Genomic DNA, 57,671 nt, shown 5'->3' on the forward strand with positions numbered 1-57,671 from the left:
AGCAGTGTCTGTGATCCGGTGCACAGTGCAACGGGCCGCGCATGTTGCCATAGCCGCACTCTTTCTGAAAACGCTTTCTCAACAGGCAAATGCAAATTCTGGCGATTGTCCGACAAATGGCTTGCGGGCGTCTGATCGCAAGCAACGAACGAAGGCAATCCACTGACCTCGGGGCGCCTGGAGGCGCGCCGTGTATTTCTCGCCCGCCGGTTCCGGGGATCGCCACCGCAACCGCGGTTATCAGCTAGCCGACCGATCTTCGATGACCGGACCGCAGCCAGCCGGAGCGATGCCAGTACGCCGCTGCCGACAATGGCCGAGGCAGCGCCTCGGCCATTGTCGGCAGGTTGCTGAACTCACCAATTGCAAAGTCCGCGCCGCAGCGGACCGCATAAGCGTCAGTCGGCCGCCGCTTCCAGCGCCTGGCTCAAGCGCTCCACCGCAATGATCTCCATCCCCTTGATGCTGGTGGTCTTGGGCGCATTGGCGCGCGGCACGATGGCGCGCTTGAAGCCATGCGTCGCGGCTTCCTTCAGGCGATCCTCGCCGTTAGGCACCGGGCGGATTTCGCCGGACAGCCCCACTTCGCCGAACGCGATGGTCTTTTCGGACAATGGCCGGTCGCGTAGCGACGACAGCACCGCCAGCAGCACCGGCAAATCGGCCGCGGTTTCCTGCACACGGATGCCGCCCACCACATTGACGAACACGTCCTGATCGCCCACCACGATGCCGCCATGCCGGTGCAGCACTGCCAGCAACATGGCCAGCCGGTTCTGCTCCAGCCCCACCGCCACACGACGCGGATTGGACAATGGCGACGCATCCACCAGCGCCTGCACCTCCACCATCAGCGGACGGGTGCCTTCGCGGGTGACCATCACGCAACTGCCCGGTTGCTGGGTGCTGCCGCCGGACAGGAAGATTGCCGACGGGTTGGAGACTTCCTTGAGTCCCTTCTCGCCCATCGCGAACACGCCTAGCTCGTTGACTGCACCGAAGCGGTTCTTAAACGCGCGCAACAAGCGGAAGCGGCTACCACTTTCACCTTCGAAGTACAGCACCGCATCGACCATGTGCTCGAGCACGCGCGGGCCGGCAATGCCGCCTTCCTTGGTCACATGGCCGACCAGAAACACGGCGGTGCCGGTTTCCTTGGCATAGCGCACCAGCCGCGCTGCGCTCTCGCGCACCTGACTTACCGAGCCGGGCGCTGCGGTCAGCGATTCGGTCCACAACGTCTGCACCGAGTCGGCCACGATCAGCTTCGGACGCGCCACGCTGGCGTGCTGCAGGATGTTCTCGATACCGGTTTCGGCCAGGGCGTTCAGGCCTTCCAGCGGCAGATCCAGGCGCACCGCACGCCCGGCTACCTGGGCAAGCGATTCTTCGCCGGTGACATACAACACCGGCAACGTGGAGGCCATGCTCGCCAGCGCCTGCAGCAGCAGCGTCGACTTGCCGATGCCCGGGTCGCCGCCGATCAGCACCACCGCCCCTTCCACCAGCCCGCCGCCCAGCACCCGATCGAATTCGCCAATGCCCGTGGAGACGCGCGCCTGCTCGGACTGCTGCACGTCCTTGAGCGCAGTGATCTTGGGCGCTTCGGCCTTGCCGGCCCAGCCGCTACGCCGCGATGCTGCTGGCGATGCCTTGCCGCCCGGCGTCGCGCTTTCAAGCACGATTTCGCTCAGCGTGTTCCAGACCCCACATTCGGTGCACTGCCCCTGCCACTTGTTGTACTCGGCGCCGCACTCGCCGCAGACATAGGCCGTTTTCGCCTTCGCCATTGTTTTTGCCCATCGTTGCTGGAGCAGCAGGATAGTGGCTGACGGTCTCAGCGTGCGCGACGCAGGCCTTTGCGGCATCGGGAATCGGGAATCGGCGACGTGCTGACGCATCGCGCAATGTTTACCAGCTGCGCTCACACAACGACGGCATGACCGGTGAGGACCGGCCATGCCGCTTGGATTCCACTGATCCCACGCCGGTCAACGACGTGGGAGTGCGCCACTTAGCGCGCCTTGTACAACTCGCTCAGGCGATCCGGCTTGCCGGCGATGCGTTCCAAATGCGGATACAACAGACCGCCGTGGTAATCCAGGCGCACGGTCTCGTAGCGGTCGCCGCGCTTGACCAGCAGTTCAATCGGCGCGGTGGTGCCCTTGGCCGCCTTGATCGCATCCTTGATCACATCTGCGCTAAAGGCGCGGCCGTTGACTGCAACGATGCTATTACCATTGATGATGCCGGCATTGAACGCCGGGCTGTCCCACAACACCTCGCTGACCTCGCCCGACCCCTCCAGCGAAAGGCCCAGCGAATAGGTCAGGCTGACGTCTTTTTCGTTGCTCTCGTAGGTCTTGATGACCAGGTTCGGCTCGTCGTTGTAGACCAGCTTCCAGCCGTTGGCTTCGATACCGCCATTCAACGAGCCGTACCCGTCCATGCGCTCGCGCAACAGGCTGGCCCAATCGTAGGCCACCACGCCGTTGAGCGTGCTCACGATGTCGTCGAAGGTGTATGGGTTGACGTCCCAATCGCCGTTCTTCATGCCGAAGAACGCCTTGGCGAAATCGTCGATGGAACGCTTGTTGTTGGTGAGCGCGCGCAGCTTGCTGTCCACTTCCAGCCACATCATCTGGCCGCCAGAGTAATAGTCCTCGCTCATCTGATAGCTGCGGTACGCCTTCGACCGCCGCATCGACATGGTCGGGTCGTTGGTGGTGTCCTGCACCGTGCGCCAGGTCATGCCGGGGCGGCCACGCTCATACGTTGCCGCGACGCCGGCCAGCATGTCGCGTGCCTGGTCCTGCGTCCACAGGCCTGAACGGGCAGCCACCACTTCGCCCCAGAACTGGGTCTGGCCTTCGTACAACCACAGCAGGCTGTCGCCCATCGGCACATTGAAGTTCGGCGTTGCCAGGTCGGCGCCACGGCGGTACTTGCCGTTCCAGGAGTGATTGAACTCATGCGACAGCAAATCGCGGCCGGTCCAGCTCTTGTCCCACTCGGTGAAGTAGTTCGGCGGGCCGCTATTTTCGCTGGAACGGTGATGTTCCAGGCCGATACCGCCCAGCTTCTTGGTCAGCGCCAGCAGGAATTCGTAATGGTCGAAGTGACGCGCGCCGTACAACTTGTCCATCTGCTGCACCAGCGCAGCGTGCGCCTTGATCTGCTCGGGCTTGGCCTCCAGCGATTTGGCTTCATCGGCGAACACATTGAGATAGACCGGCTGCTTGCCGGTGCTCAACTCCACGCGCTTGTAGTACTTGCCGGCGAACATCGGCGAATCGACCAGGTCGTCGAAATCGATCGGCTTGAAAGTCACCGTGTCGCCAACACGACGATCGGTTTCCAGTGCGGTGGCATAGCTCCAACCAGCAGGCAGCGTGACGCTGGCCTGCGCCTTGATGTTGCGCGCGAAATAACCGGCCGGGTACAGCGCGGTAGTGTTCCACTGCAGGTTGAGCATCTCCGGGGTCATCATCACCCGGCCCTGGTTGCCGGCCTGCGGCGAGAGGAATTTGAACTCGGCGGTCAGCTCGGTAGCGCCCTGCGGCACGTCCACCTTGAATGCATAGACATCGAACTGGTCGCGTTTCCATGGCACGACCTTGCCATCGACCTTGATCACCAGACCGGCGAGCTTGTCGATCGGCCCGGTCGGCGAATGATTGCCGGGAATCCACTGCGGGTATAGCAGCGTCATCGAGCCCGGCTTGGCCGGCATAGTGGTCTTGACCTTGAAGATGCGGTGGGCCAGATCGGTGGCATCCACGTCGATCTTCAAGGTGCCGTCGAACGGCACATCCTGCGGCGGTGTGGTTTGCGCAGCCGCAGGCAGCGACAACGCCGCCAACAACGACATGGACAACAGGGTGGGCATTTTCATCGCAACTCCGCAGGTGACCTGGAACAGGCAAGCCCACGATGCTAAGCGCCTGCCTGTGCTTCCCCGTATGCCATTGGTCATGTTGCGGGCGATTGACCGTAAAAAAAGGCCGCCAATCACTTGGCGGCCTCTTCTTCAACATTGCTGCGATCCGGCGTAGCGCCGTCTCAATGCATCATGTTGACGTTCATGTTGTGCAGCACCCAGAGCGAGCCGACGATCACGATGCCAATGATCAGCAGCGAGAACAAGCCCACCTGCACGTTGGAACGCTGCTCCGGGGTGCGGTCCATATGCAGGAAGTACACCATGTGCACCAACATCTGCACCGCGGCCATGACCGAGATCACGACGACAGTGACGCCCTTGGAGAACGCGCCGCTCATCACCATCGCAAACGGGATGACGGTGAGGATCACGGCCATCACAAAGCCGATCAGGTAGGACTTCAACCCGCCGGCGTGTGCGTCGGCAGCGGTTTCGGTGTGGCGGTGATTGGCCATTACAACGCTCCCAGCAGATAGACGACGGTAAACACACCGATCCAGATGATGTCCAGGAAGTGCCAGAACAGGCTCAGGCAGGCCAGACGCGTGCTGTTGCGCGCGGTCAGACCGTTCTTGGAGATCTGGATTACCAGCACCGCCATCCACAGCAGGCCGGAGGCCACGTGCAGACCGTGCGTACCCACCAGGGTGAAGAACGCCGACAGGAACGCACTGCGGCTCGGGCCGGCACCTTCATGGATCAGGTGGTTGAACTCCCAGACTTCCATGCATAAGAAGCCGATACCCAGCAGCGCGGTGACGGCCAGCCAGCCGTACAGGCCGCCCATCTTGCGCTTGTGCGCGGCAATCATCGCGAAGCCGAAGCTCAAGCTGCTGAACAACAGCAGGAAGGTTTCCACCAGCACGAACTTCAGGTCGAACAGCTCTTTCGCAGTCGGCCCGTCCACCGTGGCCCCGGAGAGCACCGCATAGGTGGCGAACAGACCGGCAAACAGCAGGCAGTCGCTCATCAGATAGACCCAGAACCCGAAGACGGTGTTGCCACCGCCGTCGTGATGCTCGTGGTCGTGATCGTGGCCGCCCGCGTGGGCGGCGTGGTCAAGCGTGGTCGAGGAAGCCATGGTCATACCACCTTCGCGGCCTGCGCCGCCTGTTGCTGTTCGAGCAGGGCGAAACGTGCGTTTTCGATGCGCTCCACTTCGTCGGCCGGCACCCAGTAATCGATGTCGTCATCGAACGTACGTGCAATGAAGCTGCCGATCATGCCCACCAGGCCGATGATGGCCAGCCACCAGATGTGCCAGATCAGACCGAAGCCCAGCAGCACACTGAAGGCACCGATGTAGACGCCTGCGCCGGTGTTACGCGGCATGTGGATCGCTTCGTACTTGGACGGACGCACCCAGCCCTTGCCATTCTGTTTGTCGGCCCAGAACTGGTCGCGGTCGTCGATGTGCGGCAGCACGGCGAAGTTGTAGAACGGCGGCGGCGACGAGGTTGCCCACTCCAGCGTACGGCCATCCCACGGATCGCCGGTGTAATCCATGTGCTCCTTGCGCTTCCACACGCTGTAACCGATCTGCACCAGGTTCAAGAAGATACCCATGCCGATGATTGCAGCACCCACCGCAGCCACGTACAGCCACGGCGCCCACTCGGGGTGGTTGTAGGTGTTCATGCGACGGGTCATGCCCATGAAGCCGAGCACATACAGCGGCATGAAGGCCACGAAGAAACCAATGATCCAGCACCAGAACGATGCCTTGCCCAGCTTTTCGTTGAGCTTGAAGCCGAACGCCTTCGGGAACCAGTAGGTCAGACCTGCCAGGTAACCGAACACCACGCCGCCAATGATCACGTTATGGAAGTGCGCGATCAGGAACAGGCTGTTGTGCAGCACGAAGTCCACGGCCGGAATCGCCAGCATCACGCCGGTCATGCCGCCGATGCTGAAGGTGATGATGAAGCCGATCGTCCACAGCACCGGCGCGGTCATGTGCACACGGCCTCGGAACATGGTGAACAGCCAATTGAAGATCTTCACGCCGGTCGGAATCGAGATGATCATCGTCGTGATGCCGAAGAAGGCATTGACGTTGGCACCCGAGCCCATGGTGAAGAAGTGGTGCAACCACACCACGAACGACAGCACGCCGATGCACGAGGTGGCGTAGACCATCGAGGTGTAGCCGAACAGACGCTTGCGGCTATAGGTCGCAATCAACTCGGAGAAAATACCGAACGCCGGCAGGATCAGGATGTAGACCTCCGGGTGACCCCAGATCCAGATCAGGTTGACGTACATCATGGCGTTGCCGCCACCGTCGTTGGTAAAGAAGTGCGTACCCAGGTAACGGTCGGCACCCAGCAGCGCCAGCGCCACGGTCAGGATCGGGAACGCGGCAATGATCAGGATGTTGGTGATCAGCGCGGTCCAGGTGAAGATCGGCATGCGCATCAGGGTCATGCCCGGTGTGCGCATCCGCATGATCGTCACGAAGAAGTTGATGCCGGTCAGCAACGTGCCTAAACCGGACACCTGCAACGCCCAGATGTAGTAATCGACACCGACCCCTGGACTGTATTCCAGCCCGGACAACGGCGGATACGCCAACCAACCGGTCTGCGCGAATTCACCGACACCCAGCGAGATGTTGATCAGCGCCGCACCGGCCACGAACAGCCAGAAGCTCAGCGAGTTCAAGAACGGAAACGCCACGTCGCGTGCGCCGATCTGCAGCGGCACGATGAGGTTCAACAGGCCGGTCATGAACGGCATGGCCATGAAGAAGATCATGATCACGCCATGCGCGGTAAAGATCTGGTCGTAGTGATGCGGAGGAAACACGCCTTCGCCACCGTTGCCGACCAGCGCCTGCTGGGTGCGCATCATCGCCGCGTCGGCAAAACCGCGCAGCAGCATGACCAGCGCCACGATGATGTACATCACGCCGATGCGCTTGTGATCCACCGAGGTGAACCACTCTTTCCAGAGATAGCCCCACAGCTTGTACTTGGTGATGGCGCCCGCGATGAGCAGGCCGAGCAGGCCGGCACCACCCAGCGCGACCATAATGATCGGCTCGTGGTACGGAACTGCCTCGATGGTGAGTTTGCCTAGCATCACTTGTCTCCAGAAGTGCACATGGCGACCGGCTCTGTCGCCGATGCCTGATGGTCGCCGTGGCCTTTACTGTGGCCCGGACCATTCATGTATTTTTCGACCAGCGAGCGGAACATGCCGTCCTGCACCGACGAGTAGTAGGTGACCGGATACTGTTCCTTGTCGTTGCGATTGGCGGCCAGCACCTGGTACTCGGCAGCGTTCAACGTGGTCGGCGAGGCCTTGACCTTGGCCACCCACGCAGCGAAGCCGGCCTGATCGGTGGCATGCGCCTTGAAGCTCATCTTCGAAAAGCCGTGGCCGCTGTAGTTGGTGGACAGGCCGAAGTATTCGCCCGGCTCGTTGGCCACCAGATGCAGCTTGGTTTCCATGCCTGCCATCGCGTAGATCATGGTGCCCAGGTGCGGAATGAAGAACGAGTTCATCACCGTGTCGGAGGTGATCTTGAAGTTCAGCGGCGTGTGCACCGGGAACGCGATCTCGTTGACAGTGGCGATGTTCTGGTCGGGATAAATGAACATCCACTTCCAGTCCAGCGATACCGCTTCGATGGTGATCGGCTTGACGTCCGAATCCAGCGGCCGGTACGGGTCCAGCGCGTGCGACGAGCGCCAGGTCAGCACCGCCAGCACCAGGATGATCACGCACGGGATCGACCACACCACCACTTCGATGGCGGTGGAGTGCGACCAATCCGGCTCGTAGCGCGCCTTGGTGTTGGATGCGCGATATTTCCACGCGAACGCAATCGTCATCACGATCACCGGGATGACCACGATCAGCATCAGCACCACCGAGGTGATCAGCAGTTGCTTTTCGTCGTGGCCGATCTGGCCTTTCGGATTGAGGATGGCCGAGTTGCAGCCTGCCAGCAGCAGGAAGGGCAACATCAGACCTGGACGAAGTAAACGCCCGAGCTGTTTCAGCGGAATCATCGGTCGATCCAAGTGCGAAGGAACGCCAGCCTCGTTCGTCGTATCCGTCCTGGGATGTTCCCGACGCAGCTGTCTTCCTAGAGGAGATGCACTGCGCAGACCGAAGACACGGGTTAGCGCAGTAATTTTAGTCTTTGCTGCACCTGCACGAAACCCATTGGCAATGATCTGACGCAATAAAAGCGCGCCAATTTGTGCGACATGTTGTCGCAGCGCAGCGCGAGGCAAGAAATGCACCGTTGCGTTCGCAAGGGGGGGGCAGGCCTGCAAGCGTGCAATGCATGCGAGAACTAAGTGAAACGCCACGTTTTCAACGCTTCAAAACGCAACTGGGCCGGCATACGCCGACCCAGTCTTGGAGCGTGGTGCCGGAAATAGGAATCGAACCTACGACCTACGCATTACGAATGCGCCGCTCTACCAACTGAGCTATTCCGGCTAGCCGTGAATTGTAGGAGCGCAGCGGCATCCGGGTCAATCACTGCAAGCGCCGCGTCTTGCCTGCACCGTCGTGCCGGAGCCGGCGCGTCAGCTGACCAGACGCAACCGCAGTTCCTTGGGCAGTGCGAACACCATCGATTCCGGCTCGCCTTCCAGCTCGGAGACGCCATTGGCGCCCAGTTCGCGCAACCGCGCCAGCACGCCATCGACCAGCACCTGCGGCGCAGAGGCACCGGCGGTCAGACCGATATGCTGCTTGCCGACGATCCAGGCCGGGTCGATCTCGCTGGCGTTATCGATCAGGTAGGACTCCACACCGTCACGCCGGGCCAGTTCACTCAGCCGGTTGGAATTGGAGCTGTTCGGCGAACCCACCACCAGCACCAGATCACACTGGCGCGCCAGATCGCGCACTGCGTCCTGGCGGTTCTGGGTGGCGTAGCAGATGTCGTCGTGGCGCGGCCCCTGCATTGCCGGGTAGCGCGCACGCAAGGCCTCGATGATCCCCATGGTGTCGTCCACCGACAGCGTGGTCTGGGTGGTGTAGGCAAGATTTTCGGGCTGGCGGACATCGAGCGTGGCGACCTGCTCGATGTCTTCGACCAGGTAGATGGTGCCCGGGCCGCGTTCGCGGCTCCAATGCCCCATCGTGCCCTCCACTTCCGGGTGCCCGGCATGGCCGATCAGCACCACGTCGCGGCCGGCCCGGCAATGCCGCGCCACCTCGAAATGCACCTTGGTCACCAGCGGGCAGGTGGCGTCGAACACCTTCAATCCACGGCGCTCGGCTTCCAGCCGCACCGCCTGCGAGACGCCGTGCGCGCTGAAGATCACCGTGGCATCGTCGGGCACCTCGTCGAGTTCTTCGACGAAGATCGCGCCGCGCTGCTTGAGGTCGTCGACGACGAAGCGGTTGTGCACGACCTCGTGGCGCACGTAGATCGGCGCGCCCAGCGTTTCGATCGCACGCTTGACGATCTCGATCGCACGGTCGACACCGGCACAAAAACCACGGGGATTGGCGAGCAGGACATCCATGGCGGGCATTCTACGGGAATGGGGAACAAGGGGTCGGAGCTGGCGGCAGTCGCGAGCAGGCAGGCTTCAGCGCAGATTCCCGGTTCCCGACTCCTGCTTGCCGGATTTGTCGAACAGGCCGAACACGGCGATGCCGATCGCCCCGCCCACGATTGCCGAGTCGGCGATGTTGAACGACGGCCAGGTGTGGCTACCGATGTACCACTGGATGAAATCCACCACGTGGCCATGCATCAGCCGGTCGATCACGTTGCCGATCGCCCCGCCGATCACCAGCGCATACGGCAGCGCGCTGCGCCAATGCCCGCGCGCGGTGCGCGAGAGCCAGAACGCCAGCAGGCCGCTGATACCCACCGCCAACGCGGTGAAGAACCACAACTGCCAGCCGCCGGCATCGCTCAAGAAGCTGAAGGCCGCGCCGGTGTTGTAGGTGCGGTACCAGTTCCAGAAACCGTCGATCACCGGCACCGGGGTGTACTCGGGCAGGCTGGACAGCACCCAGGCCTTGCTCCATTGGTCCAGGCCGACCACCAGCGCGGACAGCAGCAGCCAGATCAGGGCGGAGGGTTTGGGTCGTTGACTCATGTCGAAAGATCGCAATTAGTGGCCACTGCTCCGATGCCGGGAGAAGATGCCTGGATGGAGGTTGTGACCGGAATGGCGGAAAACATGACGAAGGCTGTCGCGCAGACAGGCGAGGATGGCACGGACGGTTCAACGAACAGTCCTACCCCGCCCCACAACGTGCCCCAAGCTTCAGAAAAGCCAGACGCATGCGCATAGCTGCGGCACCCGCTTCGCAGCAGCCCAGACTACCAGCCGGATGAAGACGGACTGCGCCAGGGCGAGACGACCACAGTGCGCGGCGATCGCTGCCACGCACTGCCGCGCACGGCATCAGAACCAGCGACGCTGCTCGCCGGGGCCTTCGATATTGCTGACGCAGCGGCTGCACAGTTCCGGGCGACGCGGGTCGCTGCCCACGCTGGCCTGGTGGTGCCAGCAGCGCACGCACTTGGCCTTGGTCGTGGGCCGCGCGCTGACGAAAATGTCGTCAGTGCTGGCAGCGGTCACGGTGACGTCGCCACTGATGAACAAAAAGCGCAGCTCCTCGGCAAGCGGCTGCCAGCGCGCGGCAGTCTGAGCGTCGGCAGCCACGGTGATCTCCGCTTCCAGCGCCGCGCCGATCGCGCCATTGGCACGCATCGGCTCCAGCACCTTAGCCACCTGCTCGCGCACGATCAACAACTTATCGAAATCTGCACTGGTCAACGCGGCATCGGCCGGTAACGGTGCGAGGCCGTCGTACCAGGTGGCGAACAGCACGTTGTCGACGTGCTTGCCCGGTAGATAGCCCCACAGTTCTTCGGCGGTGAAGCTCAACACCGGCGCGATCCAGCGCACGAACGCCTCGGCCACGTGATACATCGCGCTCTGCGCCGAACGGCGGCCGCGCGCATCTTCGGCCATCGTGTACAGGCGGTCCTTGGTGACGTCCAGGTACAGCGAACCCAGATCGACGCTGCAGAAATTCAGCAGCGCCTGCACGATCTCGGCAAAGTCGTAGCGCGCGTACGCGGCCACGATCTTTTCCTGCAGCTCATGGGCGCGATGCACGATCCAGCGGTCCAGCAGCACCATCTCGTCCAGCGCCACCAGATGCTGCAGCGGATCGAAGCCATGCAGATTGCCGAGCAAGAAGCGCGCGGTATTGCGCAAGCGGCGATACGCATCGGCATTGCGCTTGAGGATCTCCTGCGACAGCGACATCTCGTTGCTGTAGTCGGCCGAGGCGATCCACAGGCGCAGGATGTCCGCGCCCAGGGTCTTCATGATGTCCTGCGGCTCGATGCCGTTGCCCAGCGACTTGGACATCTTGCGGCCGTGCTCGTCCACAGTGAAACCGTGGGTGAGGCACTGCTTGTACGGCGCCGCCTTGTCCATCGCCACGCCGCTCAGCAGCGACGACTGAAACCAGCCGCGGTGCTGGTCGGAACCTTCCAGATACAGGTCGGCCGGCTTGGGCAGGCCACGATCCGGAAGCACCGCTTCATGCGTCACTCCGGAGTCGAACCACACATCCAGGATGTCGGTGATCTTGTCGTAATCGGCCGCTTCATCGCCCAGCAGTTCGGCTGCGTCCAGCGTGTACCAGACATCGACGCCGCCCTGCTCCACCCGATCGGCGACGTGGCGCAACAACTCGGTGCTGCGCGGATGCGGTTCGCCGGTTTCGCGATGGACGAACAAGGCGATCGGCACGCCCCAGGTGCGCTGACGCGAGATGGTCCAATCCGGGCGTCCGTCGACCATGCCGGCGATACGCGCCTGGCCCCACGACGGATACCAATGCACGCTTTCGATGGCCTTCAGCGCATCGGCGCGCAGATTGGCCTGCTCCATCGAGATGAACCACTGCGGCGTGGCACGGAACGCAATCGGCGTCTTGTGCCGCCAGCAATGCGGATAGCTGTGCTCCATCTTGCTGGCCGCCAGCAGCACACCGGTGTCGCGCAGCGCCTCGATGATGACGTCGTTGGCTTTCCAGATATGCACGCCGGCCAGCACGGTGTCGCCCAGCGGCGGAGTGGACGGCAGATACACGCCGCGCCCGTCGACCGGGTTGATCTGCGCAGCGCCATAGCGCTCCAGCAGACCGTATTGCTTGGAGACCTGGTAGTCCTCCTGGCCGTGACCCGGGGCGGTATGCACCGCGCCGGTACCATCTTCGGCCGACACGTGATCGCCCAGCAGCAGCGGGATCTCGCGTTCGGCATAGAACGGGTGGTTCAGCAGCATCTGCTCCAGCGCAGCGCCCTTGGCGTGGCCATGCACCACCACGTCGTCCACGCCGTAACGGGCCAGCGCCTTGGCAGCGAGCGCTTCGGCGATCACCAGCCAGCGCGGCTGGTTGCGATCGGCCGGACCTTCGACCAGCACATAGTCGAGCTCTGCGCCCAAGCTCACCGCCAGCGACGCCGGCAGCGTCCACGGCGTGGTGGTCCAGATTGGCACCGCCACGCCCACGCCCGCCGGCAGGCTCGCGCCGAATGCGGCAGCGACTGCGCCCGGATCGCGCGCCGGGTAAGCGATATCCACCGTCGGCGACACTTTGTCGGCGTATTCGATCTCGGCCTCGGCCAATGCCGAACCGCAATCGAAACACCAATGCACCGGCTTGACGCCGCGGGTCAGATGGCCGTTATCGACCACCTTGGCCAGCGCGCGAATTTCGTTCGCTTCGAAACGGAAATCCAGCGTCTTGTAAGGGTTGTCCCAATCGCCGATCACACCCAGGCGCTTGAAATCGCGCCGCTGCAGATCGATCTGCTCGGCCGCGTATTCGCGGCACTTCTGGCGGAATTCGGCCGCATCGAGCTTGACGCCGACCTTGCCGTATTTCTTTTCGATCGCGATCTCGATCGGCAGGCCGTGGCAGTCCCAGCCGGGGATATACGGCGCATCGAAGCCAGCCAGATACTTCGACTTGACGATGATGTCCTTGAGGATCTTGTTGACCGCATGGCCCAGGTGGATCTGGCCATTGGCATACGGCGGGCCGTCGTGCAGCACGAACAGCGGCCGTCCGGCGGCATTGGCACGCAGTTGCGCGTAGAAGCCCTCGCGCTCCCAGCGCTCCAGCATCGCCGGCTCGCGCTTGGGCAGGTCGCCGCGCATCGGAAATTCCGTCGCAGGCAGATGAAGAGTGGCTTTGTAGTCTTGGGTCACAGGAATCTACCGTTGCGCTGGATTTCTTGAGAAGGACTCGCAGTCCTTACGGGTTGTTGCTGAGAATTCGCCTGTGCCGCCAACACCTCACGCGCCTGTCCGGCATCGCGATGCATCTGCACGGTCAGCGCCTCCAGGCCATCGAATTTTTCTTCGTCGCGCAGCTTGGCGACGAATTCGACGTCGATGTGGCGGCCATACAGATCGCCCTGGAAATCGAACAGGTGCGCTTCCAGCAGCGGCTCCACACCGGCCACCGTTGGACGCGTGCCAAAGCTCGAGACCGACGGCCAGGGCGTCTTGGCCACGCCATGCACCCAGGTCGCATAGATTCCCGACAAGGCCGGCGTGCGCGGAAAGCGCAAGTTGGCAGTGGGATAACCCAAGCTGCGACCAAGCTGCTTGCCGCGCACGACCCGCCCACCGATGGCGTACGGGCGACCAAGCAAGTCGCCGGCGTGGGCGAATTCGCCCGCAACCAGCAGTTCGCGAATGCGCGTTGCCGAAATCCGCTCGCCGTGCAGATGCACCGGGGCGATCTCGCCGGCCACAAAGCCATGTTGTTCGCCAAGCATATGCAGCAGGCGGATGTCGCCACCGCGCCGATGGCCGAAGCGGAACTCCGGACCGATCCAGACTTCGCGCGCACACAACCGGCCGACCAGCGCCAGGCGTACGAAATCTTCCGCGCTCATCTTCGACAGGCGGCCATCGAAACGGATCATGCCCACGCTGTCGGCGCCGAACCCGTACAAGCCTTCGATCTTGGCGCGTGCCAGGGTCAGACGCGGCGGCGGCGCGGCGGGCGCGAAGAACTCACGCGGCAGCGGCTCGAAGCTCACCGCCACTGCCGGCACACCGAGCGCGCGCGCGCGCGCCACGGCGTGTTGCACCAGCGTCCGATGACCCAGGTGCAGGCCATCAAAGGCGCCGATGCAGACCACGCTTCCGTGCGGGAACAACGTCCCGCCCTCGACGTCTCTAAACAGCGTGCTCATTCCTCGATCCAAACAGATGCCGACCAGCCGGCCGACCCTCGTTGCTACATAACCTGCAAGTATAGCCGGGCCTGTCAAGCCGCATGGGCACGCACTTGGGCGCGGCAGCGCCCGATTGATCGCCATGCGATTGACTGCCCGAGACCCTGGACAGCGCGGGCGGCCTTGCACGTCCACTCGTGTTCGGCAGTTGCCTAGCCTTCGCGCAGATGCCGCGGCCGCAGCCCCAGTGCCAGCTGCGCGACCAGATAGGTCGCCCCACCACTGCCCACCAGTACCGCAAGCCAACCGATGCGGTCCCATTTCCCCATCTGCGTAAACGACGGCAGCCACCACAGCAAACTCAACAGCACCGCCACCATCGCCGCACACGCCAGCAGCAGACGCAGCACATAGCCGCTCCAGCCCGGCCGGCGCTGATACACGCCGGACTTACCCAGCCAGTACCACAGCAATCCCAGGTTGAGATAACTCGACAGTGCACTGGCGATCCCCAACGCCAGATGCAGGCCTGGCTGCTTGCCCATCGCCTGCATCACACCCTGCGCCTTGAGCTCGGGCGGCACCATGATCTGGTAGACCACCGCCAGCAACGCGAAGTTGAACACCATGTTGGCGATCAGCGCCGCCACACCTGCACGCACCGGGGTGCGGGTGTCCTGGCGCGCGTAGAAGGCCGGCAGCAGCACTTTGATCATGGCGTAGGCCGGCAAGCCAAAGCTCAACCCGTAGACCGACATCGCGGTCATGCGCGTATCGAACGCGGTGAACTGGCGGTACTGGAACAACGTCGCCACCAACGGCTCGGCCAGCAGCAACAAGCCCAGCATGGCCGGCATCGCAATCAGCAAGGTGGTGCGGAAGCCCCAATCCAGCGCGCCGGAGAAGGCAGCGCGGTCGGTCTTGACGTGATGGCGGGCCAGCGCCGGCAGGATCACCGTGCCAAGTGCCACGCCGAACACACCCAGCGGCAATTCCAGGAAACGGTCGGCCAGCGACAGCCACGATTGCGAGCCATCGGCCAGCTTGGCCGCGATGACGGTGTCCAGCAGCAGGTTGATCTGCGCAATAGACGAGCCGAACAAGGTTGGGATCATCAAGGTCAGCACCTTGCGCACGCCTGGATGACGCCAGCCCCAGCGCGGCAGGGTCAACAGGTTGATGCCTTTCAGCGAAGGCAGCTGGAACAACAACTGCAGCATGCCCGCCGCCAGTACCGCCCAGCCCAGTGCAAGGATCTGCTTTTCCGGCGTACCGCCCAATCGCGGCGCCAGCCACACGGCGCCGGCGATCATGCACAGGTTGAGGATCACCGGGGTCAGCGCCGGCATCGCGAACTTTTGAAAACTGTTCAACGCCCCGCCCGCCAGCGCGGTTAACGAAACGAACAGCAGAAACGGGAAGGTCAGCCGGAACAGATCCACCAGTAGGCCGTGTTTGGCTGGATCGGTGCCCACGCCACTGGAGAACAGCGTGGCAAGCTGCGGCGCGAAGATCAGTGCCAGTGCAGTGACAAGCAGCAGCGCTCCGCCCAGGGTGCCCGCTACGCGCGCCATCAACTCGCGCAACTCGGCATGGGGACGGGTTTCCTTGACCTCGGTGAACACCGGCACGAAGGCGGTGGCGAACGAGCCTTCGGCAAACAGCCGGCGCAAGAAATTGGGGACCCGGAAGGCCACCCAGAACGCATCGGTCACCGCATTGGTGCCGAAGGTGGTGGTGATGACCTGGTCGCGAACCAGCCCTAGCACCCGTGAAACCATGGTCATACTGCTAAATGAGAGTAGGCCTCTCAACATGCCGGGCTTACTCACGCTGCATCCCTCTTGACAACTGACTTGACGTACATATCTGGGTCCATCATACTTTCGCGCTTGCTTTTTCCACCATACCGATTTTTCAGGAACCCACCACCGTGGCCAATATCAAGTCCGCCAAGAAGCGCGCCAAGCAGACCATTGTGCGCAATGAGCGCAACACCGGTCAGCGTTCGATGCTGCGCACCGCCGTCAAGAAGGTGATCAAGGCCCTTGACGCCAACGATGCTGCAGGCGCCGAAGCTGCTTTCGCCGTTGCTCAGCCCATCCTCGACCGTTTCAGCGCCCGTGGCCTGATTCACAAGAACAAGGCTGCGCGTCACAAGAGCCGCCTGACCGCTCGCATCAAGGCCATCAAGGCCGCGTAAGCGATCAGTTGGTGCGTTGCCGGAAGCCTGGCTTCCTGCAATACAGAAAAACCCGGCCTTGTCCGGGTTTTTTGTGTGTATGCGCCTGTACTTAGCCCGCATTGCGCGCTTCGAGCTCGTCTTCGCGCTGGCGGTCGAAGAACGCCATGACGTCCTTCATGATCGGGAACGTGCCATCGCGCCCAAGGGCGGAGACCAGGTACCACGGCGCCGTCCAGCCCAGCTCGGCCACGATGGTTTCTGCAGCGGCACGCGCCTCGTCTTCAAACATCAGGTCGGCCTTGTTGAGCACCAGCCATCGCGGCTTCTTCAGCAGCTCGGGATCATGCCGTTCCAGCTCACGCTCGATGGTGCGCACCTGCTCGGCCGGCGACACGCCTTCCACGCCACCGTCCATCGGAGCAATATCCACCAGATGCAGCAGCAGGCGGGTGCGCTGCAGATGGCGCAGGAACTGCGTACCCAGGCCGGCGCCGTCGGCAGCGCCTTCGATCAGGCCCGGCACGTCGGCGATGACGAAGCTGCGGTACGCCTCGACACTGACCACGCCCAGATTCGGGTACAGGGTCGTGAACGGGTAATCGGCCACCTTCGGCGTTGCCGATGACACCGCGCGAATCAAGGTGCTCTTACCAGCATTCGGGAAGCCCAGCAGGCCAACGTCAGCCAGCAGCTTCAACTCCAGCTTGAGCAGGCGCTCCTCGCCCTCTTCACCGGTGGTGGACTGGCGCGGTGCGCGGTTGACCGAACTCTTGAAATGCATGTTGCCCAGGCCGCCCTTGCCGCCCTTGGCCACCAGCAAGCGGTCGCCGTGCTGAGTCAGGTCGCCGATGACTTCGTCGGTCTGCACGTTCATCACCACGGTACCGACCGGCACCACGATGATGCGATCTTCGCCGCCCTTGCCGTAGGCCTGACGGCCCATGCCGTTCTCGCCGCGCTGCGCCTTGAAGGTGCGCTCATGGCGGAAATCGACCAGCGTGTTGACGTTCTCGTCGGCCACGATCCAGACGCTGCCGCCGCTACCGCCATCGCCACCATCAGGCCCGCCGAGCGGGATGAACTTCTCGCGGCGAAAGCCGACACAGCCGTTGCCGCCATTGCCGGCGGTGACCAGGATTTCTGCTTCGTCGACTAACTTCATGAGATTTGGGATTCGTAATTTGAAATTGGTAACACCACCGCAGCACGCCGCTTGGCAGCTGCGGGAAAGCAGGAAGCGACGGCATCGGAACGTATCGGAATCCGCAGTTGCGAATCCCGAATCCCGAATCCCCACTCCCGGCTCTCAAACAAAAAACCCCGCCGAAGCGGGGCTTTCCGTCTCGTTCGCAGGGCATTGCTGCCTAGCGAACTGGCCTGCATGGAGCGGGCGATTACGCATCGGCAACCACGCTGACGGTGCGACGCTTCTTCGCACCCTTGACCGAGAACTCCACCTTGCCGTCCACCAGGGCGAACAGGGTGTGGTCACGGCCGAGGCCGACGCCGGCGCCCGGATGGAACTGGGTGCCGCGCTGACGCACGATGATGTTGCCGGCGTCGATGGCTTGGCCACCGAAGATCTTCACGCCGAGGTACTTCGGGTTCGAATCGCGACCGTTGCGCGAGGAACCTACGCCCTTTTTATGTGCCATGACTGGTTCTCCTTACTTCTTGTCGCCACCGGCGATGCCGGTGATCTCGATTTCGGTGTAGTGCTGACGGTGTCCCTGGCGCTTCATGTGGTGCTTGCGGCGACGGAACTTGATGATGCGCACCTTGTCGGCGCGGCCGTGGGCCACAACCTTGGCGGTGACCGAGGCGCCCTTCAGCGCATCGCCCAGCTTGATGCCATCGCTATCGCCCAGCATCAGGATGGTGTCGAACTTGATCTCGTTACCAGCTTCGACTTCGAGCTTTTCCACGCGGAGCGTTTCGCCCTGCGCGACGCGGTACTGCTTACCGCCGGTTACCAAAACTGCGTACATGACCAGGTTTTCCTCTGTAGTTATTATGGTCGCACTGCCATGCCCTAGGGCAAACAGGAGCGGGATTGTACTGGCTTAGCCGGTTTCGGGTCAAGTGGCAAGCACTCTTGCCGCAACCACCTGACAGCAGGCTGGCAGAACGCATCATCCGGCCCCCACAACGGCCCCAGCAGACTGGCATTTGGGGCAATTGCCCTCACCTAAGTCGGCGGGTAGGCTGATCGACTGCCACTCATTCCTGCTGAGCACGCTCGCACCACTGCCGGTTCGCCGGCCCGACATCGGATCCCCCATGGCGATGGATTTCATCCGCATCCGCGGCGCGCGGACGCACAACCTCAAGAACATCGACCTCGACCTGCCTCGCGACAAATTGATCGTGATCACCGGCCTGTCCGGCTCGGGCAAGTCGTCGTTGGCGTTCGACACCATCTATGCGGAAGGCCAGCGCCGCTACGTCGAGTCGTTGTCGGCGTATGCGCGCCAGTTCCTCAGCGTGATGGAAAAGCCGGACCTGGACCATATCGAAGGCTTGTCGCCGGCGATTTCGATCGAACAGAAATCCACCTCGCACAACCCGCGCTCCACGGTCGGCACGATCACTGAGATCTACGACTACCTGCGCCTGCTGTACGCACGCGTGGGCCAGCCGCGCTGCCCGGACCATGGCTTCCCGCTGGAAGCGCAGACCGTCAGCCAGATGGTCGACCACATGCTCACCCAGGATCAGGAGCAGCGGTACATGCTGCTGGCCCCAGTGATCCGCGACCGCAAGGGCGAGCATGCGCAGGTGTTCGAACAACTGCGCGCACAGGGCTTCGTGCGCGTGCGCGTGGACGGCGAGCTGTATGAAATCGATGCGGTGCCGGCATTGGCGCTGCGCCAGAAGCACACCATCGAAGCGGTGATCGACCGCTTCCGTCCGCGCGAAGACATCAAGCAGCGCCTGGCGGAAAGTTTCGAAACCGCGCTCAAGCTCGGCGAAGGCATGGTGGCGGTGCAATCGCTGGACGACCCGGCGGCAGCGCCGCATCTGTTCTCGTCCAAGTACAGCTGCCCGGTGTGCGATTACTCGTTGCCGGAGCTGGAACCGCGGCTGTTTTCGTTCAATGCACCGGTGGGCGCCTGCCCGAGCTGCGATGGCCTGGGCGTGGCCGAATTCTTCGACCCCGATCGCGTGGTCGTGCATCCCGAACTGTCGCTGTCGGCCGGCGCGGTGCGCGGTTGGGATCGACGCAATGCCTATTATTTCCAGCTGATTGCCTCGCTGGCCAAGCACTACAAGTTCGATGTGGATGCGGTATGGAACACGCTGCCGGCCAAGGTGCGCCAGGCGGTGCTGTTCGGCAGCGGCGATGAGGTGATCAGCTTCACCTACTTTACCGATGCGGGCGGGCGCACCACGCGCAAGCATCGCTTCGAAGGCATCCTGCCGAACCTGGAGCGCCGTTACCGCGAAACCGAATCGCCGGCGGTGCGCGAAGAGCTGACCAAGTACGTCAGCCAGCAGCCCTGCCCTGCCTGCAACGGCACGCGCTTGAATCGCGCTGCGCGCAACGTGTTCGTAGCCGATCGCCCACTGCCGGAACTGGTGGTGCTTCCGGTCAACGAAGCGCTGAGTTTTTTCCGTGGTTTGTCGCTGCCGGGTTGGCGCGGCGAGATTGCGGCAAAGATCGTCAAGGAGATCGGCGAGCGGCTGGGCTTCCTGGTCGATGTGGGCCTGGATTACCTCACCTTGGAGCGCAAGGCCGACACCTTGTCCGGTGGTGAAGCGCAGCGCATTCGCCTGGCCAGCCAGATCGGCGCCGGCCTGGTTGGGGTGATGTATGTACTGGACGAGCCGTCGATCGGCTTGCACCAGCGCGACAACGAACGCCTGCTCGGCACGCTGACGCGATTGCGCGATCTGGGCAACACCGTGATCGTGGTCGAGCATGACGAAGACGCGATTCGGCTGGCCGACCACGTACTGGATATCGGCCCCGGTGCCGGCGTGCATGGCGGCGAAATCTGCGCGCAAGGAACGCTGCAGGACATTTTGGAATCGCCACGTTCGCTCACTGGCCAATACCTGTCGGGCAAGCGTCGCATCGAGATTCCCAAGCAGCGCCATAAGCCCAACCCGAAGATGATGCTGCATCTGCGCGGGGCGACCGGCAACAACTTGAAGAATGTCGACCTGGATATTCCGGCCGGCTTGCTCACCTGCATCACCGGCGTGTCCGGCTCGGGCAAGTCGACGCTGATCAACGATACGTTGTTCACGCTGGCCGCCAACGAAATCAATGGCGCCTCGCATACAGTGGCACCGCATCGCGAAGTCGAAAATCTGGACCTGTTCGACAAGGTGGTGGATATCGACCAGTCGCCGATCGGGCGCACACCGCGCTCCAATCCGGCGACCTACACCGGCATGTTTACCCCGTTGCGCGAGCTGTTTGCGCAGGTGCCGGAATCGCGTGCACGCGGTTATTCGCCAGGCCGTTTCAGCTTCAACGTACGTGGCGGCCGCTGCGAGGCCTGCCAGGGCGACGGCATGATCAAGGTGGAGATGCACTTCCTGCCCGACGTCTACGTGCCTTGCGATGTCTGCCACGGCAAGCGCTATAACCGCGAAACGCTGGAGATCCGTTACAAGGGTTTCAACATCAGCGACGTGCTGCAGATGACCGTGGAAGATGCGCTGCGCCTGTTCGAGCCGGTGCCGTCGATCGCGCGCAAGCTGGAAACGCTGGTCGATGTGGGCTTGAGCTACATCAAGCTGGGCCAGAGCGCGACCACACTCTCCGGCGGTGAAGCGCAGCGCGTCAAGCTGTCCAAGGAACTGTCGCGTCGCGATACCGGGCGCACCTTGTACATCCTGGACGAGCCGACCACCGGCCTGCACTTCCACGATATCGAAGCGTTGCTCGTCGTGCTGCACAAGCTGCGCGACGAAGGCAACACGGTGGTGGTGATCGAACACAATCTGGACGTGATCAAGACCGCCGACTGGATTGTGGATCTGGGTCCGGAAGGCGGCCATCGCGGCGGTACCATCCTGGTCTCCGGCATGCCGGAAGATGTGGCTGCACACAAGGCGTCCTACACCGGGCAGTTCCTGGCCAAGATGCTGCCGTCAGTGAAGGCGCGCGAGACGCGGCCGGCGGCAATGGCCAACAAGCCCGATGCGCGCCCGCCGCGCAAGGTCAAACCGGAGAAGGTGGCCAAGGTCGCCAAATCCGCCACCAAGAAGACTGCAAAGAAGAAGGCAAGCTGATGAGCGAACATAAGGTTCTGGCACGCATCCCGATCAGCGTGCGCTGGCGCGACATGGACAGCATGGGCCACGTCAACAACGCCAAGTACATTTCCTATCTGGAGGAAGCGCGCGTGCGCTGGATGCTGGGCGTGCAAGGCGTGGCGATGACCGACCGCATCCCGCCGGTGGTTGCTGCCACCAACGTCAATTACAAGCAGCCATTGATCTGGCCCAACGACATCACCGTCGAGTTGTTCGTCGAACGCCTGGGCACCAGCAGCGTGACCATTGGCCACCGCATCTTCGACCAAAAGGATGACAGCAAGCTGTACTCCGATGGCAACGTGGTGGTGGTGTGGATCGATACGCAGACCGGCAAGAGCGCGGCGCTGCCGGATGCGGTGCGCGCGGCTAGCAGCTGAGTTTTCTATCGACCCGGTCGCTGACGCCATAAGCGCGAAACATCAACGGCGGCTCTTTCGGGAGCCGCCGTTTTTGTTTGCATGCAGGTGTGTTGCGCGACAGCGTCAAACCATCAGGACCCGGGCGCGCGCTGACGTGCTTCGAACGTGGCCTTGATTTCGCGACCGTCCTGCAGGGTGAAACTCACCGGCACCTGCGCACCTTCCTGCAGCGGCGCAGTCGCGTCCATCAACATCAGATGCAGGCCACCCGGCGCCAGCGGCACCGACTTGCCGGCCGGTAATGCCAGCTCCGGAACCGCACGCATGCGACTGACGCCATTGGTCTGCGTGGTTTCGTGCAGGGACACATCGGCAAACACACTGCTTTTCGCTGCAGTGATCTTCAGTGGCTGCGGACAGCCGTTATGAAACTGGCCGAAACCGGCCGCCATGCCCATGCCACCGGGAGGCGGGATGCGTATCCAGCCATTCTTGAATTCGGGCAGGCATTGGGCCGACGCGCCTGCACCTGCCACCAGCGCCAATGCCGCAAACACCATGCCACCACACCTAACCCGCCTGCTTCGACTGCCGTCTATCATGACCCGACCTCCAGGAGCCCCGAATGAGCATCCAGATCTTAGACCATGGCCGTCTTCGCGAAATCCGTCTGGCGCGTCCGCCGGTCAATGCGCTGGACAGCGCGTTGTGCCAGGCGCTGAGCGCCGCGGTGCAGCAGGCGGGCGAGCAGGTCGATGGCATCGTGCTGTCGGGTAGCGAGCGGATCTTTTCCGGCGGCATGGATGTGCCGTATCTGCTGGCGCACGGCACCGACCGCGCCGCGCTGCTGGCCAGTTGGACTGCGTTCTTCGATGCCGCGCGGGCGCTGGCCAACAGCCGCGTGCCGGTGGTGGCGGCCATCGGCGGGCATGCGCCGGCCGGCGGCTGCGTGCTGGCGCTGTGCTGCGACTACCGGGTGATGGCGCGCAGTGCCGACACCGCCAAACCCTATGGGATTGGCCTCAACGAAGTACAGGTAGGCCTGGCCGCGCCGGAAGGCATCCAGCGTCTATTGCGCCGCGTGGTCGGGGCGCACCGCGCAGAGCGCCTGCTGATCTCCGGGCAACTGCTGCCGGCCGAACAGGCGGTCAAGATCGGCCTGGTGGACGAGCTGGTCGATGGCGAGTTGGTGACCGCGCGTGCGGTGGCATGGCTGCAGGAGCTGCAACAGCTGCCGCGCCAGCCGATGCTGACCACGCGTGCGATTGCGCGCGCAGACCTGCGCGCGGCATTGGCGCCAGAGTTGATCCAGCTGGAGCGCTTTATCGATGGCTGGTACGCGCCAGATGCGCAGACCGCGCTGCATGGTCTGGTGGCGCGCCTGCAGAAGGCCTGAGCTCCGCCGTCGCGGCGCCCATTGGGTGGGCCGGTATACTCGCGGTCCGTCGCACGCCCAGGCCAGCCCCTTGTCCGCCACCGCCGAACCCGTCGTCTCCGAACTGATCAGCCTGCTGTCGCTGGAGCGTCTGGAGGACAACCTGTTTCGTGGCCAGAGCCGCGACATCGGCACCAAATACGTGTTCGGTGGTCAGGTGCTGGGCCAGGCGTTATCGGCAGCACAGGCGACGGTGGAAAACGGCCGTCAGGCGCATTCGCTGCACGCGTATTTCCTGCGTGCCGGCAATATCGACCACCCCATCGTTTACGACGTCGACCGCACCCGCGATGGCGGCAGCTTCTCGGTACGCCGGATCACGGCAATCCAGCACGGCAAGGTGATCTTTTTCTGCGCGGCCTCGTTTCAAGAGCACGAAGACGGTGCCGAGCATCAGTCGGCGATGCCGGTGGTGCCGCCGCCGGAAGACATCGAACCGGCCGCACCGCTGGCACCGGAAGTGTTGGCCAAGCTGCCGGCCAAGGTGCAGCGCTGGCTCTCGCGCGGCGGCCCGTTCGAGTTTCGCCATGTGTTTCCGCGCGATGAACTCAAGCCGCCCAAGCGCCCGCCGTTTCAGCAGATGTGGCTGCGCTTGAGCAATCCCATCGGCGACGATGTGGGCCTGCATAGCGCGCTGCTGGCATATGCCTCGGATTTCCAGTTGCTGGGCACCTCGACATTTCCGCACGGCATCAGCTATTACACGCCGAACGTGCAGATGGCCTCGCTCGATCATGCGCTGTGGTTCCATCGCCCGTTCCGCACCGACGACTGGCTGCTGTATTCGCTCGACAGCCCCACCGCACAAGGTTCACGCGGTCTGGCGCGCGGGCAGTTCTTCACCCGCGACGGCGTGCTGGTGGCCAGCACCACGCAGGAAGGCCTGATCCGAGTGGTGCCTGACGGCAGCGCGATTGCCGTGCCGGCCTAAGGAGTAGGCCTGCAAGCGCGGCAGCACCGCACGCTGTTCGATTGCCAGTTCGCACGCGGGCCGCGCTGAGGCAGCCAAGCACCTTTCCCAGCGCACCGCAGACGCCGCAAGCTGGCATCCTGGCTCGCCCTGCTTCCGCGGTCACCCGACTGCACCACTCGCATCCTGATGTTTCATCTTGAACCGGCGCCGCAGTGGCGCCATCTGTTCCGGACCCAACGGTGTTTTCCACCATGCGCAAGATCTTCAGCAGTCAACGTATCGAAACCGCCGAAGGCGTGGCCAATCTCTTGCGCGATGCGGGCATCGAGATCCGCCTCAGCAATGGCCGCTCATACCAGAGCAAGCGCGGCGGCCAGTTCAGCTACCTGGAACAGAGCAACGCCCAGGCGCAGCCCACCGTCTGGATCGTGCATGCCAACGATCAGCCGCGTGCGCGCGAACTGTTGCGTGACGCCCGCCTGCTGGACACCACCCGCCGCGACCTACCGAATGTGGAATACACCTTCCGCGAGGGCGAGAACGGCTCCAGCTCCAGCGCGCGTAGCTGGGCCTGGCGCATCCGCCTGGTGTTGCTGCTGGTGATCGGCGCCGTAGCCATGGTGGTGGTGATGCGCCATCGCAGCGCGCCGGCACCGGCGGCACAACCGGCATCGCAGCAAGCGCCAACCCAAGATGCCGCCCCACCAGCCGCAGACGACGAACAGATGCGCGTGCGGATCCAGCCGGCGCGCTGAGCGCGGCTAGCCCGCGCGACCGGCCGGTGGCGCGACGAGCGGCGCCCTGATCATAGCGGTCACATCCATTGCCGGCATGCGTCATGCTGGCGACGGGACATGGATTGGGCCGATGAACGCCCACACGCTGGATCTGATGTTGCGACGCGAACTGCCCAACGCCGCGGCTGGCTGCCAGCAGGCGTACGGGCGCATCGTATTTGCCTGCCAGAACACGGTGACCGCGATCGCACTGGCGATCACCCGCGACCTCGCGGCCAGCGAAGACATCGCCAAGGAGGCCTTCCTGCGTGCCTGGCAGCAGCTGGCGCAGCTGCATCAGCCGGCAAGCTTTCTCCCCTGGCTTCGGCAGATCACCCGCAACCTGGCGCGCGACTGGCTGCGCCAACCGTCATCGTGCGCTCAGCGGCGAGGCGGCAGACCTTGCCATCACAATGGCCGCCAACCCTGCGCCCTCGCCTACCGACCAACTGTTGCAGGTGGAAGAAGAGATCGCCGCGCTCGACATCATTTCTGCATTGCCCGAAGAAAGCCGCAAAAACGCTGCTGCTGTACTACCGCGAAGGCCAGAGCTCGCAGCAGGTTGCGCCTCTGCTCGAACTCAGCGACGCGGCAGTGCGTAAACGCCTGTCGCGCGCACGGGCCAGCGTGCGCAGCGAACTGCTGCGCCGCTTCGGCGACTTCGCACGCGGCAGCGCACCCAGCGCAGCTTTCGCCAGCACAGTGAGCTCGGCCACCCTGTTGGGCGCGCCGGGCACGGCTAGCGCGGCCGTTGTGCTGACGGGCATCGGAGGCGCGGGCAAATTAGGCGCGAGCGGGCTGAGCGGCTCGGCGCTTGGCGGGGCGGCGGCGCTGGCGCGCTCAGCCTCTGGCTCGGCATGCCGGCACTGTTCGCTGCGTGAGCGGTGCTGGTTGCCGGGATCGGCACCTACTGGCCGTATTGGTACCTGCTGCGCTTCGCACAAACCGCCAGCGAGGCCACGGCGGTCCGTCGTTTCATGCACATCACCACGCTGACCTCGGTGCTGGTGTGCGGCAGCACACTGCTGCTGAAACACCTGCAGGCGGGCGCGTGGGCATCGGTTCTGACGCTGTGCGCAGGCATGGCGGTGCTCAACTATCAATCCCAGCGCATCCTGCCACGCGTCACTTGCCCCATGCTGGAACGCGATGCGCACAGACGTGGCGCCACCGGGCACCGCTGTTGTACCGCTGCATGTTCAGTCCCGGCGCGATGGTGCTGAGCACGGCGGCCGTCATTCTGCCTATCGTGCAGCACTACATGTGGTTGGGGATCTTTTGAAGCCAGGCTGACGTCACCGCTTTACCGGCGGTTGCAAACTTTTCCAAGACGAGGACATCCGGGTGCAGATCCAACCGCGCCACCGCAACACCGGCTATGGGTTACGCAGACTTGGCAGCATGTCACGGACTGCGCGCACTGGAGCACGCTCCGGCGCGGCATGCATGTTAATGGCAAACGCCGCGAGCAACAACGTCGCAGGATCCGAAGTGATGCATTCGCATCCGACTTCAGTAACCATCGGGTAGCGGCCGCCCTGCTATAAGCAGGAAGAATTCAACTAGACCCCGGAGCAATGCAGTGAAGGCAACTCTCTTCACCAGTCTGCTAATGATGGCCAGCATGAGCGCTCATGCGGACGGACTGACGACATCCCACGATGGCAAGACGCTGTCGGTGAGTTTCGGAGCACCGACCTTCAAGCAGGTGCTTCACTACAACAAGATGTACGAGAAGAAGCCGTTCCCCGATGCGGAAATCTATTATTTCAGCAACGGCATGTACAAGATCATTTCGCAAGGCGAAAACCATTACGGCGTCTATGTTATGCAGGGGACGTTCGACGACCAGACCTACACGATCCGTTTCATCTCCCTGCCCTCGGAAGACTGGGGCAACAAGACCGCGTTTCATCAGCTGACCTTCGTGCGCGGCGACAAGCAGAATGTCTTCATCCAGAACGCCATCGTCGACACCGGCGAAGCAATCGCGCAGCAGAACGGAACCTACACGCTGGAGAAAAACACCGTGTCCAATCCGGTTCCCACATCCTGGAAGCACGACTAAGCGTTGCACCAACGCCCAGCGTCTGGCTCAAACGCAGCGCCCTCCCGCCAGGCGACAGGGCGCGGTCGATCAGCGCTTTTTACGTACTGCAAATAGCTGGGTGAACTAAGGTTTTCACTCCGGCATTAGATGGATCGGGTTGACCTTGAACCGCTCGGGTTCGGATGTCCACTGTTCGCAGATAAATTCGTACGGTGTCAGACCTTCCAACGCTGTGAGCCTGCGACCGAAGTTGTAGGCGTCGATGAACATGGTCAGATGCCGTTGCAGTTGCGCCTGGTCCTCGTAGTGAAAGCGTTTGACCGTTGCTTCCTTGATGGTTCGATTCATCCACTCCACCTGTCCGTTGGTCCAGGGGTGCGTGACCTGGGTCAAACGATGGCCGACACCGTGCTCTTCGCAGACGCGAGTGAAGATGTGCCTGAAGGCATGGCGGTCGGTTCGGCGATTGGTGAACTGGATGCCGTTGTCTGTCAGCACCGTGTGCAAAGTGTAGGGCATTGTCTGGATCACATTTTGCAGGAATTGCGCAGCCACCAATGTGTTGGCTGCCGCGTGCAGTTCGGTGAGCACAAACTTGGACGTCCTATCGATGGCCACGAACAAATACAGCTTGCCCTGGGTTGTGTGTACTTCTGCAATGTCGATATGAAAGTAGCCAATCGGATAGCTTTTAAACCGCTTCTACGCGGCCTTGTCACCCGTGATGTCGGGTAGCCGCGAGATGCCATGGCGCTGCAGGCAACGGTGAACGATGAGCGCGTCAGACGGGAATGCTTGGCTGCAGTGCGTAGAGACAGTCGTCCAGCGGCAGCAAGGTGTGCTTGCGGAAAGCGACAATCGCCGCCTCTTCCGTAACGGACAACACTGTGGGCCACGGCTGCGTCGGCCCGGTTGGCACATCGGCAACCGAGGTCCGCTTCTTCCACTTCGCCACCGTCTTTTGATGGATTCCGTAACGCTTGGAAAGCGCTCTCAGGCTCTGTTGACTCTGTTGTATCGCTCGACGGATCGCTTCTGTCGTAGTGGCGCTCCCGTGTAGAACCTGGCCCATAGTGCCTCCTTCCACTCGATGGAAAATGATGCACCATCAAATCCTGGGATCAAACACCTAAACCAAACACCCGAACGGCGCTCGCGGGTGAACCACGAGCGCCGCGGTCAGCGAGACCTCAGCGATTGGTCGCAGGTGCGGTTGCTGGCGCAGGCTTGCCATAGTCGCCGCGCCCCTCCATTCCACCCGGTCCGTGCCCGCCACGCCACTTGGACGCAGCATCGAACTCGGCCTTGCTCAGCTTGCCGTCCTTGTCGGTGTCGGCCTTGGCGAACCATGCATCGCGATGCTGCTGCATGCGCAGCTCGCGGTCGGTACGGTCAACGAAGCCGTCCTTGTTGAGATCCATCTGGTCGAAGCGCGCGGCGAACTTCGGGTCGGCTTTGGCTTCTTCGCGGCTGATACGGCCGTCCTTGTTGGTATCGAGCTTGGCCATCCATTCGCCAGGTCCGCCACGTCCATCACGGCCAGGACCACGATGATGCGGACGCTCGTCGCGCGACAGCTTGCCGTCCTTGTTGGTGTCCAGCGTATCGAACTGGGCAGCCAGGGCCGGATCTGCAGCCGCCTCGCTGCGGTCAATCACGCCATCGCCGTTCTTGTCGAGCTTGGCAGGACGCGCCGCATCGCCGGAAGCCGGCACGGTGGCGGCGAACGCGGCGCCGGTGGACAGCGCGGCCAGCACGGCCAGGGCGAGGAAAGGTTTGCGTGACGTCATGAGACACTCCTGAGAGATGGGAACCACGCGGCACCTGCATTGGGCCGCATCGCGTGGGTGGTGCGTGCGGATCATCCGTGCGCTGCCACCAACACCCACATCAACGAGCCACCGATGCGCGCGTTGACGTCCGGGCCGGGCGTATTCATCCGGCGGATAGTCGCCGCTGCTGCGACGCGCAGGCGCTATCCTTCGGCCATGGCCATCCATGCAGACACCCACGACGACCTGCGCCTGTTCCAGACCGGCGAGCATGCCTGTGGCTATTGGTCCGACCGGCAAGCGCGCGATCTGGTGCTGGATCCGCACGATCCGCGCCTGGGTGCTATTTATCCGCAAGCACTGGCCTGGGGCTTCCGTCGCTCCGGCGATCTGGTCTACCGGCCACACTGCGAACGGTGCCGTGCCTGTGTGCCAGTACGCATCGCGGTGGATGCGTTTCATCCCGACCGCAGTCAACGCCGTTGCCTGGCGCGTAATCAAGATTTGGTCGTCCGCGTGGTGGCCGCCGAGCGCACCGACGAACAACTGGCGCTTTATCGCCAGTACCTAAAGCACCGGCATCCCGGCGGCGGCATGGACGAGCATGGCGCCACCGAGTTCGACCAGTTCCTGATCGGCGGTTGGTCGCATGGGCGCTTTCTGGAGATCCGCGAACCAGCCATCGCGCATTTGCCTGGCCGGCTGCTGGCTGTCGCGGTGACCGATGTCACCGCGCATGCGCTGTCGGCGGTCTACACGTTCTACGCGCCGGAGGCAGCTGCGCGCAGCCTAGGCACATTCGCGATCCTGCAGCAGATCCAGTGGGCGCAGCGCGAGCGCCGCGCACATGTCTATCTGGGGTACTGGATAGATGGCCACGCGAAGATGAACTACAAGCGCCGTTTCAGTGCACTGGAAGCCTACGATGGCCGCCACTGGCGCGGCTTGCCGGCACACGCATCGGTCGGTTGAACCGCCGGATTGCGACATCGGCATGTCGCATCGCACATGCGAGAATCCCGCGATGATCAAACCTCTCCTGCTGCTTGCGCTGACCGCCTTGTGCGCGTCCTGCGCTCACCGCGCGCCGTCGCCCAAGATGCACACCGACACCCTCGCCTCCCGGCCCGCTGCGGCCCAGCTGCGCATCGCCACCTATAACACCTCGCTGTATTCGGACGAGGCTGGCGGCCTGATCCGCAAGCTGCAGGGCGATAGCGCGCATGCGCGCAAGATCGCTGCGGTACTGCAGCGCGTGCGGCCAGATCTGGTGCTGCTTAACGAGTTCGACTTCGACCCGGAACACCGCGCTGCCGATCTGTTCCAGCACCGCTATCTGCAGGTGGCCCAGCCGGGCGGCGGCGAGGCGTTGCATTATCCGTACCGCTATCTGGCACAGGTTAATACCGGCATGCCGAGTGGTCTGGATCTGGACAAGAACGGCAGCATCGGCGGCGAAGGGCGCGCACGTGGCAACGATGCATGGGGCTACGGGTTGCACCCCGGCCAGTACGGCATGCTGTTGTTGTCGCGTTACCCGATCGACGAGCAGGCAGTGCGTAGTTTCCAGTTGCTGAAGTGGAGCGCGCTGCCCGGTGCAGTGCGGCCGATCGATCCGGCCACCAAGACGTCGTACTACAGCGATGCCATCTGGGCACAACTACGGCTGTCGTCGAAATCGCATTGGGATGTGCCGGTGCGCACGCCATTGGGTGTGGTGCATGCGCTGGTGTCGCACCCCACCCCGCCGGTGTTTGACGGTGCCGAAAAGCGCAACGCCGCGCGCAACCACGACGAACTGCAGCTGTGGCGCGCGTATCTGGACAACGCCCCCGAGAGCCAACGCTGGCTCTGCGACGACAAAGGCAGCTGCGGCGGCTTGGCTGGCGATGCGCGCTTCGTCATCCTCGGTGATCTCAACAACGACCCGGTCGATGGCGCCGGCCGGCATGACGCGATCCGCGCGTTGATCGAGCACCCGCGCGTCCTTCAATACCCCACCCCACGCAGCGAGGGCGGCCCGGAGAAAACCGCCGAATACGCCACGCTGGGCATCGCTCACAGCGGCGACCCGCATCAAGTGACCGGCGACTTCGGCCCGCAAGCCGGCACCATGCGCCTGGACTACGTGCTGCCGTCGCGCCAATTCACCCTGATCGGCAGCGGCATTTTCTGGCCGGCCAACCACGCACCGGAAGCGGCGATTGCCGATGGCAGCGACCATCATGCGGTGTGGGTGGATGTGGCTGGCAACTAAGAAAGCGTCCCGAGCCTCCGCACGTGCGCGTTGAACAAGGAAATTCGGAACCCGCTTCCGGCACAAAGGTCGTTGCAGCAGCACATTCTCAGCGAAGAGCGGCACGCGCCATCGTTGAAGGACCCCACGCATCCAGGCTACCAACTGTTTACACAGGCGCAGGATCACGTACAGACCCTGGATCGCGAACATGGACGGCAAACGGATGCGCGCAGCGCCAATCTTGCGGGCTGCCTGGCGGTGCAATCCTGCAAGATGGGAATAGAACGCATAGACGAAGTGAGACTGAGCGACGATGCCTCGCGTGCATTTGCTGTGCAGAACAATCCTTACTTGGCTGGATCGCACGACCAGTTGCGCGCCCATGTCGATACGGTCGTCGCACTCAATACAGCGCTGGAGCAGAGCAGTCAGGCATGGACGCAGGCTGCAGCCGAGCGCGTGCAGGCAGAGCAGCAACGGAACCTGCAACAGGAACAAACGCAGGCTCCAGCAGCTCGAACCATGAGCTGACCGGGCGAGAGTCGTCGGGAGTTCATTCCCTGGCGCCTCGCCTGTTAGCTACCAACTGACTTTTCAGAGCCAGCAAACCAGGTCTACGGTGCAGCAATCTTTCGACTGCACCAATGCGAGTCGACAAGAAACTCAGGCCTGCAGCTGAATCGTCAGCGCAGCCGCCGCAACGCGCGCCTTCTCGCGTGCAGCATCAATGTTGTCCGCGCGTGCCAGGGTGACGCCGACGCGACGATGGCCGTCCACACGGGGTTTGCCGAACAGGCGTAGTGCAGTGTCCGGGTCGCGCAGCGCATCGGCCACGTTGTCGAACACCGGCACGCCGTTGCCATGCGCCAGTAACGCGCAGGATGCGGAGGGGCCGCTCTGACGAATCACGCCGCCATCTTCCGCGCCCACCGGCAGGCCGAGAATGGCGCGGGCGTGCAACGCGAATTCGCTTAACTCCTGCGAGACCAGTGTGACCAGACCGGTGTCGTGCGGGCGAGGCGAGACTTCGCTGAACCACACCTCGTCGCCCTTGACGAACAATTCCACGCCGAACAGGCCCCAGCCGCCGAGATCGTCGGTGATGGCCTTGGCGATCTCCTGCGAGCGGCGCAATGCACCGGCAGACATCGGCTGCGGCTGCCAGCTTTCGCGGTAGTCGCCGTCCTGCTGCCAGTGGCCGATGGGGTCGCAATACGAAGTGCCGCCGGCGTGCCGCACGGTGAGCAAGGTAATTTCGTAATCGAAATCGATGAAGCCTTCGACGATGCAGCGGCCAGCACCGGCACGCCCACCGGTTTGCGCGTACTCCCACGCCGCATCGATATCGGCTTCGCTACGCAAGGTGCTCTGGCCTTTGCCCGACGACGACATCACCGGCTTGACCACGCACGGCAAGCCCACTGCCGCAATCGCCTCGCGGTATTCGGCGGCGGTGTCGACGAAGCGATACGGCGAGGTCGGCAGACCCAGTGTTTCGGCGGCCAGGCGACGGATGCCTTCGCGGTCCATGGTCAGGCGCGCGGCACGCGCAGTCGGGATGACCTTCTGGCCCTGCTCGCGCTCCAGCGCTAACAGGGTTTCGGTATGGATCGCTTCGATCTCCGGCACGATCAAATGCGGACGCTCGCTGGCGATCAGCGCACGTAGTGCGGCGGGGTCGAGCATGTCCAGCACATGCGAGCGGTGTGCCACCTGCATCGCCGGGGCATTGGCGTAGCGATCGGCCGCGATCACTTCCACGCCGAAACGCTGCAGCTCAATCGCCACTTCCTTGCCCAGTTCGCCCGAGCCCAGCAACAACACGCGGGTGGCGGAAGGCGATAGCGGGGTGCCGAGGGTGGTCATGGGCGCAATCCAGAACGAGAGGGGGCCGCCATTCTAAACGGCTGCTAAGGCCGACGCCCGACGAACGGCTGTTGCTTGGCTGATATCATATTGATATCTTTTTTATGACTTCACTAAGGACTCGCCCTCATGAAAGAGAAGCCGATCGGCTCGTTACCCGGCATTCCCGTCGTCCTCGTCGCAGGCGCCGGCCTCATCGGCGCGGCCTGGTACGTGTTGACGATGATGGCCAACACCAGCGTCACGCCGGCCGCGTTCATCGCCGCAGTGCTGGTCGCGGCGGCGTGCATTTTCATGCTGGCCGGCATGTACACGCTGGAGCCCAACCAGGCCGCGGTCTTGAGCCTGTTCGGCAAGTACGTCGGCACGGTCAAGGACGCCGGCCTGCGCTGGAATGTGCCGTTCTACGCCAAGCGGCGCGTCAGCCAGCGCGTGCGCAATTTCGAAAGCGGACGACTCAAGGTCAACGAGCTGGATGGCAGCCCGATCGAGATTGCCGCGGTGATCGTGTGGCAGGTGCTGGATGCCTCCGAAGCGGTCTACAACGTCGACGACTACGAGAGCTTCGTGCATATCCAGTCCGAAGCGGCGCTGCGCGCGATGGCCACCAGCTATCCGTACGACCAGCATGAGGACGAGCAGATCTCGCTGCGCAGTCATCCGGCCGAGATCAGCGAGCAGCTCAAGCGTCATCTGGACGAGCGCCTGACCCAGGCTGGCGTGGACGTGATCGAGGCGCGCATCAGCCACCTCGCCTACGCGCCGGAAATTGCCCAGGCCATGCTGCAGCGTCAGCAGGCCAATGCCGTGATTGCCGCACGCTCGCGCATCGTCGCCGGTGCGGTGGGCATGGTCGAAATGGCGCTGTCCGAATTGCAGAAAAATGGCGTGGTGCAGTTGGACGAAGAGCGCAAGGCGCATATGGTCAGCAACCTGCTCACCGTGTTGTGTTCTGATCGTGGGACCCAACCGGTGGTCAACGCCGGCTCGTTGTATTGAGGCAAATCGATGAATGTCATGGTGCCCTTGGTGGTTGCGCTTTCCGGCTTGCCCGCGCTGGCGATCGCCGCGTCCATCGGCGCGGACGATGACGACCGCGCGCGCGGCCTGGGCCTGCGCTGGGCGCTGATCAGCCTGGTGATCCTGGTCGGCGCCGCGTGCCTGTACTGGGCTGGCGACAACCGTGCCGGCATCTATACGGTGGTGATCGGCATGATCATCGGCGTCAACGTGCTGATCATGTCGATGGTGATGCACCTGCGTCGGCACGGCAGCCGCAGAGACGGCGAATGAGCGAAAAAAAGGCCTACCCGCTGCGTATCAACGCCGATGTGTTGGCCGCCGTGCAGCGTTGGGCCGACGACGAATTGCGCAGCCTCAATGCGCAGATCGAATACGTGCTGCGCGATGCGCTGCGCAAGGCCGGGCGGCTGTCGAAGCCGCAAGACGATAAGGAATCATCGACATGAACAAGCGGTCAACCTCCCTAGCCATTGAGCTGAAACCGTCATTTATCGTCGACATGGCGCCGAGTGAAACCCAAGCCCAATCGAATACGCGGCTTGGCCAGGGTCGGAAGCAGCTCAACGTCGCCATGCAGAAACCACTATGTGTTGCGTTGCCTGCGTTAAAGGAGGTGTGAGATGGCGGCGCGATCTGGCCAATCCCACGGCAGCCCCATTGCGCCGGAGGCGCGTACGGGGCAACGCGTGCGCCCGCGCAAGCGCGACTATGCCGTTGCTCCGGTGACGCGCTGGGGCTTGGTAGTCTGGCTGTGGCTGCCGCTGTTGACAGTCGCCGGCGTTATCGGCGCCGTACACGCAGACAGCCATAGCCACCCCGGCACACTCATTGCAAACCTGGGCATCCTGTTGACGGCGGCAGTGGTGTGTACCCTTGCGCATACGCGGCGCAGTATCCGGCTGGACCATGACAGCCTGATCGTGCGCTCGACATTTTTCACCAGGCGCGTGCCACTGCGCGCAATACACCTGGACAACGCACGCATTGCCGATCTTGCCGAGCACACTGGCTTCGAGCCTGGCCTACAGCTGTGCGGTTTCGGCTATCCCGGATTCAAGTCGGGGTATTACCGTAGCAAATCGGCAAATAGAGGCTTTTATCTGCTGACCCAGTCGACACGGGTCCTGATTTTGCCATTGCGGGAAAACGGCTTGGTGGTGCTCAGTCCTGAGCAGCCGCGCCAATTGCTCGAGGATCTACGACAGCTGGCCGTAAGCCATGCTTAGCCCTACCCTGCTGTGATGCACACGAACTCGACCCTGCTGCTCAACACCACCGCCATCGAGCTATTGCCTGCCGCCCTGATGCATGCGCGCAGCAATGCCGACGCACGTGTGCTCGCGAAGGCTGATTGGTTATTGCGACGCAAACGCGATGGGCGATATCTGGCAGCGCAGCTACCGCAGGGCATCATTCCGCTGATTCCACGGCTGGCACGTGAGCCTGGACTGGACGAAGCGCTGGATCGGCTGGACACCGCCGCTGGTCGCATTGGCCAGGCACACGACGGCGTACTTGCAATCGATGGATTGCAGCGCCGTCTGGCGCAGCTAGGGCTTGCAGCCGACACCTACACGCAACAGACCGGCCTGCAACTGGTCGCCGAACCGGCTGCACTGCAGTTTGCCGGGCGCGATCGCTTCGGTCGGCCGCTGTGGCTGAGTGCCGGCGCTGCGCGCGCATGGCGACAAATGCGTGCGGCTGCGTTGCGCGCAGACATCGTGCTCGATACGATTTCAGGCTACCGCAGCCACGATTACCAACTGGGCATCTTCGAGCGCAAGTTCGCGCGCGGACTCACCCTGGAGCAGATTCTGGCGGTCAACGCAGCACCAGGTTTCAGCGAACATCACAGCGGCGAGGCGCTGGACATCGGCACACCGGGCGAACCGCCTGCCGAGGAATCCTTCGAAACCACGCCTGCATTCGCCTGGTTGTGCGGCAATGCGCACGCGTTCGGCTACCGCCTGAGTTATCCACGCAACAACCCGCATGGCATCGTTTACGAGCCTTGGCACTGGCGTTGGTCGGCGACGTAAGCCGGCCGTACCTCATGCGCCATACGACACGACCGATCGTCGCGTCGGCCATGCTTGCAAGTGCGCTACTCCTGCGAGCGCGGTGTCGGCACTTTGGTCTCGACGCTGAAGTCGGCGATCTGCCACAGATAAAACGCGGCGTAGGTGCGATATGGGCCCCAGCGTTCGCCGCGGACGGCCAGTTCCTTGGGAGTAGGCATTTGCTCCTGCTTGTCCACGCGCTGCGCACCTTTGCGCACGCCCAGGTCGTCGATGGGCAGCAAATCGGGGCGGCCCAGGCGGAACATCAGCATCATTTCCACCGTCCAACGACCAATGCCGCGCACTGGCACCAGGGCATCGACGATAGCGTTGTCGTCCATGAAAGCGAGCCTGCGTAGCGAGGGAATCTCGCCTGCGCTTTCGCGCCGTGCCAGATCGCGCAGGGCCAGCGCCTTATTGCCTGAGACGCCGCAGGCACGCAGTGCTGCATCGTCGATACGACCGAGCGTATCGGCATGCAGGCGCTGCGCGCCGATCGCCACTTCCACCCGCGCCACGATGGTGGATGCCGCCTTGCCGCTGAGTTGCTGAAACAGGATGGCGCGCGCCAGCGCATCCACCGGGTCGAACGGCTTGCGCCATCCCGGCTGCGGTGAGATCGGGCCGATGCGCTTCATCCACGCGCCCAACGCGCGGTCGCGCCGAGCAAGATGCGCGAACGCAGCCTCCACATCGAATCCGCGGGCGTGGCGCGGCATGCTCAGCGCCTCAAGGCGCCGATGGCCAACACCACCCAGCCCAGTATCAGGCTGCCGCCGCCAATCGGCGCCAAGCTGGTCGGCCAATGCAGCAACGCGCCGCCGACCAGGCTACCGGCGAACAGCAAGGTGCCCAGCAATAGCAGATACAAACCGATCCGGCCGAGCACACGCGTTTCGGCAGAACCCAGCACGGTCAGCACCGCGCCATGGCCGAACGCATACAGCGATGCAAGCTGCAGTCGCGACTGCACCAGTGCATCAGCCACGCCGTGCGAAGCGTAGGCCGACAGACCGACCGCTATGGCAGCCAGCAGGCCGCCGCAAAACGCCAGCAGCGAAGGGTGTTTCTTACGACGATCGAGCAAAGACATGCAGGCAACTTCCATGACAGCGCCGTAGCGCAAAAAAAAACGCGCCGCAGGACTGCGGCGCGTTTCTGGTCTGGATCACGTCATCGTAGTGAGACGATTACTTGATGGCCCAGTAGACGTCGTACGTACCGTCCTGGGTGAACGACTTGTCCACACCGCCCTTCCAAGCTTCGTACGGACGATCGGTCACATCCATGCCGCTGGTCGCAGCCCATGCACGCAGCGAGTTACGCACTGCGTCCAGACCTGCCATGTGACCTGCATAGGTCGCAAATGCCGAACGGTGAGCCGGAACGCGCTGGTACTTCACCGGTGCTTCGGACGGGATATTGAGCTTCAGCTCGTCGCCCGTTGCAGCCACTGGCGTTGCATCGACCGGTGCCGCGGCAGCAGCGTCGTCTTTCTTAGCGTTGGCCTTGGCGGTGTCTGCCTTGGCGTCGGTCTTCGGCGCGCCACCAGCACGCTTGCGCACCGGCTGCGCGACGTCGAACGCGTACTTGTCGGAGGCGAAGTCGGTGGTCACGATGCGAACCGGACCAGCAGCCTCAAGGCCGTTGGAATCCATCACGCGCTTTATCCACTCCTGGTTGTCCTTGATCGACTTCTTGATCGTCTCGTTGTCACGATCGATGTTGCCCGCGGTGACGACCAACAGGTCCTCGGCCGGCACATCGACGATCTTGAGGTCGCTCAACACCGGCTTGCCGTCAAGCTCGGCGCGGTAGTCGAAGTTCGGCACGGTGGCCAGCGCGGTCGCCAGACGCGACAGACCCAGCTTCAGGTCGTCGCCCACGTGGCGGCTGACATACAGGCCGGCATAGCGACCAAACAGGTTCCAGCCGTACTTGACGCTGTAATCCTGGGTGATCTTGACGTTCTTGTTGTTCTTGCCGGTCGGCACCAGGGTGAAATTGGTGACCTTGTCGTAGCCCTTGGTGGGATCTTCGATTGCGATCTCAACACGCTCGTTCTTGACGCTGTTGGTGATCTCCCAGCTGCCGTTGCCGATATAGCCCTCGGTGGAGCTGTATTCGACGCGTGCACCCTTGCCCTCTTCCGGGCCGGCCAGCTTCAGCTGGATCTTCGGGTCACGCAGCACAAGCGGGTTCCAATCCTTGAAACGACGGAAGCTGTTCACGGTGTCGTAAACAATCGTCATCCTGCGGTTGGTCTCAACACTCTCGGACATCTGCCGCTCCGAGGGCAACACCAAGCCCACCACGACAAACAAGCCAGCCACGATCCCCAAGGCGATCAGGAACTCGATAATACGGGTCATTCAGGAGGTCTCCGGGGCCGATCCCACGGCCGGGTTGAGTGAAGAAGCCACCATCCTAGCAGGCTTCGAGAAAGATGTTCAGTTGTGCGACGGGTAGCGCGGTCTTGCGGTGTCATTCACCGCGCAATGCAGCGCGTGGGGGATGCGCAATCCCAACCTGCACAAGGGTTTGGGCGATTGCGCGCCGCTATCATGCACATCACGTGCTGCGTGCGTGTGATGTTGCAGTTGCCGGGCGGCACCGGTCCGCCCGTTTCGCAGTCCGACCGGCGCCGCAGCGTCCTGAATGCGAGTCCGGTGCCTGCTGCAGGCCGGCTTGGCGTCGAGCTCGCCGGCGCAGGGCCGAGCTCACACCAGCTGCAGTTCGAATGCTTTCAGCACCGCGCGGGTGCGGTCGCGTACGCCGAGCTTGGAGAGGATGTTGGAGACGTGATTCTTGATGGTGCCTTCTGCCACGCCCAGCGAGTTGGCGATTTCCTTGTTGGAAAACCCGCTCGCCATCAGCCGCAGGATCTCGGTTTCGCGGTCGGTGAGCGGATCGGGGCGGTCCAGGCTGACGAACTCGTTACGCATGTGCTCCAGACCCGACAGCAGGCGCTGGGTCACCGCCGGCTGCACCAGCGAGCCGCCTTCGGCGACGGTACGGATGGCGCCAACCAGTTGTTCCAGCGAGACGTCCTTGAGCAGATAGCCCTTGGCGCCGGCCTTGAGCCCGGCCAGCACCAATTGGTCGTCGTCGAAGGTGGTCAGGATGATCGTCGGCGGCAGGGTGCCGTTGCGCGAGAGCATCTGCAGCGCTTCCAGCCCGGACATTACCGGCATGCGCATGTCCATCAGCACCACGTCCGGCTGGATCTGCGGAATCTGCTCCACCGCCTGCTTGCCGTCGGAGGCCTCGGCCACTACCTCGATGCCGTCGTCCAGCGCCAACAGCGAGCGGATCCCCTGGCGCACCAGGGTTTGATCGTCGACCAGGCACACACGGATCATCACAACACTCCTTGGGTCACGGCCGCAGGCATCAGTGCCGGCGCGCCTGGAACAGCGATGCGCAGGCCAAAGCCCTCACCCCGCCGGGTTTGAATTTCGAGCTTCCCACCATACTGGTTCAGCCGCTCACGCATGCCGCGCAGCCCGTTGCCGGGCGCGACCGCATCGGCGCCGTGGCCGTCGTCGCGGGCGTCGATCAGCACCGTATCGGCATCGCGGCGCACCTGGATCCACAGGTTGCGCGCGCCGGCATGGCGCACCGCATTGGTGATGATTTCCTGGGTACAGCGCAGCAGCACGTGGGCGCGCTCGGGGTCGTCCAGGGTCAGCGGCTGGGCGATGTCCAGGTGGATATCCAGCGACGGCACCTGGGTGACCAGCGGGCGCAGCGCCGCTTCCAGGTCGATCGCGCCGCTGTCGCGCAGATGGCTGACCGCCTCGCGCACATCGGTGAGCAACAATTTGGCCAGCGTGTGCGCCTGGCGCACATGCTCCTGGGCCTGGCCCTCGGTAATGTGGCCGGCCACTTCCAGGTTGAGGCTGAGCGCGGTGAGGTGGTGGCCGAGCAGGTCGTGCAGCTCGCGCGAGATGCGGGTGCGCTCGTTGATGCGCGCGCTCTCGGCCAGCAACGCGCGGGTGGCGCGCAGTTCGGCGTTGAGCCGGCGCTGCTCTTCGCGCGCATCGGTCTGCTGGCGGGCCACCAGGCTGGTGACGAAGATGAACATCGAAAAGCCGCCGTACAACAGCGACTGCATCAGCGCCGCGAACAGGGTGAAGTCCGGGCGCAGGTAGTAGAACACCGGCAGCACCGCCAGCTGGCTCAGCACCAGCCATAGCACGCCCACGCGTAGCGGCAGCAGCCACGGGATCACCCCGGCCGCCACCATCATCAGGATGCTGCCGAGCCCGGTTCCGCTCAGATAGCTCACCGCCAGCGCGCAGATGGTGAGCAGCAACAGGATCAACCGGTCGTACCAGTGCGCGTGGCCGCCGCTGTTCAAGCCGCGGGTCAACCAGAAGTAGCTGGCGCCGAAGCCGATGAAGAATGCCGACATCATCACCGCCTCGGCCACGCTGCGGTGGTCGCCCTCTTCGGCCGGCGGCCAGTAGGTGTACACCAAGGGCATGACGATCATCGCCCAGGTGAACAGGCCGGCAAAGCGCAGGACGCGCGTGTGACTGAGGTATCCCAACATGCCCGCATCTTAGGCGTAAGCGACCGCGCTGCCCTCTTGCCGGAAGTCATGCATGCCGGCAGGTGCACGGGTGGCGGATGTCGGACCCGCACAGCGCCTGTACTGACGCGCCGTTGCACGCCGGCACCTGCCGCGCGCCGGCCGATCGCTTGCGCTGGGTCGCCGCTTCAGGCCCCGCATGTAATAATCCGACGCAGATCCGATTTCGGGTCGACGCGTTACCCCACGGAGTCCCAATGTCGATCGTCATCCGCGACGTGCGCGAGCACGAGCTCGATTCCGTCCTGGCCCTGAACAACAATGCCGGACTGGCGATCCTGCCGCTGGATTCAACCAGGCTGCAACGTTTCTACGAGCAGGCCGAGTATTTCCGCGTCGCCGAGCGCGACGGCAACCTGGCCGGGTTTCTGGTCGGTTTCGGAAGCGGCAGTGCGCACGACAGCAGCAATTTCGCCTGGTTCCGGGACCGTCACCCGGAATTCTTCTATATCGACCGCATCGTGGTCGCCAGCCGCCGCCGCGGCGGTGGCGTCGGGCGGGCGTTCTATGCCGATGTGCAGAGCTATACCGAGCTGCGTTACCCGCAGCTGGCGTGCGAGGTGTTCCTGGACCATGGCGCAGATGCGGCCTTGCTGTTCCATGGCAGCTTCGGCTTCCGCGAGGTTGGCCAGAACACCATGCCCGATGTGGAAGTGCGCGCCAGCATGCTGATGAAAGACATGTGCAGCTATCGGTGGGTCAAGGAGACCTATGGCGGCAAGTTGCCCGACCACTTGCCGTGGGTGGGCCGGCCGCGTCATGCCGCCACCACCGCTAGCCCATCGACGGGGAGCTGAGTTTTGGCAAGTGTGAATGTGGATTTTGAACAGGCCGGCGAACTGAAGATCGGCCAGGTGGGCATCGCCAACCTGCGCGTGCGTACGCTGGATGTGCCGCGGCTGGTGCAGGAAATGCGCGAGCGCGTGAGCCGCGCGCCCAAATTGTTCGGCCGTGCGGCGGTGATCCTGGATTTCGGCGGGCTGTCGCAGGTGCCGGACCTAGCCACAGCCAAGGCGCTGCTGGACGGCCTGCGCGATGCCGGCGTGCTGCCGGTGGCGCTGGCCTACGGCACCAGCGAGATCGACCTGCTGTCCCAGCAGTTGGGCGTGCCGCTGCTGGCCAAATTTCGCGCGCAGTACGAGCCGACCGCGGTCAGCCCGCCACCGCCACCGCCGCCGCCCACACGTGCCGAACCGGCACCGCCGGCCGCGCGACCGGCGCCGGGCCGGATGCAGCGCACCGCGGTGCGTTCGGGTCAGCAGCTGTACGCGGAGAACTGCGACCTGACCGTACTCAGTACGGTCGGTGCCGGGGCCGAGGTCATCGCCGACGGCAGCATCCATATCTACGGTACCCTGCGTGGCCGCGCTCTGGCCGGCGCGCAGGGCAATCCCGACGCGCGCATCTTCTGCCGCGACTTCCACGCCGAACTGGTTGCCATCGCTGGCCACTACAAGGTGCTGGACGATGTTCCCATGGACCTGCGTGGCAAGGCCGTCCAGGTCTGGCTGGAGCAGGATCAGATCAAGATCGCTGCGCTTGATTGACGCGGCCCAACCACAGAAATATTCGGAGAAATCCTTTGGCTGAAATCATCGTAGTCACCTCCGGCAAGGGCGGCGTCGGCAAGACCACCACCAGCGCAAGCCTGGCTTGCGGGCTGGCCAAACGCGGCAAGAAGGTGGCGGTCATCGACTTCGACGTCGGCTTGCGCAACCTGGACCTGATCATGGGCTGCGAGCGGCGCGTGGTGTACGACTTCGTCAATGTCGTGCACGGCGAAGCCACGCTCAAGCAGTCGCTGATCAAGGACAAGCGGTTCGAGAACCTGTACGTGCTGGCCGCCTCGCAGACCCGCGACAAGGACGCGCTGACCCAGGAAGGCGTGGAAAAGGTGCTCAAGGACCTGGCTGCCGACGGCTTCGACTACATCGTCTGCGATTCGCCGGCCGGTATCGAAAAAGGCGCGTTCCTGGCGATGTATTTCGCCGACCGCGCGGTGGTGGTGGTCAATCCGGAAGTCTCTTCGGTGCGCGACTCGGACCGCATCATCGGCCTGCTCGATTCCAAGACCCGCAAGGCCGAAGAAGGCAAGGCCGTGCCGGCGTTCCTGCTGCTGACCCGCTACAGCCCGGGCCGCGTGGAAGGCGGCGAGATGCTCAGCATCACCGACGTGGAAGAAGTGCTGGGCCTGAAGGCGATCGGCGTGATTCCCGAATCCGGCGACGTGCTCAACGCCTCCAACAAGGGCGAGCCGGTGATCCTGGATGCCGAGTCCCCGGCCGGCCAGGCGTATGACGACGCAGTCGCCCGCATCATGGGCGAGGAGCGCCCGATGCGATTCACATCCGTGGAGAAGAAAGGCTTCTTCAGCAAGCTGTTCGGAGGGTAAGCATGGGCCTGCTCGATTTTCTCAAGAGCAAGAAGAACACCGCCGAGACGGCCAAGAACCGCCTGCAGATCATCATTGCGCAGGAGCGCAACCACCGCGGCGGGCCGGATTACCTGCCGCTGATGCAGCGCGAACTGCTGGAAGTGATCAAGAAGTACGTCAACATCGATGCCGATGCGGTGCGCGTGGATCTGGTCAAGGACGGCGAACACGACGTGCTGGACATCTCGGTCGCCCTGCCGGAAGACGGCGACAAGTAAGCGCCGACAACGGCACCGCGTTCGCACGGTGCCGTTGTTGCATGTGACCCGACCGCGAGCCATTGCGCGTGACCACCGCCCCCACTGCCACACCCACCGCTGCCGATGTTCTGTGCGTGGCCGATATCGGCCTGGACGCACCTGCCGCCCTGCTCGCGCGCTATGGCTTGCGCCTGCATCGCGTGGACAGTGGTGCAGCGATTCCAGGCAGTTTCTGGGGCGAACCGGAAGCCGGCATCATCGGCTGCGACGTTTACGTGCGCGACGACACACCGGTGCATTCGCTCCTGCACGAAGCCGGACATCTGATCGTGCTGCCTGCGGAAAAACGCGCCGCCGTGCATACCGACGCCACCGATTCGGTGGAGGAAGAAGACGCCACCTGTTACCTGCAGATCCTGCTGGCCGAACAACTGCCCGGCGTGGGCAGCGCGCGCCTGATGGCGGACATGGACAGCTGGGGCTATACGTATCGGCTGGGCTCCACCCGTGCCTGGTTCGAGCACGACGCGGAGAACGCGCGCAGCTGGTTGCACGCGCGCGGCTTGTTGCCGGCCTGATCCTGCGCTGAGCGCTGGAGCAGCAACCAAATCGTCGCGCGCAATCGTTAGGCAGGTGCCGAAAGCGCGCGCAGGGATTGTCGTGGACGCGTGGTACATACCGCGCCGAGCACCGGTCGCCCGGCGGTGAGCTCAGTCGGTTTTTGGGGCGCTTTAGTGAACCGCTGCGGTGGCGCCGGACAGATCCAGCGTCGCCACCGTGCCCTGCCCTGCGTTGGAATCCAGCTGCAGATGCCAGCCGAGGTGTTCGCATAGCCGCCCGATCAATTCCAGCCCGATGCCACTGCCCTGGCGTGCGTTGCCGCGTGCCAAGCGCATGTAGATGGCGCTGATCTCTTCCGGCGCCATGCCGTGGCCCGGGTCGGCAATGCGCACCACGCCGGGCGCAGATAGCGAGATGCGAATGATGCCGCGGTCGCTGTTTTCGATGGCGTTGCGCAGCAGGTTGCCGATGGCGGTCTGCACGATGGCAACCGGCGCAACCAGGCTGCACGGCGGCAGCGGGTCCACGATCAGCTGCAGATCCTTGTCGGCGCACAGGTGCGTGTGGTCGGTCACGATATCCGGCAGCAGCTGGTCCAGCCGCAACGAGTCGCTGCTGCGCACCAGCCGGCTCGGGTCCTTGGCCAGCACCAGCAGCAAAGTGATCAACTGTTCGACCGAGGCACTGGTCTGCGCGATGCGCTGCAACTGATGGCGTACTGCCGGCGGCGTACCGGGCTGCTCCAGCGCCAACTCCACCGCATTGCCGATCACCGCGATGGGCGTGCGTAATTCGTGGCTGGTGCTGTCGATGAAGGCGCGCTCGCGGTCCACAAACTGGCTATTGCGCTCGAGATAATTGTTGAGCGCATCGGCAACCACATAAAGCTCGGCGCTGCCCTGCGGCCCGACCGCAATCTGCTGCGCACGTTGCCCCGGACGTAATGCGCCGATGTCGCGTGCCAGTTCCACCAGCGGGCGCACCAACCGGGCCATCGCGTAGGTGCCCATCAACAAGGTGATGCCAATCAGCGCGATGCCAGCGGCCAGCATCCAGCGGGTCAGGAATTTTTCCAGCGCTTCGAAGTCGGAGATGTCCAGCACCAGCGCCAGACGCCCGGCATGCGCGGTGTCGCGCACCATCACCGCACTCTGGCGGCCGGCGATTTCCAAGCCGTCGTGCAAGCCTGGATGCAGGCTGCGCAATACTGGCGGTGTGCGCGCGACGTCGTCGATGCGGTACAGCCGCAAGGTGTCCGAATCCTGCCAGTGGTAATCCGGATTCTGCACGCTGCGCTCGAGAATGCTGTCCAGTTCGGAATTCAGCAGTGAGCGCCACACGCCGTGTTCGGCACGTTCGTGCAGGTACTGCGCGGTACCGAACACCGCCAGCGTCATCAATAGCGTGTAGCCGAACAACCACACCAGCACGCGGCGACCCAGGGGACGCTGCTTAGACATCGCTGCTGTCGCCTGCGCCAGGCGCTTCGGCCGCATCCAGCTGCGCCAGCCGGTAGCCGAGCCGGGGCAAGGTGTGGATCAGTTTTTCTGCGAACGGGCCATCAACGCTGCGGCGTAGCTCGTAGATGTGCGAACGCAGCATGTCGCCGTCGGGCGGGTCGTCGCCCCACAGCGATTGCTCCAGGCGTTGCCGCGTCACCGCCGCCGGGCTGTCCTGCATCAGCACTTCCAGCAACTTGCGGCAGGCCGGGTACAGATGCAGCACCTGGCCGGCGCGGGTGGCTTCCAGCGTGGCCAGGTCCAGGCGCAGGTCGGCCACTTGCAGCAGCTTGCCGCGCCGACGGCCATGTGCGCGCGCCAACAAGGCTTCGATGCGCACTTCCAGCTCGGGTAGCGCGAACGGTTTGGTCAGGTAGTCGTCGGCGCCAGCGCGAAAGCCGGCGATCTTGTCCGGCAGTTCATCGCGCGCGGTGAGCATGATCACCGGCAACTCGGATTGGTGCTGTTCGCGTAGGCGGCGCAGCACTTCCGGCCCGTCCATGCGCGGCATCATCCAGTCCAGGATCAGCGCATCGTAGTGCTGGGTGGTGGCCAGGTGCAGGCCGGTGATGCCATCGGGCGCGGCGTCCAGGGTATGTCCGCGCGCTTCGAAGTACTCGAACAGGTTGGCAACCATATTGCGGTTGTCTTCAATGACCAGCAGCCGCATGAGCGGGGTTCCAGGGCGGCCCGGCAGGCACAGTGTGCGCATCCTAACCGAGGCCAGCCAAACACAGCCGGTATCGCCGGTGCGGCCTTCCAATCGGTTGCGCTCCAATCCTCTGCACAACTGCGCTGCCTGCGCTGCCCACCTCGATGCGGCACACTTTGTTCCGACAAATTTCCGACCCACTTGCCAGATAGTGTCTGCCCGCATTTACTCAGGGCGTGCGCGTGTCGCCTGCCATCTCTGCTTCCCCATCCCGCCAGCGCGCGCTGCTGGCCGCACTGCTTTTGATTCTCGTCAGCCTGCTGGCCGGCCTTGGCATGCGCCAGCCCAACCCGCCAGACGAACCGCGCTTCGTGCTGGCTGCGCGCACCATGGTCGAGACCGGTCAGTGGCTGTTGCCGCACCGTGGCAGCGAGTTGTACGCTGAAAAGCCACCGGTGTTCATGTGGTTGCAGGCTGCGACCTACGCGGTGATACCGCACTGGCCGGTGGCCTTCCTGCTGCCGTCGCTGCTGGCCGCGCTGGCCACGTTGTGGCTGACCTGGGATATCGCGTGCCGGCTGTGGAATCGGCGCATGGCGGCCTATGCGGTGCTGGCCTTGTTCACGGTGCTGCAGTTCGGCCTGATGGCCAAGCGCGCGCAGATCGATATGGTGCTGGTGGCGCTGACTACCCTGTCGTTGTGGGGAATGTTGCGACACCTGCTGCGCGGGCCGGACTGGCGCGCCTGGACGCTGGGCCTGTTTGCCGCGGGTGTAGGCACGGTGACCAAGGGCGTCGGCTTTCTGCCGCTGCTGCTGTTGCTGCCGTGGATGGCGCTGCGACGCACACACGTGAGCGTGCTGCCGGCGCGTGCGCAGGCAGCACGTAGCTGGTTGCTGGTGCTGCCGGCCTTCGTGGCAGGCACCGCGGTGTGGTTGGGGCCGCTGTGTATTGCACTGCTGCACAGCGACAACCCACAGCTGCATGCCTACGCGCACGAGCTGTTGTTCAAGCAGACCGGCACGCGCTATGCGCACGCCTGGCATCACGTCAAACCGACCTGGTACTACCTGCAGGTGATCGCCACGTTGTGGTTGCCGGGCTGCCTGTTGTTACCGTGGTTGCTGCCGGCCTGGTGGCGGCGGCTACGGCGCGGCGACCCGCGCTATCTGCTGCTGCTTGCCTGGAGCGTGTTGGTGCTGCTGTTCTTCAGCGCCAGCCCGGGCAAGCGAGAGGTCTACATCTTCCCGATGCTGCCGGCGCTGTGCATTGCCGCGGCGCCATTGCTGGCCGGGCTGTTGCGCCGGCGCGGCGTGCGAATGCTGCTGACCGGGTATGTGCTGCTGCTTGCCGTCGCCGGTTTGGCGCTGGGCGCCGGCATTGCGCTGCATCTGCACTGGGCCGAAAACACCGCAGTGAAGCGCGGCATGGAGCTCGCCTCGCTGCAGTCCGTGGGCATTTGGTTGATCGGCCTGGGCGCGGTCGGCCTGGCCGCCACTGCATGGTCGCGCGGCAAACGCGCTGGCACCGCGTTAGTGGTGATGACCGCCGCGTTGTGGACGGTGTATGGCCTGGGCTTGATGCCGGCGCTGGATCCGTACAGTTCGTCCGCACGGTTGATGCAGCGGGTGGGCCAGCGCATCGGCCCGGACGCAGAACTGGGCATGCTGGCCTGGCGCGAACAGAACCTGCTGCAGGCCGACCGTCCGGTCACCGACTTCGGCTTCAAGGCGAGCTGGAAGGACCAATGGGCCAAGGCCGGCCCGTGGCTCGCGCAATCGCCGCACACCCGCTGGCTGTTCGTGCTCAAAGAAGCGGTACCAGCATGTATCGATCCGGCGCAACGCATCGATATCGGCGAGTCCAATCGCAACCAATGGGAATTGCTGCCGGGCACGGCATGGCATGCCGGTTGCATCTCCACTGCGTCCGACGCCGAACAAACCGGTAGCGAAGGCGATGCAGACTGAATGCTTGGTGCCGGGTTAACGGCCGAGCAACCCCGGTCCGACCGCTTTCCGACATCCGGGTTTCGAAGATGTCGGGCATTGACACAGGCCGACATCTTAATGACAACGTTTCCCAGCCACGCGTCGACCGTGGCGCATACAGCCAACGGCATGGAGACGCACTTCTTTGTGCGCCATCTGTGGCTGCCCATGGCCTGCGTCCTGTTGGCGAGCGCGTTGCTGATGGGCGCCGGTGGCGACCAATGGGTTGCCGATGCGCTGTATCGGCTGGAAGGCGGGCACTGGCTACTCAAGGACCACTGGTTCACCAGTGTCGTGATCCACCACGTGGGTAAATGGTTGAGCACGGCAGCCGGGGTCGGCGTTCTGGTGCTGGCTATTGTTGCCTGGTGCAGGCCACGCCTGAAGGTGTTGCGCTGGCCGCTGACTTACTTGGCCGCCTCCGTCGCACTGGCGACCTCGCTGGTGTCGCTGCTCAAGTCGTGGACGGCGATGGATTGCCCGTGGGATCTGAGCCGCTATGGCGGTACGCAAGCGATGATCGGGCTATTCGAATCGCGCCATGGCATTACCGCGTCCGGTTGTTTTCCTGCCGGCCATGCCAGTGCCGGTTATGCGTGGGTAGCGCTGTATTTTTGTGCGCTAGCGCTCGGTCCTGCATGGCGGTTCGCAGGTTTGTTTACAGGCTTGGCAGCAGGTCTCATTTTCGGTGTTGCACAACAACTGCGCGGCGCGCATTTTCTCTCGCACGACCTGTGGTCGCTGGCAGTGTGCTGGGTGAGCGCACTTGCACTGTACTGCGTGATGCTGCAAAGGCCGCGTCGCGCACCTGGCGTGACGTTGCTCTCGGGGGATGCTGCATGAGTACCTGGTTGCCGGAACCGCGCACGCGCAGTGGCCTGCGCGCGCTGACATGGAGTACGCGGCCGACGGTGTCGACCGAAGCGCTGGTGCTGCTTTCGAGCCTGTTTTTCGCGTTGGTGTGCAATCAGTTGTTCTGGCGCACGGCCATGGCCACGCATCCGGGCAGCATTGGGTTTGCGATCTCGTTGATGGCGCTGCTGGTGGCCGTGCATGCGCTGCTGTTGGGCGTTTTGGTCTGGCGCTGGAATGCAAAGCCGCTGCTGACGCTGTTGCTGTTCACCACCGCCCTGGCCGCGCACTACATGGACAGCTATAACGTCTATCTGGATGCGGACATGCTGCGCAATGTGCTGCATACCGATCACAAGGAATCGCGTGAGTTGCTCACGCCCGGCCTGATCCTGCCGCTGCTGTGCTACTTCCTGATCCCGACCGCACTGCTATGGCGCACACGTCTGCGCGCGCGCAGCGTGGGCAAGGCGTTCCTGGTGCGGGTGGGCTTTCTGCTGGCCGTGGCGCTGGTAGGTGCCGCAGGCACCATGCTGTCGTCGCAGGATATTTCTGCGTTGATGCGCAACCACCGCGAAGTGCGTTACCTGGCCACGCCGATCAACTACATCGTGGCACTGCGGCAGAATCTCAAATCCGATTCGCCGATGAAGCGTGCCCCCAAACAGCCGATCGAACACGACGCCATGGCCAGGCCGCGTGCGCCGGGCAGCCGCCCGCGCCTGTTGCTGGTGGTGTTGGGTGAAACCGCACGTGCGCAGAACTGGGGCCTCAATGGCTACGCCCGTCAGACCACGCCGAAGCTAGCGCAGGCCGGGGTGATCAATTTCCCGGACATGCATTCGTGCGGCACTAGCACAGAAGTGTCGGTGCCGTGCATGTTCTCACCGTACGGCCGTCGCGATTACAACGAGGACATGATCCGTGGCCATCAGTCGTTCCTGCATGTACTGGAACACGCCGGTATTTCGACGCTATGGCGCGACAACCAGTCTGGCTGCAAGGGCGTGTGCGACGGGTTGGAGCTCCAGAAGCTGGACGATGCCACCACGCCGGGCCTGTGCGCCGATGGCCGCTGCATGGACGAGATTTTGCTGAGCGATCTGGCTGCGCAGGTGCGGGCAAAGCCCGGCGACCGCGTCGTGGTGCTGCATCAACTGGGCAGCCACGGACCGAGTTACTTCGAACGTTACCCGGCGCAGTTCGAACGCTTCAAGCCCGTCTGCAAGACCGCAGACCTGGGCAGCTGCAGCCGCCAGGACATCGTCAACGCCTACGACAATTCGCTCCTGTACACCGACCATTTCCTCAATCAGGCCATCCATGCGCTGCGCGGCCTGCCGGACTACGACACGGCGATGATCTATCTCTCCGATCACGGCGAATCGCTCGGCGAAAAGGGCCTGTACCTGCATGGCGTGCCGTATGCCATCGCGCCCAAGGAGCAGACCCACGTGCCGATGGTGATGTGGTTCTCGCCGGAGTTCGCGCGCGATCGCGGGCTGGATGAAGCCTGCCTGCGCCACCGTGCAGGGCAATACACCGATCAGGATGCGCTGTTCCCGTCGGTGCTGGGATTGATGCAGGTCAAGACCAGCGTCTACGCACCCGAGCGCGATCTGTTCGCCAAGTGCACCGGCACGACGTTGCACTGATTGGCAGCGCCTGCCACAAAGCCCGCCCCACTGGATGCGTGGCGGGCGTTGCCCTTGCCCTGAAACCCGGCGCGCTCTAGCCTTCGCCGGACTTCACTGCAAGGACCACCCGTGAATTCTCGTTTGCTGTTGCTGGCGTTGGCTGTGGCTGCCGGCACCCTGAGCTTGTCGGCCTGCCGCCGGGATGCGGCACCGCCGGCCAAACCTGTCGCAACCAAGACCGCGCCGGAGGAAAGCGCCGACCAGTTCGTTGCGCGTATCAGCGCCGACTACAAGGCAGCCTATCCGGAAACCACCGCCGCGCAGTGGCTTTCGTCGACCTATATCAACAGCGATTCGCAATTGCTTGCGGCCAAGGCCAACGAGCGCTCGCTGGCGCAGTTGGATCGCTGGATCGAACAATCCAAGCAGTACGTCGGCACACCGATGTCGGCCGACAGCGCGCGTGCGCTGCAGTTGCTGAAATTGATGAGCGCCCTGCCCGCACCGCGTGACCCGGCCAAACTGGCCGAACTCACCCGCATCGCCGCCAAGATGGAAGGCGACTACGGCGCCGGCAGTTACTGCGTGGGCGACGGCGAGCAGCGCCGCTGCCGCCAGCTCGGTGAGTTGGAGCAAGTGCTGGCCAGCAGCCGCGACTACAACGAACAACTCGACGCATGGAAGGGCTGGCACAGCACCGCACAGCCGATGCGCAAGGATTATCAACGCTTTGTCGAGCTCGCCAACGAAGGCGCGCGCGGACTCGGCTTCGCCGACGTCGGGGTGCTCTGGCGCAGCGGCTATGACATGCCGCCGGCGCAACTGGCCAGCGAAACTGATCGTTTGTGGGAACAGGTCAAACCGCTGTACACGCAGTTGCAGTGCTATGCGCGCGGCAAACTCGATACGCAATACGGCAAGGACAAGGGCGAGGTCGCCGGCGGCCTGTTGCCGGCGCATCTGATGGGCAATATGTGGCAGCAGGACTGGAGCAATCTGTGGGATCTGCTGCAGCCCTACCCCGGTGCCGGCGATCTGGACATCACCTCGGCGCTGGAAAAGCAGTATCAGGGCAACCTCACTGCGGTGCTGGCACGCAACACCGGCGGCGATGGAGGCGCGGCCGCACGTTTCAACGCCGAACGCGAAGCGCAACTGCGCACCGCCAAACAGATGACCGAGCGCGCGCAGGATTTCTACACCTCGCTCGGCATGCCCAAACTGCCGGACACCTATTGGCAGCGCTCGCAGTTCATCAAACCGCTGGACCGCGATGTGGTCTGCCACGCCAGTGCCTGGGACATGAACATGGGCGGCGAACCAAACCAGAACATCGATGCGGACGTGCGCACCAAGATGTGCATTAAACCCACCGAAGAAGACTTCACCACCATCTACCACGAGTTGGGCCACATCTATTACGACCTGGCCTATAACCCGTTGCCGCCGCTGTTCCAGAACGGCGCCAACGATGGGTTTCACGAAGCGATCGGCGACACCATCGTGCTGGCGATGACGCCCAAGTATCTGCAGTCGATCGGCTTGGTGGGCGAACAACAAACCGGCCGTGAGTCGTTGATCAATTCGCAGATGCGCATGGCGCTGAGCAAGGTGGCGTTCCTGCCGTTCGGCCTGATGATCGACCGCTGGCGCTGGGGCGTGTTCGACGGCTCGATTACGCCCGAGCATTACAACCAGGCCTGGTGGGAACTGAAAGCCAAGTATCAGGGCGTGGCGCCGGTGAGCGCACGCGGCGAAGACTTCTTCGACCCCGGCGCCAAGTACCACGTGCCCGGCAATACACCGTACACGCGCTATTTTTTGGCGCATATCCTGCAATTTCAGTTCTATAAAGGCTTGTGCCAGGCCGCCGGGCATCAAGGCCCGCTGTACGAATGCAGCTTCTACGGCAATAAGGACGCCGGGCAAAAGTTCTGGTCGATGCTGCAGCGTGGCTCCAGCCAACCGTGGCAGACCACGTTGAAGGAACTCACCGGCAGCGACAAGCTCGACGCCGGCCCGATGCTGGAGTATTTCGCGCCGATGAGCGAATGGCTGAAGCAGCAGAATCAGGGGCAGATGTGTGGATGGCAGGCAACCGCTGCCACTCCAGGTACCGCGACAACTGCAGCTGCTGCAGCGCGGTGACATATATTGCTTATGTCATTGCCGGATCGCGGCAATGACATGACGCCCTGACGCTAAACGCGCGTCTGCAACCAAGCTCAATTGAGCTTGGCGCCCCCCTGCAGCCTTTCGCTCAACCTGGTCTTGAATTGCTCGAACTCCATGCCGTCGGCACGGGCTTCGGCGTGCGCGGCGTCCTTGAGCGCGTCCGAGTAGGTCAGCCGGACCGGTGTGCCCTGGCGCTCGTGCAACTCGGCGGCGCGCATGATCAGCGCCAGCACCTGCGCGGCGCTGGTGCTTTCGCCGGCGATGCGGCCATCCATGCCCAGCACCCATTCGCCGTCGCGGCGGACGATGCCGGCCAATAGCGTGCGTTGCTGGTCGCGGAGCTCGGCATGCGGCTCGATCAGGGAGACCGGCGCAGGATTGGCGGCCGCCTGGTTGCGCTGGCGCTCGGCGGCGCGCTTGCGGGCATCACGGCGCAACTTGGAATCGGTGGACATGCAGGCTCCCGTGAGGTCAGAGGTGGTCGGCCGGCTCCAGAGGCACTGCCTCGGTGGCCTGGCGGTGCCGTAACCGGCGGCCGCTGCGGCGCTCCCAGCGCCAGAATAGCCAGCCCAGCAAGAAAAAGCCGGTCATGCCGATCGCCAGATGCTGCGGGTGTTCACTCAGCAGCGGCGACAACACCCCGGCTACCACCGTATTGGTCATCAACTGGGTGAAGGCCTGCAGCGAGGACGCCAGGCCGCGCTGCTGCGGGTACATGTCCAGCACCGCCAGCGCCAGGATCGGGAAGATCACCGCCATGCCCATGCCCGCCAGGAAGATCGGCAGCACCGCCCACGGCAAGGCGATCTGCGCCACCGCAAATGTGTAGGCCAGATTGACCAGCGCCGCCACACCGCAGCAGATGAAGCCGATGCGGACCTGCCGCACCGGATCCATGCGCCCGGCCATGCGCCCGGACAGGAACGAGCCCAGCGTCATGCCGCCGATGGTGGGAATGAACAGCCAGGCGAAGTCGCCTTCGCCCAACTTCAGGTGCTGCATGATCAGCACTGGCGCCGAGGCGATGTATAGGAAGATGCCGGCGAAATTGAACGACCCCGCCGCAGCCAGGCGCTGGAAGCGCGGGTTGAAGCCGATGCGCACATAGTCCTGCAGCAGTCGCTTGAATTGCAGCGGTGTGCGCGCTTCCACCGGGTGGGTCTCCGGCAGCCAGATCAGGGTGGCGACCAGCAGCACCAGGCCGACCACCACCAGAAACCAGAAGATCAACGGCCAGCCGGCGCCACTGAGCAGGATCCAGCCGCCAATGATCGGCGCGATGGCCGGCGCAATGCCGAAGATCATCGACACCTGGCTCATCAGCCGCTGCGCATCCGGCCCGTTGAACAGGTCGCGAATGACTGCACGCCCGACGATCATGCCCACGCCGGCCGACAGGCCCTGCAGCGCGCGGAACGCCAGCAGCGTGGGCAAGTCTTGCGACAGCGCACATCCGACCGAGCCGGCGATAAACAACGCCAGCCCGCCCAGCATCACCCGCTTGCGGCCCCAGGCATCGGACAACGGCCCATGCGCGATGCTCATCAGGCCGTAGGCCAGCAGATAGACGCTGACGGTCTGCTGGATCGCCACCTGGTCCACCGCCAAGCTGCGGCTGAGCTGGGAGAGCGCCGGGAAGATGGTGTCGATCGCAAATGGGCCGAACATCGACAGCCCGGCAAGCAGCAGCGCCATGCGACGGGAGGTGGGAACAGCAGAAGTCATGCGCAGGGTATCCGGACGATTCCCCAACGCGCAGGCGCCTTTAGCAGTGGCCAGGCCAACGACCGCAGCGGCGAGCATGGGGGCAAATGATCCGACACTTTACGCCAACTGCCCAGATGTTCGGCCAGCGCCGGAGCGCACGCGCGGCATACAGACACCGGATCGCTGTCGGGGTCGCTTGGTGCCATCACGGTATTTTCGTCCCGCCCAACAAAGCGGCCCGGCGCGCAGGCAAGGACACACCGGCCTTGCTCGGCGCCAGCGGCGAACGCCGCGATCAGTCGGCGGCGGCCGAGCGCTCCTGCAGCCGCTGCCAAGCGGCGATCGGCTGATCGCTCACCACGCGTCCGCGTTCCAAAGTAATGACACGTGCAGCCATGCCCACGGTTTCGCGCCGATGCGCCACGATGATCCGGGTGACCTGCATCGCCTGGATGGCGCGATTGACGCGGTGTTCGTTCATGACGTCCAGATGGCTGGTTGCCTCGTCCAGCACCAGGATGCGCGGCGACCTATACAGGGCGCGCGCCAGCAAGACGCGTTGCCGCTGCCCGCCCGACAACCCGGTGCCCGCCTCGCTCAACAACGAGGCGTAGCCGAGCGGCATCTGCTCCACCTCCTGGTGCACGCCGGCGATGCGTGCACAACGTTCGATCTGCGCCTGATCCGGCTCCGGGTCGAAGAAACTGATGTTCTCGCTGACCGATCCGGTGAACAGCAGATCGTCCTGCATCACCGTGCCGACGATGGCGCGATAGTGCGCCAGCGCCGCGTCGGCCAGCGGGCGCCCGCCGATCTTCACTTGCCCAGCACTGGGTTTCAACAGCCCGAGGATCAACTTGACCAGGGTGGTCTTGCCGCACCCGGACGGACCGGTGATGGCCACGCATTCTCCGCTGGCGATGCGCACGCTGACGTCTTCGAGCACCGCCGGCGTATCGTCGGCATAGCGGAAGCCGATGCCGCACAGTTCGATGGTGGTGTCGTTCCAGGCCGGTGCATCGATGCGCTGGCCGGCCTCCTCCCGCGGCTGATGGACGATGTCGGCCACCCGCTCCAGATGGACGCGCAACAGGCGGAACTCCACCAGGCGATCGATCAGCTCGGACAAGCGCGTGGCGAACTGCTCGCGATAGGCCATGAACGCAAGCAACATGCCGAGCGAAAGCTGCGCGCGCAGGATCGCGAACGCGGCGAGCCAGATCACAAGCACCCGCTCGCATCCGAACAGCAGGAGCTTGATTGACGACTGCCAGACCTCGCCCTGCGCAAGACGCAGTTGTGCATTGGTCTGTTCGGCCAGCAGATGGGTCCAATCCATGCGCCGCACCTGCTGGCGACCGAACAGCCGCACGCCCTGGATGCCACGTACGCTTTCCAACAGATGGGTGTGCTGGCGCGCGTCCCACAACAACTGCTCGGCGGCGGCTTCGCGCATCCGCCCCAGCCACAGCAACCGCGTCGCTGCATACAGCGCCACCGCCACCAGCGTGATCGCACTGAGGCCGACGCTGTAGACCAGCATCAGGCCGAGGGTGCCGACCACCAGCACGCCATCTACCAGCGTCTGGGTGAATCCGGTCGTCAAGGTGCGTTGCACCTGCGTGATCGAGGCGAAGCGCGACTGGATGCCACCGAGGTGACGTTTCTCGAAATACGCCAATGGGAGCGAGAGCAGGTGCGCAAACACCTGCCCCATCCATTGAAAGCCCAACTGCGCCGACACGCTGGCGATCAACCATCCGCGCAGCAGGCCGATGCACGCTTGCAGTACCACCAGCAACAGGAACCCGGCGCCAAGGACATGGATCAGCCCGATGTCGGCCGACGGCACCGCCTGATCGACGATCCACTGCAGTTGGAACGGCATCCCCAGGCTGAGCACCTCGAGCGCGAACGCCAAGGCGAGCACCTGCCAGACCGCCCGTCCAAGCCCGTGGACACGACCGATCAACGAGGACAACGCCACTGCCGGCGCCGCAGATTGCGGACGGAAGTCGGCAGTCGGGCTGAGTTCCAGCGCGATTCCGGAGAAATGGCGAGCGAATTCGCCGGGCGTCAGGCTCCGTGGCCCGCTGGCCGGATCGTGGATCTGCAGACGGTTGGCGCCCACCCGCTTGAGCACGACGAAATGATTCAGATCCCAGTGCACGATGCAGGGCAACTGCAGATCCGGCAGCGCGTCCATTTCCAGCCGCAGCGCGCGCGGCTGCAGACCGAGCGCCTGCGCAATCGCGACCAGATTGGCCAGGTTGGTTCCCTGCCGCGACAGCAGGAACCGGCGGCGCAGTTCGGCCAGGCCGATGTGGCAACCGTGATGGTGGGCGATCATGGCCATGGCCGCCAATCCGCATTCGCCGACTTGCCCCTGCAGGATCATTGGCAAGGCACGCAAGCCGGACGCTCGGCGCAGCTGCGCCCACCAGCGGCTCATCGCAGCGTGCCGTACACGTTGGACAGCGGCTCGAACGCCCACTGCGAGAAACGCCGCCATTCCAGTGCCAGCGTGCCCTGCACGCGCATGCCCGGTCGCAGGACCGCCATGCGTCCTGTACGCAGCGCGGCATCCCCGGCCAGGCGCACCCGCACGCGGTATAACGGTTCGCTCGCCGACGCGGAGTCGACCCGCGCCGGCTCGGGCGCCGCGGCGATCTCGACCACCCGCCCGGCAAACTGACCGTAATGCTGGTAGGGCAAGGCATCGAAGCGCAGTTGCACCGGCATTCCGGGGCCGATCAGCCCGGCGGCCCCGGAGGGCGCGTACAACACGACCTCGGTCGCTATGGACGTCGGCAGCAGATCGGCCAGCCGTTGTCCCTGCACAACCGCCTGCCCGCGCTGCAGCGGCCGCAGCGCCATGCGCCCGGCACGCGGCGCGCGCACTTCCCAACGCGACGCGGCAGCCTGCTCGATCGCCGCACGCCGGTCCTCTTGCAGGCCGGCACCGGCTATCGCCAATTGCTGGCGCAAGCTGGACGGCAATTGCTGCAACTCGACCTGGGCCTGCGCAAGCGCATCGGCCAAGGCCATACGTTCGCGCTCCACTTCTAGGGTATGCGTGCGTTGATCGAGCACGTCGGCCTGCTTCTCGTCGACGAATTGCTGACTGACCAGGCCACGCGTCAAGGCGGTGCGATAACGCTGCTCGATCGATTGGGTCAGCTGCTGCCGATGGCGCAGCAAGTCCAGCTCGGCGTCGACCTGCTGCAGGCGATCACGCAGGCCGGCCAAGGCCCGCGCAGCCGC

53 protein-coding genes, 1 tRNA gene and 2 pseudogenes (1 of these 56 running past the window's edge) are annotated in these 57,671 nt (G+C 63.8%); 26 read left to right on the forward strand and 30 right to left on the reverse strand.

What is annotated here, in order from left to right:
• Positions 1-398: 398 nt before the first annotated feature.
• The 12 genes from radA to murJ all read right to left on the reverse strand — a co-directional run bounded on the left by radA (position 399) and on the right by murJ (position 15,967).
• Complete coding sequence (gene radA / locus KWO_RS15560; RefSeq protein WP_010365835.1) at positions 399-1,790, reverse strand: DNA repair protein RadA; 1,392 nt, start codon at positions 1,788-1,790, stop codon at positions 399-401.
• A 224-nt stretch (positions 1,791-2,014) separates the two neighbouring features.
• Entirely contained in the window at positions 2,015-3,895 is a 1,881-nt protein-coding gene (locus KWO_RS15565; protein WP_017113041.1) for a M61 family metallopeptidase, read from the reverse strand.
• A 167-nt stretch (positions 3,896-4,062) separates the two neighbouring features.
• A complete protein-coding gene (cyoD, locus tag KWO_RS15570; RefSeq protein WP_010380620.1) occupies positions 4,063-4,398 on the reverse strand; it encodes a cytochrome o ubiquinol oxidase subunit IV in 336 nt (111 codons plus the stop codon).
• Entirely contained in the window at positions 4,398-5,030 is a 633-nt protein-coding gene (gene cyoC / locus KWO_RS15575) for a cytochrome o ubiquinol oxidase subunit III (protein WP_010380622.1), read from the reverse strand. Before cyoC ends, cyoD begins: the two co-directional genes overlap by 1 nt.
• Positions 5,027-7,027: a cytochrome o ubiquinol oxidase subunit I gene (gene cyoB, locus KWO_RS15580; protein WP_010365827.1), complete on the reverse strand. Its 2,001-nt coding sequence runs from the start codon at positions 7,025-7,027 to the stop codon at positions 5,027-5,029. The genes cyoC and cyoB overlap by 4 nt, the downstream gene beginning before the upstream one ends.
• Positions 7,027-7,962: a ubiquinol oxidase subunit II gene (gene cyoA, locus KWO_RS15585; protein WP_010365825.1), complete on the reverse strand. Its 936-nt coding sequence runs from the start codon at positions 7,960-7,962 to the stop codon at positions 7,027-7,029. Before cyoA ends, cyoB begins: the two co-directional genes overlap by 1 nt.
• A 363-nt stretch (positions 7,963-8,325) precedes the next feature.
• A tRNA-Thr gene (locus KWO_RS15590) sits at positions 8,326-8,401 on the reverse strand.
• Positions 8,402-8,490: 89 nt separating this feature from the next.
• Entirely contained in the window at positions 8,491-9,441 is a 951-nt protein-coding gene (gene ispH / locus KWO_RS15595) for a 4-hydroxy-3-methylbut-2-enyl diphosphate reductase (RefSeq protein ID WP_010380624.1), read from the reverse strand.
• Positions 9,442-9,507: 66 nt separating this feature from the next.
• A complete protein-coding gene (gene lspA, locus KWO_RS15600) occupies positions 9,508-10,026 on the reverse strand; it encodes a signal peptidase II (protein WP_010365821.1) in 519 nt (172 codons plus the stop codon).
• A gap of 312 nt (positions 10,027-10,338) precedes the next feature.
• The gene (gene ileS / locus KWO_RS15605; protein ID WP_010380626.1) at positions 10,339-13,170 is read right to left on the reverse strand and encodes an isoleucine--tRNA ligase; all 2,832 of its coding nucleotides are present in this window, start codon (positions 13,168-13,170) and stop codon (positions 10,339-10,341) included.
• On the reverse strand, positions 13,167-14,168 hold the full coding sequence (locus KWO_RS15610; protein ID WP_010365815.1) for a bifunctional riboflavin kinase/FAD synthetase: 1,002 nt from the start codon (positions 14,166-14,168) through the stop codon (positions 13,167-13,169). Before KWO_RS15610 ends, ileS begins: the two co-directional genes overlap by 4 nt.
• A gap of 194 nt (positions 14,169-14,362) precedes the next feature.
• Positions 14,363-15,967 carry a murein biosynthesis integral membrane protein MurJ gene (gene murJ, locus KWO_RS15615; RefSeq protein ID WP_010380631.1) on the reverse strand — a complete coding sequence of 535 codons (1,605 nt, stop codon included), beginning with the start codon at positions 15,965-15,967 and terminating at the stop codon, positions 14,363-14,365.
• A 116-nt stretch (positions 15,968-16,083) separates the two neighbouring features.
• Between murJ and rpsT the strand changes: the two genes are divergently transcribed.
• Positions 16,084-16,353, forward strand: a complete 270-nt coding sequence (gene rpsT, locus KWO_RS15620; RefSeq protein ID WP_003484323.1) for a 30S ribosomal protein S20 — start codon at positions 16,084-16,086, stop codon at positions 16,351-16,353.
• Between the two features lie 91 nt (positions 16,354-16,444).
• Here rpsT and obgE read toward each other — a convergent pair whose 3' ends face one another.
• From obgE to rplU, 3 genes are all read right to left on the reverse strand, one after another.
• Positions 16,445-17,497 carry a GTPase ObgE gene (gene obgE / locus KWO_RS15625; protein ID WP_010365805.1) on the reverse strand — a complete coding sequence of 351 codons (1,053 nt, stop codon included), beginning with the start codon at positions 17,495-17,497 and terminating at the stop codon, positions 16,445-16,447.
• A 232-nt stretch (positions 17,498-17,729) separates the two neighbouring features.
• The gene (gene rpmA / locus KWO_RS15630; RefSeq protein ID WP_010380633.1) at positions 17,730-17,990 is read right to left on the reverse strand and encodes a 50S ribosomal protein L27; all 261 of its coding nucleotides are present in this window, start codon (positions 17,988-17,990) and stop codon (positions 17,730-17,732) included.
• Positions 17,991-18,002: 12 nt separating this feature from the next.
• Entirely contained in the window at positions 18,003-18,323 is a 321-nt protein-coding gene (rplU, locus tag KWO_RS15635) for a 50S ribosomal protein L21 (RefSeq protein ID WP_003484328.1), read from the reverse strand.
• A gap of 292 nt (positions 18,324-18,615) precedes the next feature.
• On the opposite strand from rplU, the gene uvrA reads away from it, so the two are divergent.
• Complete coding sequence (uvrA, locus tag KWO_RS15640) at positions 18,616-21,582, forward strand: excinuclease ABC subunit UvrA (protein WP_017113043.1); 2,967 nt, start codon at positions 18,616-18,618, stop codon at positions 21,580-21,582.
• On the forward strand, positions 21,582-21,986 hold the full coding sequence (locus tag KWO_RS15645; protein ID WP_010365793.1) for an acyl-CoA thioesterase: 405 nt from the start codon (positions 21,582-21,584) through the stop codon (positions 21,984-21,986). Before uvrA ends, KWO_RS15645 begins: the two co-directional genes overlap by 1 nt.
• Positions 21,987-22,099: 113 nt before the next feature.
• Here the strand turns inward: KWO_RS15645 and KWO_RS15650 are convergent, their stop codons facing one another.
• The gene (locus KWO_RS15650) at positions 22,100-22,528 is read right to left on the reverse strand and encodes a copper chaperone PCu(A)C (RefSeq protein WP_010365792.1); all 429 of its coding nucleotides are present in this window, start codon (positions 22,526-22,528) and stop codon (positions 22,100-22,102) included.
• Between the two features lie 65 nt (positions 22,529-22,593).
• On the opposite strand from KWO_RS15650, the gene KWO_RS15655 reads away from it, so the two are divergent.
• The 5 genes and pseudogenes from KWO_RS15655 to KWO_RS15675 all read left to right on the forward strand — a co-directional run bounded on the left by KWO_RS15655 (position 22,594) and on the right by KWO_RS15675 (position 27,160).
• On the forward strand, positions 22,594-23,364 hold the full coding sequence (locus KWO_RS15655) for an enoyl-CoA hydratase/isomerase family protein (RefSeq protein ID WP_010380640.1): 771 nt from the start codon (positions 22,594-22,596) through the stop codon (positions 23,362-23,364).
• A gap of 70 nt (positions 23,365-23,434) precedes the next feature.
• Positions 23,435-24,334, forward strand: coding sequence for an acyl-CoA thioesterase II (gene tesB, locus KWO_RS15660; RefSeq protein WP_010365789.1), 900 nt, complete (start codon positions 23,435-23,437; stop codon positions 24,332-24,334).
• A 233-nt stretch (positions 24,335-24,567) separates the two neighbouring features.
• Entirely contained in the window at positions 24,568-25,071 is a 504-nt protein-coding gene (locus KWO_RS15665) for a putative signal transducing protein (RefSeq protein ID WP_017113044.1), read from the forward strand.
• Between the two features lie 112 nt (positions 25,072-25,183).
• Positions 25,184-26,374 (forward strand): annotated as a pseudogene (locus tag KWO_RS15670) (RNA polymerase sigma factor).
• A 300-nt stretch (positions 26,375-26,674) separates the two neighbouring features.
• Entirely contained in the window at positions 26,675-27,160 is a 486-nt protein-coding gene (locus KWO_RS15675; protein ID WP_026112236.1) for a hypothetical protein, read from the forward strand.
• A 114-nt stretch (positions 27,161-27,274) separates the two neighbouring features.
• On the opposite strand, the pseudogene KWO_RS15680 reads toward KWO_RS15675, so the two are convergent.
• Both KWO_RS15680 and KWO_RS15685 read right to left on the reverse strand, forming a co-directional pair.
• Positions 27,275-28,214: pseudogene (locus KWO_RS15680) on the reverse strand (IS481 family transposase).
• Positions 28,215-28,332: 118 nt separating this feature from the next.
• Positions 28,333-28,932 carry an EF-hand domain-containing protein gene (locus tag KWO_RS15685; RefSeq protein ID WP_010379153.1) on the reverse strand — a complete coding sequence of 200 codons (600 nt, stop codon included), beginning with the start codon at positions 28,930-28,932 and terminating at the stop codon, positions 28,333-28,335.
• A gap of 39 nt (positions 28,933-28,971) precedes the next feature.
• On the opposite strand from KWO_RS15685, the gene KWO_RS15690 reads away from it, so the two are divergent.
• From KWO_RS15690 to KWO_RS15700, 3 genes are read left to right on the forward strand one after another with little or no spacing between them, the layout of a single operon-like run.
• Positions 28,972-29,886 (forward strand): arginyltransferase, encoded by a 915-nt coding sequence (locus KWO_RS15690; protein WP_017112721.1) that lies wholly within the window; start codon positions 28,972-28,974, stop codon positions 29,884-29,886.
• Positions 29,840-31,171, forward strand: a complete 1,332-nt coding sequence (locus KWO_RS15695) for an endonuclease/exonuclease/phosphatase family protein (protein WP_010371500.1) — start codon at positions 29,840-29,842, stop codon at positions 31,169-31,171. The genes KWO_RS15690 and KWO_RS15695 overlap by 47 nt, the downstream gene beginning before the upstream one ends.
• A gap of 30 nt (positions 31,172-31,201) precedes the next feature.
• A complete protein-coding gene (locus KWO_RS15700; RefSeq protein ID WP_227479806.1) occupies positions 31,202-31,684 on the forward strand; it encodes an XVIPCD domain-containing protein in 483 nt (160 codons plus the stop codon).
• A 132-nt stretch (positions 31,685-31,816) separates the two neighbouring features.
• Here the strand turns inward: KWO_RS15700 and purT are convergent, their stop codons facing one another.
• Entirely contained in the window at positions 31,817-33,019 is a 1,203-nt protein-coding gene (purT, locus tag KWO_RS15705; protein ID WP_017112719.1) for a formate-dependent phosphoribosylglycinamide formyltransferase, read from the reverse strand.
• A 129-nt stretch (positions 33,020-33,148) separates the two neighbouring features.
• Here purT and KWO_RS15710 point away from each other — a divergent pair, with 129 nt between their 5' ends.
• The 6 genes from KWO_RS15710 (at position 33,149) to KWO_RS15730 (ending at position 36,081) form a co-directional block, all read left to right on the forward strand.
• Positions 33,149-34,018, forward strand: a complete 870-nt coding sequence (locus tag KWO_RS15710) for an SPFH domain-containing protein (protein WP_010371510.1) — start codon at positions 33,149-33,151, stop codon at positions 34,016-34,018.
• A 9-nt stretch (positions 34,019-34,027) separates the two neighbouring features.
• Positions 34,028-34,312, forward strand: a complete 285-nt coding sequence (locus tag KWO_RS15715; protein WP_010379146.1) for a hypothetical protein — start codon at positions 34,028-34,030, stop codon at positions 34,310-34,312.
• The gene (locus tag KWO_RS15720; RefSeq protein ID WP_010379144.1) at positions 34,309-34,488 is read left to right on the forward strand and encodes a type II toxin-antitoxin system antitoxin; all 180 of its coding nucleotides are present in this window, start codon (positions 34,309-34,311) and stop codon (positions 34,486-34,488) included. Before KWO_RS15715 ends, KWO_RS15720 begins: the two co-directional genes overlap by 4 nt.
• The gene (locus KWO_RS22600) at positions 34,485-34,661 is read left to right on the forward strand and encodes a hypothetical protein (RefSeq protein ID WP_010379142.1); all 177 of its coding nucleotides are present in this window, start codon (positions 34,485-34,487) and stop codon (positions 34,659-34,661) included. Before KWO_RS15720 ends, KWO_RS22600 begins: the two co-directional genes overlap by 4 nt.
• Positions 34,662-34,728: 67 nt before the next feature.
• On the forward strand, positions 34,729-35,268 hold the full coding sequence (locus tag KWO_RS15725) for a PH domain-containing protein (protein WP_227479915.1): 540 nt from the start codon (positions 34,729-34,731) through the stop codon (positions 35,266-35,268).
• Positions 35,269-35,283: 15 nt separating this feature from the next.
• Positions 35,284-36,081 (forward strand): M15 family metallopeptidase, encoded by a 798-nt coding sequence (locus tag KWO_RS15730; RefSeq protein ID WP_010379135.1) that lies wholly within the window; start codon positions 35,284-35,286, stop codon positions 36,079-36,081.
• Between the two features lie 65 nt (positions 36,082-36,146).
• Here KWO_RS15730 and KWO_RS15735 read toward each other — a convergent pair whose 3' ends face one another.
• From KWO_RS15735 to KWO_RS15755, 5 genes are all read right to left on the reverse strand, one after another.
• Entirely contained in the window at positions 36,147-36,821 is a 675-nt protein-coding gene (locus tag KWO_RS15735; protein ID WP_010379133.1) for a DNA-3-methyladenine glycosylase family protein, read from the reverse strand.
• Positions 36,822-36,823: 2 nt separating this feature from the next.
• The gene (locus tag KWO_RS15740) at positions 36,824-37,210 is read right to left on the reverse strand and encodes a DUF423 domain-containing protein (RefSeq protein WP_017112717.1); all 387 of its coding nucleotides are present in this window, start codon (positions 37,208-37,210) and stop codon (positions 36,824-36,826) included.
• 82 nt (positions 37,211-37,292) lie between these two features.
• Positions 37,293-38,474 (reverse strand): polyketide cyclase, encoded by a 1,182-nt coding sequence (locus KWO_RS15745; RefSeq protein WP_010379129.1) that lies wholly within the window; start codon positions 38,472-38,474, stop codon positions 37,293-37,295.
• A gap of 348 nt (positions 38,475-38,822) precedes the next feature.
• Positions 38,823-39,464 carry a response regulator gene (locus KWO_RS15750; protein ID WP_008574699.1) on the reverse strand — a complete coding sequence of 214 codons (642 nt, stop codon included), beginning with the start codon at positions 39,462-39,464 and terminating at the stop codon, positions 38,823-38,825.
• Positions 39,464-40,660: a sensor histidine kinase gene (locus KWO_RS15755; RefSeq protein WP_008574698.1), complete on the reverse strand. Its 1,197-nt coding sequence runs from the start codon at positions 40,658-40,660 to the stop codon at positions 39,464-39,466. Before KWO_RS15755 ends, KWO_RS15750 begins: the two co-directional genes overlap by 1 nt.
• Positions 40,661-40,896: 236 nt before the next feature.
• Between KWO_RS15755 and KWO_RS15765 the strand changes: the two genes are divergently transcribed.
• The 5 genes from KWO_RS15765 (at position 40,897) to KWO_RS15785 (ending at position 43,911) form a co-directional block, all read left to right on the forward strand.
• Entirely contained in the window at positions 40,897-41,496 is a 600-nt protein-coding gene (locus tag KWO_RS15765) for a GNAT family N-acetyltransferase (RefSeq protein ID WP_008574695.1), read from the forward strand.
• Between the two features lie 3 nt (positions 41,497-41,499).
• Entirely contained in the window at positions 41,500-42,246 is a 747-nt protein-coding gene (gene minC, locus KWO_RS15770) for a septum site-determining protein MinC (RefSeq protein WP_010379120.1), read from the forward strand.
• A 35-nt stretch (positions 42,247-42,281) separates the two neighbouring features.
• A complete protein-coding gene (minD, locus tag KWO_RS15775; RefSeq protein WP_005930297.1) occupies positions 42,282-43,091 on the forward strand; it encodes a septum site-determining protein MinD in 810 nt (269 codons plus the stop codon).
• A gap of 2 nt (positions 43,092-43,093) precedes the next feature.
• The gene (gene minE / locus KWO_RS15780) at positions 43,094-43,351 is read left to right on the forward strand and encodes a cell division topological specificity factor MinE (protein ID WP_003484370.1); all 258 of its coding nucleotides are present in this window, start codon (positions 43,094-43,096) and stop codon (positions 43,349-43,351) included.
• A 68-nt stretch (positions 43,352-43,419) separates the two neighbouring features.
• Complete coding sequence (locus KWO_RS15785) at positions 43,420-43,911, forward strand: hypothetical protein (protein WP_010379114.1); 492 nt, start codon at positions 43,420-43,422, stop codon at positions 43,909-43,911.
• Positions 43,912-44,064: 153 nt separating this feature from the next.
• Here the strand turns inward: KWO_RS15785 and KWO_RS15790 are convergent, their stop codons facing one another.
• Both KWO_RS15790 and KWO_RS15795 read right to left on the reverse strand, forming a co-directional pair.
• Positions 44,065-45,354 carry a sensor histidine kinase gene (locus KWO_RS15790; RefSeq protein ID WP_010379112.1) on the reverse strand — a complete coding sequence of 430 codons (1,290 nt, stop codon included), beginning with the start codon at positions 45,352-45,354 and terminating at the stop codon, positions 44,065-44,067.
• Positions 45,347-46,063: a response regulator transcription factor gene (locus tag KWO_RS15795; RefSeq protein ID WP_010379111.1), complete on the reverse strand. Its 717-nt coding sequence runs from the start codon at positions 46,061-46,063 to the stop codon at positions 45,347-45,349. Before KWO_RS15795 ends, KWO_RS15790 begins: the two co-directional genes overlap by 8 nt.
• A 218-nt stretch (positions 46,064-46,281) precedes the next feature.
• Between KWO_RS15795 and KWO_RS15800 the strand changes: the two genes are divergently transcribed.
• The 4 genes from KWO_RS15800 (at position 46,282) to KWO_RS15815 (ending at position 52,673) form a co-directional block, all read left to right on the forward strand.
• Complete coding sequence (locus KWO_RS15800) at positions 46,282-48,015, forward strand: ArnT family glycosyltransferase (RefSeq protein ID WP_010379110.1); 1,734 nt, start codon at positions 46,282-46,284, stop codon at positions 48,013-48,015.
• A gap of 99 nt (positions 48,016-48,114) precedes the next feature.
• Entirely contained in the window at positions 48,115-48,879 is a 765-nt protein-coding gene (locus tag KWO_RS15805) for a phosphatase PAP2 family protein (protein ID WP_010379109.1), read from the forward strand.
• Positions 48,876-50,543 (forward strand): phosphoethanolamine transferase, encoded by a 1,668-nt coding sequence (locus KWO_RS15810; RefSeq protein ID WP_010379108.1) that lies wholly within the window; start codon positions 48,876-48,878, stop codon positions 50,541-50,543. Before KWO_RS15805 ends, KWO_RS15810 begins: the two co-directional genes overlap by 4 nt.
• Positions 50,544-50,654: 111 nt before the next feature.
• On the forward strand, positions 50,655-52,673 hold the full coding sequence (locus KWO_RS15815) for a M2 family metallopeptidase (protein WP_017113617.1): 2,019 nt from the start codon (positions 50,655-50,657) through the stop codon (positions 52,671-52,673).
• 77 nt (positions 52,674-52,750) lie between these two features.
• Here the strand turns inward: KWO_RS15815 and KWO_RS15820 are convergent, their stop codons facing one another.
• From KWO_RS15820 to KWO_RS15835, 4 genes are all read right to left on the reverse strand, one after another.
• Positions 52,751-53,155 (reverse strand): hypothetical protein, encoded by a 405-nt coding sequence (locus KWO_RS15820; RefSeq protein WP_010379106.1) that lies wholly within the window; start codon positions 53,153-53,155, stop codon positions 52,751-52,753.
• A gap of 16 nt (positions 53,156-53,171) precedes the next feature.
• Positions 53,172-54,425, reverse strand: coding sequence for a multidrug effflux MFS transporter (locus KWO_RS15825; RefSeq protein ID WP_017112713.1), 1,254 nt, complete (start codon positions 54,423-54,425; stop codon positions 53,172-53,174).
• Positions 54,426-54,702: 277 nt separating this feature from the next.
• Positions 54,703-56,859: a peptidase domain-containing ABC transporter RaxB gene (raxB, locus tag KWO_RS15830; RefSeq protein WP_017112712.1), complete on the reverse strand. Its 2,157-nt coding sequence runs from the start codon at positions 56,857-56,859 to the stop codon at positions 54,703-54,705.
• On the reverse strand, positions 56,856-57,671 hold the 3' portion of the coding sequence (locus tag KWO_RS15835) for an HlyD family secretion protein (RefSeq protein ID WP_026113264.1). Its footprint extends 534 nt past the window's final position; 816 of the gene's 1,350 nt are visible here — the last part of the coding sequence; its start codon lies beyond the right edge, outside the window; its stop codon occupies positions 56,856-56,858. Before KWO_RS15835 ends, raxB begins: the two co-directional genes overlap by 4 nt.

This window comes from Xanthomonas vasicola pv. musacearum NCPPB 4379, from assembly GCF_000277895.2.
Taxonomy (GTDB): Bacteria; Pseudomonadota; Gammaproteobacteria; order Xanthomonadales; family Xanthomonadaceae; genus Xanthomonas; species Xanthomonas vasicola.

Coding starts and splice junctions, on each gene's coding strand:
- KWO_RS15735 (WP_010379133.1), bottom strand. CDS start 36,821: ATGCCGCGCCACGCCCGCGGATTCGATGTGGAGGCTGCGTTCGCGCAT.
- KWO_RS15745 (WP_010379129.1), bottom strand. CDS start 38,474: ATGACCCGTATTATCGAGTTCCTGATCGCCTTGGGGATCGTGGCTGGC.
- cyoA (WP_010365825.1), bottom strand. CDS start 7,962: ATGATTCCGCTGAAACAGCTCGGGCGTTTACTTCGTCCAGGTCTGATG.
- raxB (WP_017112712.1), bottom strand. CDS start 56,859: ATGAGCCGCTGGTGGGCGCAGCTGCGCCGAGCGTCCGGCTTGCGTGCC.
- KWO_RS15790 (WP_010379112.1), bottom strand. CDS start 45,354: ATGTCTAAGCAGCGTCCCCTGGGTCGCCGCGTGCTGGTGTGGTTGTTC.
- KWO_RS15645 (WP_010365793.1), top strand. CDS start 21,582: ATGAGCGAACATAAGGTTCTGGCACGCATCCCGATCAGCGTGCGCTGG.
- KWO_RS15610 (WP_010365815.1), bottom strand. CDS start 14,168: ATGAGCACGCTGTTTAGAGACGTCGAGGGCGGGACGTTGTTCCCGCAC.
- KWO_RS15765 (WP_008574695.1), top strand. CDS start 40,897: ATGTCGATCGTCATCCGCGACGTGCGCGAGCACGAGCTCGATTCCGTC.
- KWO_RS15820 (WP_010379106.1), bottom strand. CDS start 53,155: ATGTCCACCGATTCCAAGTTGCGCCGTGATGCCCGCAAGCGCGCCGCC.
- KWO_RS15665 (WP_017113044.1), top strand. CDS start 24,568: ATGCGCAAGATCTTCAGCAGTCAACGTATCGAAACCGCCGAAGGCGTG.
- KWO_RS15655 (WP_010380640.1), top strand. CDS start 22,594: ATGAGCATCCAGATCTTAGACCATGGCCGTCTTCGCGAAATCCGTCTG.
- KWO_RS15730 (WP_010379135.1), top strand. CDS start 35,284: ATGCACACGAACTCGACCCTGCTGCTCAACACCACCGCCATCGAGCTA.
- KWO_RS15720 (WP_010379144.1), top strand. CDS start 34,309: ATGAGCGAAAAAAAGGCCTACCCGCTGCGTATCAACGCCGATGTGTTG.
- KWO_RS15795 (WP_010379111.1), bottom strand. CDS start 46,063: ATGCGGCTGCTGGTCATTGAAGACAACCGCAATATGGTTGCCAACCTG.
- lspA (WP_010365821.1), bottom strand. CDS start 10,026: ATGAGTCAACGACCCAAACCCTCCGCCCTGATCTGGCTGCTGCTGTCC.
- ispH (WP_010380624.1), bottom strand. CDS start 9,441: ATGGATGTCCTGCTCGCCAATCCCCGTGGTTTTTGTGCCGGTGTCGAC.
- KWO_RS15805 (WP_010379109.1), top strand. CDS start 48,115: ATGACAACGTTTCCCAGCCACGCGTCGACCGTGGCGCATACAGCCAAC.
- rpmA (WP_010380633.1), bottom strand. CDS start 17,990: ATGGCACATAAAAAGGGCGTAGGTTCCTCGCGCAACGGTCGCGATTCG.
- KWO_RS15685 (WP_010379153.1), bottom strand. CDS start 28,932: ATGACGTCACGCAAACCTTTCCTCGCCCTGGCCGTGCTGGCCGCGCTG.
- KWO_RS15825 (WP_017112713.1), bottom strand. CDS start 54,425: ATGACTTCTGCTGTTCCCACCTCCCGTCGCATGGCGCTGCTGCTTGCC.
- cyoB (WP_010365827.1), bottom strand. CDS start 7,027: ATGCTAGGCAAACTCACCATCGAGGCAGTTCCGTACCACGAGCCGATC.
- purT (WP_017112719.1), bottom strand. CDS start 33,019: ATGACCACCCTCGGCACCCCGCTATCGCCTTCCGCCACCCGCGTGTTG.
- radA (WP_010365835.1), bottom strand. CDS start 1,790: ATGGCGAAGGCGAAAACGGCCTATGTCTGCGGCGAGTGCGGCGCCGAG.
- obgE (WP_010365805.1), bottom strand. CDS start 17,497: ATGAAGTTAGTCGACGAAGCAGAAATCCTGGTCACCGCCGGCAATGGC.
- KWO_RS15565 (WP_017113041.1), bottom strand. CDS start 3,895: ATGAAAATGCCCACCCTGTTGTCCATGTCGTTGTTGGCGGCGTTGTCG.
- KWO_RS15715 (WP_010379146.1), top strand. CDS start 34,028: ATGAATGTCATGGTGCCCTTGGTGGTTGCGCTTTCCGGCTTGCCCGCG.
- cyoD (WP_010380620.1), bottom strand. CDS start 4,398: ATGGCCAATCACCGCCACACCGAAACCGCTGCCGACGCACACGCCGGC.
- uvrA (WP_017113043.1), top strand. CDS start 18,616: ATGGCGATGGATTTCATCCGCATCCGCGGCGCGCGGACGCACAACCTC.
- cyoC (WP_010380622.1), bottom strand. CDS start 5,030: ATGACCATGGCTTCCTCGACCACGCTTGACCACGCCGCCCACGCGGGC.
- KWO_RS15750 (WP_008574699.1), bottom strand. CDS start 39,464: ATGATCCGTGTGTGCCTGGTCGACGATCAAACCCTGGTGCGCCAGGGG.
- KWO_RS15810 (WP_010379108.1), top strand. CDS start 48,876: ATGAGTACCTGGTTGCCGGAACCGCGCACGCGCAGTGGCCTGCGCGCG.
- KWO_RS15695 (WP_010371500.1), top strand. CDS start 29,840: ATGGCCGCCACTGGCGCGGCTTGCCGGCACACGCATCGGTCGGTTGAA.
- KWO_RS15755 (WP_008574698.1), bottom strand. CDS start 40,660: ATGTTGGGATACCTCAGTCACACGCGCGTCCTGCGCTTTGCCGGCCTG.
- KWO_RS15650 (WP_010365792.1), bottom strand. CDS start 22,528: ATGGTGTTTGCGGCATTGGCGCTGGTGGCAGGTGCAGGCGCGTCGGCC.
- KWO_RS15710 (WP_010371510.1), top strand. CDS start 33,149: ATGAAAGAGAAGCCGATCGGCTCGTTACCCGGCATTCCCGTCGTCCTC.
- minE (WP_003484370.1), top strand. CDS start 43,094: ATGGGCCTGCTCGATTTTCTCAAGAGCAAGAAGAACACCGCCGAGACG.
- murJ (WP_010380631.1), bottom strand. CDS start 15,967: ATGTTGAGAGGCCTACTCTCATTTAGCAGTATGACCATGGTTTCACGG.
- KWO_RS22600 (WP_010379142.1), top strand. CDS start 34,485: ATGAACAAGCGGTCAACCTCCCTAGCCATTGAGCTGAAACCGTCATTT.
- KWO_RS15740 (WP_017112717.1), bottom strand. CDS start 37,210: ATGGAAGTTGCCTGCATGTCTTTGCTCGATCGTCGTAAGAAACACCCT.
- rplU (WP_003484328.1), bottom strand. CDS start 18,323: ATGTACGCAGTTTTGGTAACCGGCGGTAAGCAGTACCGCGTCGCGCAG.